Annotated in this window: 54 protein-coding genes (2 of these 54 cut by a window edge); 26 read left to right on the top strand and 28 right to left on the bottom strand. The window is 47.2% G+C overall.

The genetic code is table 11. The features are described from left to right. The 3 genes from NKT06_RS02200 to NKT06_RS02190 form a co-directional block, all read right to left on the bottom strand. Nucleotides 1-82, bottom strand: the start of a protein-coding gene (locus NKT06_RS02200; RefSeq protein ID WP_253429402.1) for an ABC transporter permease. 986 nt of this gene lie to the left of the window's left edge; 82 of the gene's 1,068 nt are visible here — the first part of the coding sequence; it begins with the start codon at nt 80-82; its stop codon lies beyond the left edge, outside the window. Next, nucleotides 79-1,578, bottom strand: a complete 1,500-nt coding sequence (locus tag NKT06_RS02195; protein WP_253429400.1) for an ABC transporter ATP-binding protein — start codon at nt 1,576-1,578, stop codon at nt 79-81. Before NKT06_RS02195 ends, NKT06_RS02200 begins: the two co-directional genes overlap by 4 nt. A 294-nt stretch (nt 1,579-1,872) precedes the next feature. Then, nucleotides 1,873-2,904: a BMP family lipoprotein gene (locus tag NKT06_RS02190; RefSeq protein WP_017691014.1), complete on the bottom strand. Its 1,032-nt coding sequence runs from the start codon at nt 2,902-2,904 to the stop codon at nt 1,873-1,875. Nucleotides 2,905-3,181: 277 nt separating this feature from the next. On the opposite strand from NKT06_RS02190, the gene NKT06_RS02185 reads away from it, so the two are divergent. The 3 genes from NKT06_RS02185 to NKT06_RS02175 all read left to right on the top strand — a co-directional run bounded on the left by NKT06_RS02185 (nt 3,182) and on the right by NKT06_RS02175 (nt 7,580). Next, entirely contained in the window at nt 3,182-4,603 is a 1,422-nt protein-coding gene (locus NKT06_RS02185) for a hypothetical protein (RefSeq protein ID WP_253429398.1), read from the top strand. Between the two features lie 242 nt (nt 4,604-4,845). Continuing rightward, nucleotides 4,846-5,436 (top strand): DUF5317 domain-containing protein, encoded by a 591-nt coding sequence (locus tag NKT06_RS02180; protein WP_253429396.1) that lies wholly within the window; start codon nt 4,846-4,848, stop codon nt 5,434-5,436. A gap of 311 nt (nt 5,437-5,747) precedes the next feature. Further along, nucleotides 5,748-7,580 carry a bifunctional diguanylate cyclase/phosphohydrolase gene (locus NKT06_RS02175; RefSeq protein ID WP_253429394.1) on the top strand — a complete coding sequence of 611 codons (1,833 nt, stop codon included), beginning with the start codon at nt 5,748-5,750 and terminating at the stop codon, nt 7,578-7,580. A 133-nt stretch (nt 7,581-7,713) separates the two neighbouring features. On the opposite strand, the gene NKT06_RS02170 is transcribed toward NKT06_RS02175, so the two are convergent. Then, nucleotides 7,714-7,881, bottom strand: coding sequence for a hypothetical protein (locus tag NKT06_RS02170; RefSeq protein WP_017691019.1), 168 nt, complete (start codon nt 7,879-7,881; stop codon nt 7,714-7,716). Nucleotides 7,882-8,185: 304 nt separating this feature from the next. Between NKT06_RS02170 and NKT06_RS02165 the strand changes: the two genes are divergently transcribed. The 4 genes from NKT06_RS02165 to NKT06_RS02150 all read left to right on the top strand — a co-directional run bounded on the left by NKT06_RS02165 (nt 8,186) and on the right by NKT06_RS02150 (nt 12,816). Next, a complete protein-coding gene (locus NKT06_RS02165; RefSeq protein WP_253429392.1) occupies nt 8,186-9,016 on the top strand; it encodes a sensor histidine kinase in 831 nt (276 codons plus the stop codon). Nucleotide 9,017: 1 nt separating this feature from the next. Further along, nucleotides 9,018-9,674, top strand: a complete 657-nt coding sequence (locus NKT06_RS02160; protein ID WP_150365287.1) for a response regulator — start codon at nt 9,018-9,020, stop codon at nt 9,672-9,674. 251 nt (nt 9,675-9,925) lie between these two features. Beyond that, nucleotides 9,926-11,641, top strand: coding sequence for a copper resistance CopC/CopD family protein (locus NKT06_RS02155; RefSeq protein ID WP_253429389.1), 1,716 nt, complete (start codon nt 9,926-9,928; stop codon nt 11,639-11,641). Between the two features lie 386 nt (nt 11,642-12,027). After that, nucleotides 12,028-12,816: a YcnI family copper-binding membrane protein gene (locus tag NKT06_RS02150; protein WP_253429387.1), complete on the top strand. Its 789-nt coding sequence runs from the start codon at nt 12,028-12,030 to the stop codon at nt 12,814-12,816. A 138-nt stretch (nt 12,817-12,954) separates the two neighbouring features. Here the strand turns inward: NKT06_RS02150 and NKT06_RS02145 are convergent, their stop codons facing one another. The 4 genes from NKT06_RS02145 to NKT06_RS02130 form a co-directional block, all read right to left on the bottom strand. Continuing rightward, the gene (locus tag NKT06_RS02145; RefSeq protein WP_017691024.1) at nt 12,955-13,227 is read right to left on the bottom strand and encodes a hypothetical protein; all 273 of its coding nucleotides are present in this window, start codon (nt 13,225-13,227) and stop codon (nt 12,955-12,957) included. Nucleotides 13,228-13,276: 49 nt separating this feature from the next. Beyond that, entirely contained in the window at nt 13,277-14,569 is a 1,293-nt protein-coding gene (locus tag NKT06_RS02140; protein WP_483311606.1) for a Tle-like phospholipase domain-containing protein, read from the bottom strand. A gap of 57 nt (nt 14,570-14,626) precedes the next feature. Further along, nucleotides 14,627-14,908 (bottom strand): hypothetical protein, encoded by a 282-nt coding sequence (locus tag NKT06_RS02135; RefSeq protein WP_253429381.1) that lies wholly within the window; start codon nt 14,906-14,908, stop codon nt 14,627-14,629. A gap of 358 nt (nt 14,909-15,266) precedes the next feature. Continuing rightward, on the bottom strand, nt 15,267-16,523 hold the full coding sequence (locus tag NKT06_RS02130; RefSeq protein ID WP_253429379.1) for a DUF445 domain-containing protein: 1,257 nt from the start codon (nt 16,521-16,523) through the stop codon (nt 15,267-15,269). Between the two features lie 334 nt (nt 16,524-16,857). Between NKT06_RS02130 and NKT06_RS02125 the strand changes: the two genes are divergently transcribed. The 3 genes from NKT06_RS02125 (at nt 16,858) to NKT06_RS02115 (ending at nt 19,338) form a co-directional block, all read left to right on the top strand. Beyond that, nucleotides 16,858-17,685 carry an aldo/keto reductase gene (locus NKT06_RS02125; RefSeq protein WP_253429377.1) on the top strand — a complete coding sequence of 276 codons (828 nt, stop codon included), beginning with the start codon at nt 16,858-16,860 and terminating at the stop codon, nt 17,683-17,685. 283 nt (nt 17,686-17,968) lie between these two features. Next, nucleotides 17,969-18,487 carry a sigma-70 family RNA polymerase sigma factor gene (locus NKT06_RS02120; protein WP_253429375.1) on the top strand — a complete coding sequence of 173 codons (519 nt, stop codon included), beginning with the start codon at nt 17,969-17,971 and terminating at the stop codon, nt 18,485-18,487. Then, nucleotides 18,484-19,338 carry a hypothetical protein gene (locus NKT06_RS02115; protein ID WP_253429374.1) on the top strand — a complete coding sequence of 285 codons (855 nt, stop codon included), beginning with the start codon at nt 18,484-18,486 and terminating at the stop codon, nt 19,336-19,338. The genes NKT06_RS02120 and NKT06_RS02115 overlap by 4 nt, the downstream gene beginning before the upstream one ends. A gap of 74 nt (nt 19,339-19,412) precedes the next feature. Here NKT06_RS02115 and NKT06_RS02110 read toward each other — a convergent pair whose 3' ends face one another. After that, nucleotides 19,413-19,871: a cupin domain-containing protein gene (locus NKT06_RS02110; RefSeq protein ID WP_076216501.1), complete on the bottom strand. Its 459-nt coding sequence runs from the start codon at nt 19,869-19,871 to the stop codon at nt 19,413-19,415. A gap of 256 nt (nt 19,872-20,127) precedes the next feature. Here NKT06_RS02110 and NKT06_RS02105 point away from each other — a divergent pair, with 256 nt between their 5' ends. After that, nucleotides 20,128-20,979: an AraC family transcriptional regulator gene (locus NKT06_RS02105; RefSeq protein ID WP_253429372.1), complete on the top strand. Its 852-nt coding sequence runs from the start codon at nt 20,128-20,130 to the stop codon at nt 20,977-20,979. 152 nt (nt 20,980-21,131) lie between these two features. Here the strand turns inward: NKT06_RS02105 and NKT06_RS02100 are convergent, their stop codons facing one another. Continuing rightward, nucleotides 21,132-22,745, bottom strand: a complete 1,614-nt coding sequence (locus NKT06_RS02100; RefSeq protein ID WP_253429370.1) for a glycoside hydrolase family 28 protein — start codon at nt 22,743-22,745, stop codon at nt 21,132-21,134. Between the two features lie 468 nt (nt 22,746-23,213). Between NKT06_RS02100 and NKT06_RS02095 the strand changes: the two genes are divergently transcribed. From NKT06_RS02095 to NKT06_RS02080, 4 genes are all read left to right on the top strand, one after another. Further along, nucleotides 23,214-23,966: an amino acid ABC transporter ATP-binding protein gene (locus NKT06_RS02095; RefSeq protein ID WP_301289677.1), complete on the top strand. Its 753-nt coding sequence runs from the start codon at nt 23,214-23,216 to the stop codon at nt 23,964-23,966. 39 nt (nt 23,967-24,005) lie between these two features. Then, nucleotides 24,006-24,848, top strand: a complete 843-nt coding sequence (locus NKT06_RS02090) for a transporter substrate-binding domain-containing protein (protein ID WP_253429366.1) — start codon at nt 24,006-24,008, stop codon at nt 24,846-24,848. 102 nt (nt 24,849-24,950) lie between these two features. Then, nucleotides 24,951-25,673 carry an amino acid ABC transporter permease gene (locus tag NKT06_RS02085; protein WP_253429364.1) on the top strand — a complete coding sequence of 241 codons (723 nt, stop codon included), beginning with the start codon at nt 24,951-24,953 and terminating at the stop codon, nt 25,671-25,673. Nucleotides 25,674-25,827: 154 nt separating this feature from the next. Beyond that, nucleotides 25,828-26,478: an amino acid ABC transporter permease gene (locus NKT06_RS02080; RefSeq protein ID WP_253429362.1), complete on the top strand. Its 651-nt coding sequence runs from the start codon at nt 25,828-25,830 to the stop codon at nt 26,476-26,478. A 553-nt stretch (nt 26,479-27,031) separates the two neighbouring features. On the opposite strand, the gene NKT06_RS02075 is transcribed toward NKT06_RS02080, so the two are convergent. The 10 genes from NKT06_RS02075 to NKT06_RS02030 all read right to left on the bottom strand — a co-directional run bounded on the left by NKT06_RS02075 (nt 27,032) and on the right by NKT06_RS02030 (nt 38,142). Continuing rightward, nucleotides 27,032-28,369 (bottom strand): FAD-dependent oxidoreductase, encoded by a 1,338-nt coding sequence (locus NKT06_RS02075; protein ID WP_253442340.1) that lies wholly within the window; start codon nt 28,367-28,369, stop codon nt 27,032-27,034. A 78-nt stretch (nt 28,370-28,447) separates the two neighbouring features. Further along, nucleotides 28,448-29,302 (bottom strand): carbohydrate ABC transporter permease, encoded by an 855-nt coding sequence (locus NKT06_RS02070; protein WP_253429360.1) that lies wholly within the window; start codon nt 29,300-29,302, stop codon nt 28,448-28,450. Then, nucleotides 29,286-30,200, bottom strand: coding sequence for a carbohydrate ABC transporter permease (locus NKT06_RS02065; protein ID WP_253429358.1), 915 nt, complete (start codon nt 30,198-30,200; stop codon nt 29,286-29,288). The genes NKT06_RS02070 and NKT06_RS02065 overlap by 17 nt, the downstream gene beginning before the upstream one ends. Before the next feature lie 353 nt (nt 30,201-30,553). After that, the gene (locus tag NKT06_RS02060) at nt 30,554-31,255 is read right to left on the bottom strand and encodes a beta/alpha barrel domain-containing protein (RefSeq protein WP_253429356.1); all 702 of its coding nucleotides are present in this window, start codon (nt 31,253-31,255) and stop codon (nt 30,554-30,556) included. 30 nt (nt 31,256-31,285) lie between these two features. Continuing rightward, nucleotides 31,286-32,581 carry an ABC transporter substrate-binding protein gene (locus NKT06_RS02055; RefSeq protein ID WP_253429354.1) on the bottom strand — a complete coding sequence of 432 codons (1,296 nt, stop codon included), beginning with the start codon at nt 32,579-32,581 and terminating at the stop codon, nt 31,286-31,288. Between the two features lie 102 nt (nt 32,582-32,683). Continuing rightward, nucleotides 32,684-33,451, bottom strand: coding sequence for a response regulator transcription factor (locus NKT06_RS02050; RefSeq protein WP_253429352.1), 768 nt, complete (start codon nt 33,449-33,451; stop codon nt 32,684-32,686). A gap of 5 nt (nt 33,452-33,456) precedes the next feature. After that, a complete protein-coding gene (locus NKT06_RS02045) occupies nt 33,457-35,280 on the bottom strand; it encodes a sensor histidine kinase (protein WP_253429350.1) in 1,824 nt (607 codons plus the stop codon). Nucleotides 35,281-35,522: 242 nt separating this feature from the next. Next, entirely contained in the window at nt 35,523-35,711 is a 189-nt protein-coding gene (locus NKT06_RS02040; protein ID WP_253429348.1) for an aspartyl-phosphate phosphatase Spo0E family protein, read from the bottom strand. A 311-nt stretch (nt 35,712-36,022) separates the two neighbouring features. After that, nucleotides 36,023-36,547, bottom strand: a complete 525-nt coding sequence (locus tag NKT06_RS02035) for a pyruvate kinase (RefSeq protein ID WP_253429346.1) — start codon at nt 36,545-36,547, stop codon at nt 36,023-36,025. A gap of 209 nt (nt 36,548-36,756) precedes the next feature. Continuing rightward, entirely contained in the window at nt 36,757-38,142 is a 1,386-nt protein-coding gene (locus tag NKT06_RS02030; protein ID WP_253429344.1) for a transcriptional regulator, read from the bottom strand. 278 nt (nt 38,143-38,420) lie between these two features. On the opposite strand from NKT06_RS02030, the gene NKT06_RS02025 reads away from it, so the two are divergent. Continuing rightward, entirely contained in the window at nt 38,421-39,545 is a 1,125-nt protein-coding gene (locus tag NKT06_RS02025; RefSeq protein ID WP_253429342.1) for an LLM class flavin-dependent oxidoreductase, read from the top strand. Nucleotides 39,546-39,655: 110 nt separating this feature from the next. Here the strand turns inward: NKT06_RS02025 and NKT06_RS02020 are convergent, their stop codons facing one another. After that, nucleotides 39,656-40,237: a TetR/AcrR family transcriptional regulator gene (locus tag NKT06_RS02020; RefSeq protein ID WP_253429340.1), complete on the bottom strand. Its 582-nt coding sequence runs from the start codon at nt 40,235-40,237 to the stop codon at nt 39,656-39,658. Nucleotides 40,238-40,534: 297 nt separating this feature from the next. Here NKT06_RS02020 and NKT06_RS02015 point away from each other — a divergent pair, with 297 nt between their 5' ends. Beyond that, nucleotides 40,535-41,743 carry an MFS transporter gene (locus NKT06_RS02015; protein WP_253429338.1) on the top strand — a complete coding sequence of 403 codons (1,209 nt, stop codon included), beginning with the start codon at nt 40,535-40,537 and terminating at the stop codon, nt 41,741-41,743. Nucleotides 41,744-41,884: 141 nt separating this feature from the next. Here NKT06_RS02015 and NKT06_RS02010 read toward each other — a convergent pair whose 3' ends face one another. Together NKT06_RS02010 and NKT06_RS02005 are read right to left on the bottom strand one after the other, a co-directional pair. Then, complete coding sequence (locus NKT06_RS02010) at nt 41,885-42,253, bottom strand: VOC family protein (protein ID WP_253429336.1); 369 nt, start codon at nt 42,251-42,253, stop codon at nt 41,885-41,887. A 115-nt stretch (nt 42,254-42,368) separates the two neighbouring features. After that, nucleotides 42,369-43,430 (bottom strand): oxidoreductase, encoded by a 1,062-nt coding sequence (locus NKT06_RS02005; RefSeq protein WP_253429334.1) that lies wholly within the window; start codon nt 43,428-43,430, stop codon nt 42,369-42,371. A gap of 156 nt (nt 43,431-43,586) precedes the next feature. Between NKT06_RS02005 and NKT06_RS02000 the strand changes: the two genes are divergently transcribed. The 4 genes from NKT06_RS02000 to NKT06_RS01985 all read left to right on the top strand — a co-directional run bounded on the left by NKT06_RS02000 (nt 43,587) and on the right by NKT06_RS01985 (nt 47,781). Further along, nucleotides 43,587-44,450, top strand: coding sequence for a LysR family transcriptional regulator (locus tag NKT06_RS02000; RefSeq protein ID WP_253429332.1), 864 nt, complete (start codon nt 43,587-43,589; stop codon nt 44,448-44,450). Nucleotides 44,451-44,514: 64 nt separating this feature from the next. Beyond that, nucleotides 44,515-46,098: an AraC family transcriptional regulator gene (locus NKT06_RS01995; RefSeq protein WP_253429330.1), complete on the top strand. Its 1,584-nt coding sequence runs from the start codon at nt 44,515-44,517 to the stop codon at nt 46,096-46,098. A gap of 87 nt (nt 46,099-46,185) precedes the next feature. Further along, the gene (locus tag NKT06_RS01990) at nt 46,186-47,199 is read left to right on the top strand and encodes an ABC transporter substrate-binding protein (RefSeq protein ID WP_253429328.1); all 1,014 of its coding nucleotides are present in this window, start codon (nt 46,186-46,188) and stop codon (nt 47,197-47,199) included. Nucleotides 47,200-47,208: 9 nt separating this feature from the next. Beyond that, nucleotides 47,209-47,781, top strand: coding sequence for a nitroreductase family protein (locus NKT06_RS01985; RefSeq protein ID WP_253429326.1), 573 nt, complete (start codon nt 47,209-47,211; stop codon nt 47,779-47,781). Between the two features lie 331 nt (nt 47,782-48,112). Here NKT06_RS01985 and NKT06_RS01980 read toward each other — a convergent pair whose 3' ends face one another. The 4 genes from NKT06_RS01980 to NKT06_RS01965 form a co-directional block, all read right to left on the bottom strand. Then, entirely contained in the window at nt 48,113-50,179 is a 2,067-nt protein-coding gene (locus tag NKT06_RS01980; RefSeq protein ID WP_253429324.1) for a methyl-accepting chemotaxis protein, read from the bottom strand. 231 nt (nt 50,180-50,410) lie between these two features. Further along, complete coding sequence (locus tag NKT06_RS01975) at nt 50,411-51,517, bottom strand: Glu/Leu/Phe/Val family dehydrogenase (protein ID WP_253429322.1); 1,107 nt, start codon at nt 51,515-51,517, stop codon at nt 50,411-50,413. 254 nt (nt 51,518-51,771) lie between these two features. After that, complete coding sequence (gene cdaS, locus NKT06_RS01970) at nt 51,772-52,401, bottom strand: sporulation-specific diadenylate cyclase CdaS (RefSeq protein WP_253429320.1); 630 nt, start codon at nt 52,399-52,401, stop codon at nt 51,772-51,774. A gap of 213 nt (nt 52,402-52,614) precedes the next feature. Next, on the bottom strand, nt 52,615-54,129 hold the full coding sequence (locus NKT06_RS01965) for a DUF6359 domain-containing protein (protein WP_253442338.1): 1,515 nt from the start codon (nt 54,127-54,129) through the stop codon (nt 52,615-52,617). A gap of 224 nt (nt 54,130-54,353) precedes the next feature. Between NKT06_RS01965 and NKT06_RS01960 the strand changes: the two genes are divergently transcribed. From NKT06_RS01960 to NKT06_RS01950, 3 genes are all read left to right on the top strand, one after another. Beyond that, nucleotides 54,354-54,647: a hypothetical protein gene (locus NKT06_RS01960; RefSeq protein WP_253429318.1), complete on the top strand. Its 294-nt coding sequence runs from the start codon at nt 54,354-54,356 to the stop codon at nt 54,645-54,647. A 153-nt stretch (nt 54,648-54,800) separates the two neighbouring features. After that, entirely contained in the window at nt 54,801-54,956 is a 156-nt protein-coding gene (locus tag NKT06_RS01955; RefSeq protein WP_017691064.1) for a hypothetical protein, read from the top strand. Between the two features lie 124 nt (nt 54,957-55,080). Next, on the top strand, nt 55,081-55,635 hold the full coding sequence (locus tag NKT06_RS01950) for a GNAT family N-acetyltransferase (RefSeq protein WP_253429316.1): 555 nt from the start codon (nt 55,081-55,083) through the stop codon (nt 55,633-55,635). An 87-nt stretch (nt 55,636-55,722) separates the two neighbouring features. On the opposite strand, the gene NKT06_RS01945 is transcribed toward NKT06_RS01950, so the two are convergent. Then, nucleotides 55,723-56,499, bottom strand: a complete 777-nt coding sequence (locus tag NKT06_RS01945) for a Crp/Fnr family transcriptional regulator (protein WP_253429313.1) — start codon at nt 56,497-56,499, stop codon at nt 55,723-55,725. 377 nt (nt 56,500-56,876) lie between these two features. Between NKT06_RS01945 and NKT06_RS01940 the strand changes: the two genes are divergently transcribed. After that, a complete protein-coding gene (locus tag NKT06_RS01940; RefSeq protein ID WP_253429311.1) occupies nt 56,877-57,308 on the top strand; it encodes a GAF domain-containing protein in 432 nt (143 codons plus the stop codon). 104 nt (nt 57,309-57,412) lie between these two features. After that, nucleotides 57,413-57,671 carry the 5' portion of a response regulator gene (locus tag NKT06_RS01935; protein WP_017691068.1) on the top strand. Its footprint extends 392 nt past the window's final position, so the window shows 259 of its 651 coding nt (coding positions 1-259); its start codon is at nt 57,413-57,415; its stop codon lies off the right edge, out of view.

Raw genomic sequence — 57,671 nt, 5'->3', positions numbered from 1 at the left:
CCACAGCCCCTGCAATCAGACCGATGAATACGGCAAGCAGCGGCTGTACGAGTCCGCGAAGTGTTTCTTTTACCCGATTCATATCCGCTCTTTCCCTCCTGCCATTAACAAGCTGATCTGTTCCTCAGTTGCTTCTTCTGCTCTCAGTTCTCCGGCAATTTCACCTTCATACATGACAATAATCCGATCAGATAATTGCAAAATCTCCGACAACTCCGATGAAATGAGCAGAATACCCGCACCTTCACTACGTTTGCGTAGCAATTCGGCATGAATCGTCTCCATTGCTCCGATATCCACACCACGAGTCGGTTCGGCTGCAATCAGAAACGGTGTATCCTGTGCGAATTCACGAGCGGCAATCAGCTTCTGCAAATTACCCCCGGACAGAAACTGTGCCTTGGTCTCCGCAGAACCCGTCTTGATGCTGAACTGTTTGATCCAGCTCTCTACCATCGTTTTTGCTGCTTTAGCTTTGATAATGCCCCGTGACTGCAAGCGATGATGATGTCCCATCAGCCCGTTCTCGCGAACACTCGCATCCTTAGCCGCTCCCCACATATAACGATCTTCCGGGATATGAGCAAGTCCATGCTCCCGAATGCGCCGTACAGGCCAATTGGTTGTATCCTGCCCGGAGAGCAAAACACGACCACTGTCCGCCTTACGCAGACCCGCAATCACTTGAATCAATTCAGACTGGCCGTTACCTGAGATGCCTGCTATGCCAACGACCTCACCTTTACGAACCTCCATATGGATCTCCTTGAGCGCCGAACGATCCTTCGCTCCGGACAGATTGACCCCTTCCACCTGAAGCACTGCTTCGGCAGGAACCGATGGCTGCTTGTCCATACGCACAAGTTCACGACCAACCATCAGTCGGGACAATTCCTCCACATGTGTATCCTTAGCTTCCAGCGTACCTGTCACCTGACCATCCCGAAGCACCGTGATTCGGTCAGCTACATCCATGACTTCTTGCAGCTTGTGCGTGATTAGTACAAAGGTTTTGCCCAGCTTGGCGAGTGATTTCATGTTCGCCAGCAGTTCCTTCACTTCCAGCGGTGTCAGTACCGCCGAAGGTTCATCCAATATAATGATGTCTGCGCCCTGATGCAGCACCTTGAGAATTTCAACACGCTGCTGCATGCCAAGCGGGCACTCGGACACTTTTTTCCACGGGTCAACCGGCATGCCATATTGTCTGCCAAGCTCATTCACCTGGGCCGCTGCTTTTTTACGGTCAAATGCACCTGCCTTCGCCGGTTCGCGCCCAATCACGATGTTCTCCGCCACCGTAAAGGAAGGGAACAGCATGAAATGCTGGTGCACCATGCCGATGCCACTTGCCATCGCATGGGACGGCGTAGCGAAGCTCACTTCGCGTCCACGGACTTTGATTGTTCCTGTCGTAGGCTGTTCCATACCGTACAGCATACGCATCAAGGTTGTTTTACCGGCCCCGTTCTCACCCACAAGGGCATGAATCTCTCCCTCACGCAAATTAAAACGGATGTCACGGTTAGCGGTGAAGCCGCCGTATTTCTTCGTAATGTGCTCCATCTCCAACAGCATATCTCGCGTTCGCTCCCCTCAGTTCAACTTAAAAAGGTTACACTCGCCACTACGATGACAGAACAACCTTCCGATCGCCGTTATCCCCTGATTTTTTTGATTCCCCTTTGACACGGGAAAATCCGGTGATAAATGCGAACGCGTTGCTTCCTCAGGTCATTTCTGTCCTCTTCGTTATCGTGTAAACGATAAGTTGAACATATACTGGTCATTTAATAGCAGCAAAACCGGCTGCCTGATCGGGCAGCCGGCTGATCATTTCCATCACTCATTCATTGTAAAGAACATTCAAAACTATTGTTGCAATGGATCTTTGACTACGATTTTACCGGATACGATATCATCCTTGATTGCTTTCACTTTGTCGATCACTTCTTGTCCAACAAAAGCATTCAGCGGGGATTCGCTATCACGTGTAACGTAAGTCAGGCCTACACCGTCTTCTTTCAAGCCGTAGTTCACTGCACCTGCTTTGAAATTACCTTCCACAAAATCTTTTACAGTCTCATAAGCAACCGTATCGGTTGATTTCAATTGAGACAATACGATATGTTCCGGATCTTCAACGGTACGGTCCGTATCCTGACCTGAAGTGTAGAAGCCTTTTTCTTTTGCTGCTTCGAACACACCAAGATCACCTACAGCGGATGCGCCAGCGATGAAGTCAGCGCCTTTGCCGAATTGTACGAGTGCCAATTCTTTTGCTTTGGCCGGGTCATTAAATCCACCTACATAGTTCACGAGGAATTCTGCATCCGGATTCACGGATTCCAATCCCGCTTTGAAACCTTCTGTATATTTCTTGATCAATGGTACGTCCATTGCTGCGATCATGCCGACTTTGTCTGTTTTGGTGGACAATCCAGCAGCTGCACCGAGCAGGTACGCCCCTTCATATTCACGGAAACCAACGCTACGTACGTTAGGCAGATCCACGGTTGTATCTACAATCGCAAAGGACTTGTCCGGATTTTCTGCAGCGACTTTCTTCAATGCATCTTCTGCCTGGAAAGTTGCTGTAATAATCAGATCATAATTCTCGGCAACCGCAGCACGCAGATTTTGTTCAAATGCTGCCGGGTCTGTCGATTCAATCGTCTTGGTGTCTACTTTGAATTCTTCGCCTGCTTTTTTGAAGCCTTCATCCATCTGTACAAAGAAAGGGTTAACCCCTATTTTTTCGGGAAGTACGAGGGCCATCCGAAGAGATTTCTCCGAATCACTGCCTTGGGCGGATTGTTCGTCTTTGGAAGCCGAATTCCCACAAGCTGCCAACAAAATAGCCAACATGATGATTGATAAGACGAACGATAAACCTCTTTTCATTTTGAAAATACCCCTTTTCAATATTCTTTTTTCTTATCCTAGCGGATACTGTCGATCCTTGTCAATAAATCTTTGAGCGTATACACTCAATTAGAATATATTTGATGATTTGCTTTCTACCAAGCTTTGGAAACCGCTTTATAGCAAGCTTTTTTTCCGTTGACATCCAGCGCGTCTCCGTGCTAAAGTCAATCCAATTATTCTATTCTGATAGGAATTGTCAGAATTATAACCCAAAGCTGATCATTTTCCAACCCATTTTAAGGAGGCTATTCATTTGAAAAAAATCACCCAGATCACGTTGGCGGCCCTACTCGCCGCTCCGGTAACACTCGGCAGCCTTAGCTTGCCCACTTCTGCTTCTGCAGCATCTGCAGCTCCGGCTAAACCCACCACCTCACAAAGTGTCAAAGGACCGGTAGCTCAGGCGCCAGTTGCTTACACGGAAAGCGCAGCGGATTTTGCTCAATTCTTGCAAGCGAAATACAACATTCAATTGCCGCAACAGATGACCAAAGGTGATTTCATTCAAGCCATTGCAGCCATCACGGAAACAACTCAAGCAAGTGCCACTGAAGCCAAAGCCCCTGTCTTTACCGATCTGTCTTCTGGTGATTCTTCATATGATGCTGCCGTATCCTTATACAATAATGGGGTTCTTACGGGTACAGAAGTACGCGCCAAGGATCAACTGAGCACTTATGCGGCGATCTTCATCGCGGTGAAAGCAGCCGGATTCAAGGAACTCGCTTATACATATCCCACAGAGAAAACGGCCAAAGCACTTGCCAAAGTTGGCATTAACCCGAACCGTGTTCAGGGACAAGCCGCACAAGAACTGGCTGCCGCGATCGATACAGGCCTGATTCCCGAAAATCTGTACCCCGCTCTTCTTAAGGGTGGCGTAGCAAGTAAAGATTTCGCTAATACTTTGCTTGGACGCGTACTGGTCAGTCAAGGGAAATACAAACATGAGATTGGACGTTCTGGCGATGCGGACATCTATTCCAAACTATATGCCGCATATCGCACAGCAGATCTGATCGAATCACCTGAGCTGAGAAAGATTGTGGATCAGGCCCTGCGAGATGATCTCGTCACAGGTTACAATCTGAAGGATAGCCGCTTTGATTCCAACTTTATCGATGAACTGACACTTACATACGGCCACGATAACATTCAACATGCTGTACAGTTGGTTGGTTTGCTTCGTAGCGAAGGCATTGACGCCGATGTACAATTCCAGCCGAAGACATCTGCCTTCATTTATTTGAAGGAATGGGGCGAGCCGAAGGAAACACCAGACTATAAAGTGACACAGATTGAGAACGGAAACTATATTGCTTCTGCGAAGGAATATGATATTCAGTTCGAGTTCAACAATGTGGCAGACAAAGTCCGCTTCAATGATATTGTTCTGAAATATGCCAAGAAGAACAGTGACAGTACATCTCCATTGATTCTCAGTTCCTGGTGGCAACCACTTTATTACTCACCAACGGCATTGGCCAGCTATCCGGTCATTTCCAATAATAAGATCGCGCTTGGCAATTACTATGCTCAGTCCTTCTCTCTGAAGGAAAATGCCAAATCCATCCGGGAAGGTTTCCTGAAACTCGCTCCTGATGCGGACATTACAACATATGACTTCTGGGTGGATCAGCCTTTCTTCAACTATCTGAACGGTGGTTCCGAATAAAATAAATTCCATTTCCAACCGTATTAAAGCTCGTATTTTGCCATTATAAGTAACCGTCTTTACTGAATTCATCAGGGTTTTCGACCCCTTGATTCGTAAAGACGGTTTTTTGTTCAGCATTCTGCAAATTTCTTCTAAAAAATCATTTTTCTCTTGCAGGAATTACCAATATCAGGTCGAATCATATTATGTACACAAACACGCAATCACATTGCATATCTCCGCACGAACAGGAGTTACTCATGGTATATGACGGTATTTTACTCGGCTTGATTGTTGGATTCTTTCGAGGCGGGCTGCGACATGGGCTCCATCAGTTTGCAGCACTCAAGTTGCGAAGTGGCTGGATTTTCCCTGTACTGCTGCTAATCCAGTTCTTTATTTTCTATCTGCAGGAACGATTCGAATGGGTGGCATCTATTAATGGTTATCTCTTTGCTGCCGTCTACATTACAGGACTCGCATTTTTGTGGCTCAATAGGCACCACACCGGTTTTATGCTCATCTGGATTGGTGTGTTTCTCAATTTTGCCGTGATGGCTGCCAACGGTGGTCGCATGCCAGTTTCTGTGGAAGCCTCTGCTGTATTGGGACCCTATTATGTAGACATGCTCCGGGAAGGCGGAGCAGTATCAAAGCATTTTATGATGGATGCATCTACAAATCTGCCTTTTCTCGGTGATATCATCCCACTCTCCAGCCCTTATCCACGAACTCAAGTTATCAGCATCGGTGATGTGGTCATGAACGTTGGCATATTCCTTTTTATCCAGTACATGATGGTGAACCGGGAAAAAAAGGCTGTGCAACCTGCTAAAACTTATCAGGCTTAAAGAGAATCAGGTAGACTCCAAGGAAGGGAGGTCTTCTCCATGAAAAAATTTGAAGGTGTGAAATATTCCCGCATTGTCATCAACGCAATCATCGTGGCTTCTGTCGTTGTAGCATTAACTTCGGGATACAAGCTGGGCGGCTAGTATCCATACCGCCAAACAAGACAAACAGGCTGCCAGCGGCCTGTTTTTTCTTTCTGGATTTTTGTCAGGCAAATTGGTATGTTAAACATCTATATAATATACCCCCATACAAGAACACCAATTATATACACATCAAGAGTAGACTAAACCCAAGCAGGAGATTTTTTATGAACTTTATTCGTAACCTTATCCATAAGGCAGATCGAAGCAGTCTGTATGTTATTTTGCTTAGCTGTACCGGGATCGGTGTTTTTCTGTACATGAACAAGTGGTCTTACCTTCATCTAACCACGGCGGATTGGGTCATGGTCTACACCATGCTGGGCGCGGCGTTAATCCTGGATTATTTCACATTCCAGATTCCACCCAAAGGCAATCAGCAATCCATGGATTCATCGGTATACCTTGCCTGCATATTCATGTTTGGCGGAGCTTTCAGTTTATCTGTACTGCTCCCTGTCTCCATCATCCTGTTAGTCAAAGAGCGAAAGCTCACCTGGTGGAAACACATTGTCAATTTCAGCATCTACAGTCTCATGATTACGGGAGCAGCTGCTGTGTTTGAGTGGACTGGCGGGCAATCGGGAACGCTGGACGGCTATAATCTGCTTCCTTATTTTGCAGCGCTTGCAGCCTACTTCATCATCAACACGATCACACTTGGCCTATTCTTTCATTTCTCAACGAAGGATGCATTACAGCAGATGAAGCGGGCATTCGTTACCGAATCCCTGCTGGTTTATTTATGTACGCTGATTCTGGCGCTTGTCCTGACGATCTTGGTCGTGCACAATGGCGTGCTCGGTCTGTTGTTGTATCTGAGTCTCAGTATTCTGCTCTCTCATGCATTCAAGCAGTTGTTTGTCATGTATCAGACCATTGAGGAGAAAGCTAACACGGATCAACGCACAGGTCTGTTCAACCATAGTTATTTTGAAAGTATGTTGGAAAATGAGCTGACTACCGCTCGTACGCAGGGAACACCGCTCTGTCTTGGACTGATTGATATCGATGATTTCAAAAAGTATAACGATCGGTTTGGCCACCTCCAAGGCGACAGTCTGCTGGCCCTGCTGGGGGATTTTCTGATGCGAAAGACGGAAGGTACACCTGTTACGGCCTTTCGTTATGGAGGGGAAGAGTTCACGCTGCTCATGCCAGGAATGGAATTGGACGAATCCTACAAGTTTATGAATAAGCTGCGCAAACAACTTAATGACACGCCGTTTGAAGGCGTTGAAGTGTTTCCACACGGTTGTCTCTCCTTCTCGGGTGGCGTCGCCCCCTATCAGGTGGATATGTATAACAAATCCCAACTCGTAGATCAGGCGGATAAAGCACTGTATTATGCGAAGAAACAGGGCAAAAACAACGTACACCGCCACGGAAGCAACGATGGTATGGAACACGAGATTGATCTGGTACAGGACGTTCGTGACATCGAGCAACAGCTCAATCTGTTCAGATACAAGGATATGGATACGTTTAAACATTCCAAACGGGTCTACAAATACGCACTGGATATCAGTGAATTGCTCGCTCTGGACAATGCGGAGAAACGCCGTTTCGTGCTGGGAGCACTGATTCATGACATCGGCAAACTGGAGATTCCCTGGTCGATTCTGAACAAGAAGGACAAGCTCACCGCAGAAGAATGGGAAACGATCAAGGGACATGTCACCTGGGGCAAAAAAATGGTCATCACGAACGATCGCTTCGCCGATCTGATTCCGTATATTGAACTTCACCACGAGCGCTATGATGGCAAGGGCTATCCTTACGGCCTAAAGGGTAACGAGATTCCCCGGCTGTGCCGGATGCTGACCGTGATTGACTCCTTTGATGCCATGACGACAGAGCGGCCGTATCAGGAGACCAAGAACGTCGAGGAAGCTATTCGGGAGCTGCGCGCATGTTCGGGTTCACAGTTCGATCCAGAGCTTGCCGAGTTATTCATTCGATATATTGAGAAAAGAACCGCTCAGCAACAGTTGCTGTAAGATAAATGAAGCTTTCTATGCATGCTCTTAAAAAGTCAAAGCGCTATCCCCGGTCTGATCGGAGATAGCGCCATTTTCATTTTCATGGAATGAATCGTACACCAGACATCTTCATTCTCGTGCAGATTCTACATTAAGATTTGGTATTCAGTTCATGTGAGGTCTGATGCAGCTCTTTGATCATCTGCTGCAAAAACATGTTGTCTTGGCGACTGATACCGTGCTGATTGTCTTGAACAAGCATCTGGTGAATGTTCTTTTTGAGCAATTCACTGCGACGTTCCAATACTTCTTGACTCATGTTGTTGCTTCACTCCTTAACATGTTTTGTAATGAATTCACGTTCTATATAAGTATAGAGGACCTTCTCCAATAGGGAAAACGGACTCAGCCTTCCTCAGCTGTTCACACCAACCCTCACCTAGCGTGACAACATTTCACCCCTTGTCGTTCTTAGATATCCTTCTAAATACTCCCTGATCCTCCCCAGCTTTCTCCAAAGACACAGACTAGGGTCTTGGACAAGCTTGCGTTATAATGGTCCCATCCCTGTGTAAATAAATTACCTTATTAAGCTAATCCTAGATCAAAGGAGTTCTGCATTCATGTCCTATAAACAAATCAAATGGATGATTCTGCTGATCCCCACATTCACGGTAGGCATCTGGGAATATATTCGCCATCAGTTTCTGATGCCGTACCTTTCGATGGATGCTGGAAACTGGCTAACGCCGGTCATCGTGTATCTCGTCAGTGTGACACTGCTCAGCCGATTGTTCTACATGCTCGAAGGTGCCAGGGCTGCTCTGGAGCAGGAACGCGCAGCGAAAGCAGCCCTGGAAGCTCGTGACCAATTGGCCCGGGAACTTCACGATGGCATATCTCAGTCTCTTTTCCTGCTGTCCGTGAAGACCGATAAAGCAGGTCGTAGTCTGGCAGGGAGCGGACATGAGCATGAGATCCATGAGATTCAAAAAACCGTGCATGAAGTCAATACATATGTAAGGCAAGCGATTGCCCAGTTGCGTTATGTTCCTTCCTCTACCGTATCAACAGAAACTATTTCACTGCATGCGCAGGTCGAAATGCTCGTGAAGGAAACCGTACCTGGTGCAAAGATTCATTGGGACCTGAGAGGTGTAGCGTTCTCTGCCAAGGAGCAAGTTGAACTGCTCGCCTGTATCCGGGAGGGTTTACTGAATGTACGCAAACATGCACAGGCTACCCACGTTCAGGTTCACGCGGAAGGTAACCCCATTGCCTGGTTCATTTATATTCAGGATAATGGGAACGGACTAAGTGGAGATCCTCTTCATCTGAAGGATCGGTACGGACTCCGAATTACGAAGGAACGTGCTGCCGAGATGGGTTGGTCTTTCACCCTCGATTCCAGACCGGGGCATACACGAATGACGATAGGAAAGGAGCATGCTTAATATGGAACATGTACGTGTATTGGTTGTTGATGATCATGCGCATGCGCGTGAAGCGATCTGTAGCATTTTATCCGAGGACAGCCTGTTTGAAGTGATTGGCACAGCTTCGAATGGACAGGAAGCGTTAGAGCTCACCGGACAATGGATGCCTGACCTGATCCTGATGGACGTGCAGATGCCGGAGATGGATGGGTTGGAAGCCACCCGTCAGATCAAGCTGCGATTCCCTTATGTTATTGTTGTTATGGTCACGGTATCGGATGATGTGACCTTCCTGTTCGAAGCACTGAAACAAGGTGCTCAAGGCTATTTGCTCAAAAATCTAACGCCTTCTACCTGGCTTGAATACCTGCGCGCCATCGTCAGCGACGATGCACCGCTCAGCAAGGAACTGGCCTACCGGATTTTGCAGGAATTTCCCGCACCACGCAGTGAAGATGTGCAAGATAATCCACTTACGGCGCGGGAGCTTGAGATTCTGCAATGGGTATCCGCAGGATATACCAATCGGGAGATCGCCGATCAACTCGGTATTTCAGACCAAACGGTGAAGAATCATCTTAAAAACATTTTGCAGAAGCTCCAGCTTGAAAACCGGGTACAACTCACCCGCTACGCGCTAGAGAGCGGGCTTGCGGGACGTAAGCTTCGGAAATAGCGCAGCTTCGTAGCCATATGTGAATGGTAGCATGAACGTATCGCACACCTATATGAGATTTGTAACATTAGACGAGATGGGTGCTCTGTACCATTCACATTCATGCTTTTGTCACAATTATGAAGACCAAATCGTTTTTTTATAGCCCAATGTAGTCATACGCAGTCATTTTGGACAAAGTTATAATGGAATAGATTGTGTTTAATGCGCCATGTATGACTACAAATCTATAACCTGAGGGTGATGATTTTTTGATTTTGACAAGCTTTACCCTGAAATGGGGCAAACGGCACTGGGCATTGGTCACCAGCCTGTTGCTTGTGTGCTGCCTTGTTATGCCACAGTGGGCATCTGCCCATGCTTATATTGTTAAGGCTTCGCCAGGAGAGAACGAGATACTCGTAACCGCTCCGGAGCGGTTGACGCTGGAGTTCAACGAATCCCTGCAGACGGCCTTTTATGATATTAAAATTACCGGGCCTGACGGTACTCAGGCAGATGACGAAACGGTACAGATCGATGCGAATCGACCTCATATTCTGGAGACTGGCCTGCGGGCTGAACTCGGGAACGGGACTTATGCCGTCAACTGGAAAGCTGTGTCTGCCGATGGACACCCGATTCAAGGCGCATATGTTTTCCATATCGGTGAACCATCCGGTTCTCCTGCCGGACTAAGTGATCTTACATCTGGTTCCGGTTCAACAGGTGGGCCGCTGAAATGGATCGTATCCCTGACAGACTGGATTCAGTATCTCGGATTGTCTGTCATCCTGGGGACACTTGCATTCTTGCTGCTGCGAATCGCACCGACATCCATGACAAGAGAGCCTATGGATGTTCTGGGTAGCTACAGATTGTTATGGATCAGCTATGCTGCCGCTTCCTTTGCCGCTCTGGTCAGCCTGCCACTAAATACGTTATATGAATCTGGTGTGGCTCTGAACGAACTAAGTTGGGGACTGATTGGGAGTGCACTCAAACTGACATCTTTTGGTCAGATCTGGATGTTACAGATGCTCATTATAATGCTATTGGCCGTCACGATTCTCTCCGGATATGATCGCGATCGATCCATCCGTGCTCGCATCTGGTCTTCTTACGGGTCACTCGTGCTCGTGCTTGGATGGCTGTTCACTCATGCCATGACAGGACATCCGGCTGCGGCGGATCAACGTGCTCTCGCGATTGCCATGGACTTCGTGCACCTGATCGGTGCCGCTTTCTGGATTGGTGCATTGACTGCCATGGCGATATGTCTGCCCCCACTCGCCGACAAGCTGCCTTCGAAGGTGCGAGGAGAAGTCTACTGGACTGCCATACGTAGATTCACCGCTTGGGGGATTGGCGCCGTAGCCGCTCTGGTCGCTACAGGAATATACAGCAGTCTGATTATTCTACCAGCACCTGTACTGACTTCCTTGTTCACTACAGCCTATGGCCTTGTCCTGATCGGCAAGATCGTCTTGCTGATTGTGATGGTTCTCTTAGCATGGCGTCATGCGCGACTCGCTAGAGCAGCAACGGGGAGCAGATTGTCTGGCAGCCTGAAAGCCGAGCTTGCTACTGGTGCTGTGATTCTTGCTCTTGCTGCCGTGCTGACACATCTGTCTCCAGGACAACCGACGGCAGTTGGACCGTATCAGGAGACAAAGACTACAGATGATGGCTCGGCGATCACACTTCAGGTGAGTCCCAATGTGACGGGAGAGAACCAATTTAAAGTTGATGTCAAACGTGCAGATGGCAGTATCGTTAATGATTTGGAACAGATCACGCTGTCACTCACACATCTGGACATGGATATGGGGATCTATGAGATCACCATTCCGAAAAACGACACCGGTGTGTACAAGGCTGAAGATTACATCTCCATGCCTGGACGTTGGAATATCAAGGTACACCTGTTAACCAAATCGCTGGATGCACTGGATGCCGAATTCGAGATCGACACCGCCAAGCCATAATTACACTACGTTGATATTGAAAAGTGACCCAATCTAAAATTAGTGTTTCTACAAACTGCAAATGTAGTGAAGGGAATGAAATTGATTCTGGAGAAGCGAAGCTAAAAGCTTTCTGATCTACACGAGAACGGAGAGGACAGAAATAGCGTGAAGAAGCGAAGCGTTCGCCTTTATCCCCGGATTTTACCCTTTAAGAAAAGGGAATCAAAAAAATCTGGGGATAACAGCGATCGGAAGGTTATTCTGTCATCGAAGTAGCAAGTGTAATCTGCTTTTAATCACTCGAAAGACCATTCGTAACCGAAACGGCCTTTGCAGAACGTAGACACTTATTTAAGAAAATGGGCCGAATCATATATGATAAGAACTGAGAGGGGTTATTTATTTTGAAGAAAACATCATGGATTTCCAAACTAACATCCACTATCGCAACAGGTACTGCAGCATTTATGCTATTTGCCGGATTCGCTAGCGCGCACGTTACTGTTAGCCCATCCGTTGCACAGACAAGCGCATGGCAGACGTACACGATTAAGATTCCATCCGAGAAAGATCTGCCTACAACCAAAATCACCATGAAAGTACCGGAAGGTGTGGCATTCAAGCAATATCAGCCACTGGCTGGCTGGAAAATCACCACCGAGAAGAACGACTCCAATGAAGTCACATCGATCACATGGGAAATTGAAGGAGATAACGAGGGTATTATCGCAGGACAATTCCAACAGTTCAACTTTGTTGCACAGAACCCGAAGACCGAAGCTGAAGTCGCTTGGGATGCCTTCCAATATTATAGCGATGGCAGCATCGTAGAATGGACAGGCCAACCAAGTGACGCCAACCCGCACAGTATCACGACGATTAGCGAAGATCCGGCAGCTGCCGGTAATGAGGCAGGTGGAGATCATCACAGTGCTGGTACAACAAACGACGGACATGATAGTGCAGGTACAGAAACAGGCACTGGTGATAACGCAGCTAACGACGATAGCAAAGCAAATGATGACACTACGCTGGGCGATGCACTTAATGACACCGTTACAGGTGAGCCGAATAACACAGATACAGACCCGGGTACATTGAAGCTTCAACAGGCAACATTGATTGTATCTATTCTGGCTCTGATCCTATCCTTCCTGGGAATCGCTCTGGCGACACGTCGCAAAAAACGCTAAGAACGATTGGCAGCATTCAATAACTTGAAATCGCAAAGAAGCCTATGGCGTACGGGATCAAACCCGATGGACCATAGGCTTCTTTTTGTCTATCCATGCTGATTGCCATCCGCAATATGGCATCAGCCAAACCACTCTTTAGCGTTCCTGATCCGTCTGGATCATAATTTCAATATATTGCAGCAAGCTTTTCTTCTGCTGTTCGATGGATTGAATCCGTCTGGACAGGCCCGCAAAAAACTCTTCAATCTGCTGCCTTGTATGATCAGCAGACTGCCCTTTCCAATCGTTCAGGCGACTGTATAGCGCCCTCGCTTCCTGTTCATCGGCTTGCAGACGGGCAAGCAGCTGTGTCAGTTCTTTTTCCGCAATCCGAAGATCATTCAATTCCACCAGCAATTGTCCACCCACTTGCGTTCCCTCCCCATGTACGTGATATGAACATGAACCAACCTGGTTCCTAATTAAAATGAACCGGACTTTCGTCCGCCTGCCGGAAGGCATCTGCTTTCTCATCGATAAAGTTCAGGAACTGGCTGGTATGTTTCATATGCCATGTGCTAAGTTCTTGAATCGACGCGTCCAGTTGGGTAACAATGGGCTCCAGCCTGCGACTACGGCTTGTATGCAGGTATTGAGCCATGCGGCTTCGTACCTGATTCAGCTCGGCATTGCATTGCTGTGCATTTTGCTTCCACCGGGAGGCGACACTTTTCAGTTCTTCGGGCGTTACCTGAATCAAACCGGAAGCTCCTGCCCCCAGAGCCATACCGCCGCCAGACCTGGAACCTAACGGACCGAAGTTCTTGCTGAACGGTCCCATGTGATCCATAAGGCGTGGTGAATAGCGGACTCTCTCTCCAGTAATTGGATCGTACAGGTCATTGGATATGTAACCATTTTTAAAATCATATTGATCCAGACTGTGATAGTTCTCTCCACCAAATGAGTTCTTGGCTTTATCAATAATGCCCACTCCATCGTTTGCATCCTCATAATTGGAATTAATGTAGTACGTCGATCCCACATGCCGATCATATCCGCCCAACGTTCCGCTGGCTACCAGATCACTAGGATTGGCATAGTTCACGACCTGCCCGTCAAACTCACCCGATTCAGCCCGGCGCCGCATCTCTGGCGTCAAATTCCCCATTACGGATGGTGCACTAAACGTCACGGCTGGAATTCCGGTATATGCAGATGCATACTGCGCATTTCCCCCGCCCAAGGAATGTCCGGTCATCGAGAAATTCAGATCCTTATGCTTGTTCTGCATGTGATTTGCGTAGTCTTCTGATTGATACATCTGATTGGCCCAGCCTGTAGGGGAAACGGTTTTTTCAATATCTTTTACGCGATCACCGGTCCAGTTCTCCACGTCTCTTACCCTGTCACCAGCCCAATTCTCCACTTTGGATATACCCGTAAAATCCTTGACGCCTTGGACCCCTTTGTCGAGCCAATCCGGCGTAAGATTATCAACAAAATTCCCGGCCTCCTGCTGACCCTTGCGAATCAACTCTCCGCCCCCAATACGGCCATCCATGACAAAGTCTGGTACCGAACGATCCAGGGACGCACTTCCTTCTGTACCACGATAAGCAATGACGGCTTCCTTGGTCTCGGGATTATAAAATGTTACAGCATCAAAACCGGAAAGTTTGTTACTTTCCGTCCCTTCAAGGACCTCCCATCCGGGAAGTTCCGTTAATTTGTCTCCAGCCTTTTGATCCTGATAGGCCAGATCAGACATCGTTTTATACGTTTCATCATCAATGTTGGACCCGTTACTCAATAACTACACCTCCCTTTATTTAGCGTATGGATCATGTCCCTTGGCCATCATCACTTCTTCAATCTCAGGGCTAATGACCAGGTTCTTGGTCACCTTCTTTTTGTAGTCATACGAAATGCCAAAACTCTGATCTTCGTGATCTTTCACATGGCCTTTAAGCCCGATCTGGGACACTGCCATCTCCGGCAACAACTCTTTGCTTGTAATCACAACATCCAGCTCAAACTTCTGCTTGAAGTGCTGAATTACGGTTGCCTCAGCTTCTTGGTATAGCGCTTCCTTCTCACTTGCATTCATGTTCTGACAACCTCCCAGAAATATAGTAAACACCATCATTAGTGTGAATAAACCCTTCAACCATCCTGCACGTTTAATACGGATCCCTCCTCTTGGTAGAATCGAGGCGTTCACTAGATGTGAAGTACACCCTATTCATCTGTTACCTGCATCATAGTACAAAATCAACATGAGCCATATCGGCTAACAGGATCGTTTTCATGTAACTTTCTTCCTATATGATTCATCCAGAGCACTTTGGTGTACATTACCCCGTTTCCTAATTCTTGCATCAAATACATGCGATTTTTCCCATGCACGACAAAAAGAGCCTGCTCTTTGTAAGAGCGGCCCTTCTTTTTGCCATAATTCACTGTTACTATTCAAGCACCATCCGCAGAGCGGTCAGCGCAATCCCGATAATAAATCCGGTAACGGCTCCGTTGATCCGAATCCATTGTAAATCCTGCCCCACCTTATCCTCAATCATCGAGATCAAGGAGGCATTATCCATTTTGTCTACATTTTCGCGCACGAGGTTACCGATTTTGGAGTGATTTTTCTCCAGCAGTGTTGTAACGCCATCTACGATCTTGGCATTCATGCTTGTCATCAACACGTGATCTGCCCGCAGATCAACCAATACCCGCTCAATGGCAGGCAGTGCATACGTATCTACATACTGTCCATCTTCCATCGCGGCGAGCGCCTTGTCTCTTAGTTCCGTGAGTTTGTTCAGCACCGTTTCCTCAGCGTTCCAACTCTCCAGCATATTGTTCTTCCAGCTGTTGATTCCATCTTGCATAGCCTCACTCATCGCCAGACGCACTGTCTGGGTACGTACCATATCAAGCACTTTGTACCTTAGAGCGCTGCCTTCACGTTTCATGTCCTCTACCCGATCGAAGAGATATCCTTGCAAAATGCCACCCAGACGCTCCTCGTTCATATAACCAAGGAACGCATTCATCGCAAACTGCATCAATCCGTTCATTTGAATGCCGCTGATCGCTTTCATTCCGCTTTCACCCAAAAACATCACCGTCTCGGGTTTAACCAGCCACTCCTCGGCTTGCTTCAGTCCATAGTCCAGTGCTTTGGCATCGTAACCCCGCTCTGTCATCTGATGAGCAGCCCGTTCCAGAATCGGACCCAGATCAAACGCCCCCGCCTGTGACTTGATCTCAGCTGCTACGAGTGGAGCAATCTGCTCTAACGGCAGACCAGCCAGAATTCGTTTGCAGAGCGTATCAATCATGGTCTTGATCCCGTCATTGTGAAGCTCACGTGTCAACGTATCGAGCACCGTCTCTGCTGCTTTGAAATCTGCAATTTTCTCGGTAATGCTGTCTTTGTTGAGCAGGTTATTCTCTACTGCGGAGACCAGTCCTTCCGTCATTTTATCCCGATTTTTCGGCAGCAATGCCGTATGCGGAATTGGAATACCGAGCGGGTGACGGAATAGTGCGGTAACTGCGAACCAGTCCGCAAGTCCACCCACAAGTCCCGCTTCAAACGATCCTACCAGCAACTTGCCCACGGGAACGCCCTGGAACGGCAAGGATGCAGCAAATCCCGCTCCCATCACCACGAGAGACCAGGCTGCTGCTTTTTTGGTTTGTTTAGGTTTAGCCATTGTATTCTTGCTCCTTTATCATTAAATCGCACGGCCCGGCCTGTACCCGATTCCGCACTTCGTCTGTTCTTATGTAAACTCTCCAATAGCAAAGTCTTAACTTCCATATATCGTATACTTCATCTTATCACCCACAAGCGTCAAAACCAAACCTCTGCTTGGCGAAAAAGGACATTTGTTGTGTTTACGTCGTAAAACGGACCGCTCCCTTTTCCTATACCAGGAATAATTTAGTATAATCAATCATAACGGCCCTTTGATATCGATTGGCTGCTGAACAGCAGGGTAATTACATAGTGGAACAATGAATCAATCAGAGGAGGAATTTCGGACCATGAAACACGTGCAGGACACAACCACGCTCTATAACGGAGTCAAAATGCCATGGCTAGGTTTTGGGGTATTCAAAGTTAAAGACGGAGACGAGGTCGTTCATGCTGTCAAAACGGCCATTCAAGCTGGTTATCGCAGCATCGATACAGCGAAAGCGTATAACAATGAAACGGGTGTTGCTCAGGGTATTCGTGAATCCGGAGTAGCCCGTGAAGATCTGTTCATTACTACGAAAGTATGGAATAGCGATCAGGGATATGAATCGACACTTGCCGCCTTCGAAGCAAGCATGGAACGACTCGAACTGGAGTACCTGGATCTCTATCTCATCCACTGGCCGGTCAAAGGCAAGTACAAAGATACATGGAGAGCGCTGGAAAAACTTCACAAGGAAGGACGCATCCGCGCAATCGGGGTGAGCAATTTCCAGATTCATCATCTGGAAGACCTCATGATTGATGCCACGGTCAAACCTGCAGTCAATCAGGTCGAGCTTCATCCACTTTTGATTCAATCGGAGCTTCGTGAGTATTGCAACAAACATCAGATTCAGATCGAAGCCTGGTCTCCGCTTGGACAAGGTCATCTGATGGATCATCCGTTGCTTCAGGACATCGCCGCCAAATACAGCAAGTCCCCCGCACAAGTCATTCTGCGCTGGGATCTGCAGAACGGCATCGTGACCATACCAAAATCCGTCACGCCTGAGCGTATTCGCGCGAACGCCGATCTCTACGATTTTGAGTTAACTTCGGAAGAAGTAGAGCAGATTAACGGACTGAACGAGAACAAACGCTTTGGTTCTGATCCCGACAACTTTAATTTCTAATATAAACATCTTAATTCGATTACACCCGCCTTCGATCTCAGAAGAGCGGGTGTTTTGTCATGTGATGTTATAGGCAATCTATTCGTAGTTAAGAATGGAGGCGAGGCTCGCTATCCTATTCAGTACCGAATCTGTGCCGAAAGAAAAGTTTTTTGACAGTTTAGAACTATTTGATCTCCTCATCAGTCTAACGAGTGTCAAACGAACTCAAGCACGTATATAGAATCCGGGCCTGGAACGAGTAGTGACTTGAATATTTAGGTTTATCATGGGGGGATCAGGAGTGATTAGACTGAACCATAGAAAGACAAAAGAAGAACAGTTCAGCGAAAAAATAACAGAGATACAGAATAAATTATATCGACTGGCATACTGCTATGTTAAAAATGAACAAGAAGCGCTGGATATCGTATCCGAAGCGGTCTATAAAGGGTTCATCGCTTATGGAAAGATGGAATCCATGACTTATTTCGATTCCTGGATGTCACGAATTGTGATTAACACAGCGATAGATCATATTCGACGGAATCAACGAGTGACCTATATGGAGGATCATGTACAGGAGTTTGTGGCTCCAGAACGAGGGGCATCCGTGGAAGAGAAAATGGACTTGTATGATGCACTTGATCGACTCGTGCCTGAAGATAGAGCCTATATTATATTAAAGTTTTTTGGTAATATGCGTTTTCGAGAGATCGCTGAAGTGCTCTCCCTGTCGGAGAATACCGTGAAGTCAAAATTCTATCGGATTATCAACAAATTAAAAATGGATTTAGTCGAAGGAGAGGTTGGAGATCTATGACTAGTAAAGAACGTTATGAAAACATTGAAATTCCAGCTCAACTTCCAGATGTTATTCGTCGTGCCCAGCAAAAGGCTGCCGCTCGCAAAAGCTCATCCCGTATCATTCGCTACGCTTCCAGTTTGGCAGCATGTGCCGCTTTGCTGCTCATTATCAACATTCCTACTGTCGCAAACGCCATGGTCAAAATACCTGTGGTCGGAACGATTGTTCAGGTGCTTCAATTCGGCGATGGTGGCAAGATTACGGATGGGGTAACCGTGGGTTCAGAAGCAACTGAAAATACGCTTAAAATTAATTTTAGCAACGACGAACAGGATCAGACCAATGATGCACCTTCTTATAATGTCGAACACAAAGAAGCACCGAATCGTGTCCTCTTCACGTTTAGCGGTGCACGTTACATGGATGTAGAGAAAGTCAAAGCCGACTTTATGACCCAACCTTTGGTGAAAGATGTTTATGGTTCCATGATTTTAGACGACTCCTCCGTCGGATTCGTCGTTGTTTTAAAAGAAGGGGTACAGTACGCCGTAACGGAATTCAAGAATCCCGGCTACCTGGAAGTGAAATTGACTTCGGACGGCAAACCGGTCACACCTCGGAAGGTATACTCGCTCCGCACAGAATCAATGCCCTTTGGAGAATCAATGGGTATAATTAAAGAATCCTATCCCGATGAGGACATCTCTTTCCTCAAAACGTCCACTGGTCAGTTTACAGCAGTTATTGGAGAATATCCTACCGCTGAAGAAGCTGAACAGAAGCTCAAAGAACTCGCACAGCAGCCAAATTATCATGAGAAGTTTTATGTGGATAGCTGGATGAGTAACGAGAATCCGAGGGATTAATTATTGCCAAAAGAAAAAAATCCCGATTCGGATGCCTATGCACCTGGATCGGGATTTTGTGGTACAAGTTATACTTAGCCTTTGGATACCAGCTTGAAATCATCAAAGTGGAAACCTGGCGCAACTACGCAAGTGACCAATACAGGCTCATCACCCAACGGGCGTGCTGTCTGCCATACGCCGGCAGGAACGAGCACCTGTGGTGATTGACCTGCAGCAATATCCATTCCCAGAACAAGAACTTCTTCGTTCTCCGGGTTCTCCCCGTTGCCGCCCAGCTTCAGTTCAACCGGACTGCCGCTATGCCAGAGCCAAAGTTCATCGGACAGAACGGTATGCCACTCGGAGATTTCATGTGCGTGCAGCAAGAAATACGTGGAACTTGCCGAGAATCTTGGGCCGGAATATGTATCCGGCAGAACGGACTGTGGAATCTGATAGGATGCCTTCCATTCTTCCTTATACCAACCGCCTTCAACGTGAGGTTGCATATTGAGCGCAGCAACCAATGGCGATAATTCATGTGTCGTCATAACCTGTTTCCTTCCTTCTACATCATATTGGAGACACTCCTTAACCAGAGTTTCGCCTCTCTCCCCCTACTCTAAAACATCATTCAAGTTTTGTCACCTTGACAGCTCACATGGGCCATGCCAGATTCGTTCTCACGGTATTTTACATATGATTAAAGAAATGTTTCATTTCCAATGATAGCGTTTACAAAAAGATGGATTTTCCGTTATGATATGGATATCGTTGTTAATCCGTGAAGCAGAGGGGAGCTGTACTATGAGTCTCATAGAAGATCGGATTGGACCCAAATATCGAATCGGTGAACATTCATTTACCATTGAACATATGCGCAGACATGATGGGAACGGTATGCCTAAGCCTCACGCTCATCCATTCTACGAATTGTATTATCTGCTTGAAGGTGAACGCGTTTATTCCATGAATGGTCAGATTCTGTCCGCCCGCAAGGGTGATTTTATTCTGATTAATCCTCACGATGTACATACCACCTCCAAAGGAAGTATTCCTGGCTTCGAACGGATTTTAATCGGTTTTTCGCCTGCTTTTGCAACGGGGATGGAACTTGGCATATGTGGTCTGCTGCCTTTTAATTGTTCAAGACTCCTTCGCCTGCCTGAAGCGGAACAGCCCGAGATGGAGCGTATATTGTGGCAGATGCTGCAAGAATGCAAAGAGCGACGCCCTCACTATGAGATTGCGGTCAGAAGTCTGCTTGCCCAACTTTTGATCCGTATTCATCGGGTGGAGGAGGACATCCGGCAGTCATGCCCTGGTCCTTTACATCCGATGCAGGACAAAATCAGTGAAATCGTTACATATGTGAACAGCAACTACACCCAACCACTTACGCTGGAGGGTGCAGCCAATCGTTTTTATATCAGCCCATCCTATCTGAGCCGAATGTTCAGCCGTTTTACCGGGTTTCGGTTTAGCGAATATCTGCGTGTTGTTCGTGTCCGAGAGGCACAACGAAGATTGCTGTCGACACAAGAGCGTGTACAAATGATCGCAGAGAAGGTAGGATTTGAGCACACGGCTCATTTTAACAAAACATTCAAACAAGTCACCGGTACAACACCGCTGCGCTATCGCAAGGAACACCGGTAGATCATCAGATCACATCATAAAAAAAGCCGAGTGGGTAGCCTTGCTCCAGAGATTACGTATTGCTTATATCGAAAGGCAACACGATCACTGGATCTATGGCTACGCCACTGCGGCTGAGTTGGACCCACTATAAAACCTATTACATACACTTTTTACCTGCGGATGATCACACCACTTCGTACTTCAGGACCAACAGAGATCTGACGACCGTCTGTGTCCGCATCACTTTCTCGGCACACAATGCCTGCGGATTCGTGTCCTGTTACCATCAGAAGTCGGCCATCCGCACCCTTGCCCTGAATGCTCTCTAACTCTGCCCCTTTGCACTGGTGCAAATGAACCAGCGGACCTTCAGTGATCCGGGCGTTCAATTCTGTAATCCGCAGATGCTTCGCCTGAGCACATTGAATACCGGTGCGGGCTTCTACATGATATCGTTCAACAACTACGCCATCCAAAGGCAGTTCCGGCAACCCACTCACAAGCAACGCAGTGTCAGCACCGGCACAGACCACATCCGATATGCGAATATCCCGGAACACGGGCGTCTCTTCGCTAATCTCCTGAGACAGATCACTGCCCCGGGCAGACCCTTCCTGATTCGCATAGAAAAAGGAAAACGAGATCGCTTCCATAATGATATCTTTCATATATATACGCTCGATCTGAATATCCTCAACCACTCCACCGCGTCCACGTGCGCTTTTGAAGCGAAGTCCAATATCCGTGCCGATAAACGTACAATCCGCCACTCGCACATGCCGCACACCACCAGACATCTCGCTACCAATGACAAACCCGCCATGACCATGATACACGGTGCACTCCCGAATGGTAATGTACTCCGAAGCAAGCCCCAGTTCACGCCCTTCTTCATCCTTGCCTGATTTCAGACAGATCGCATCATCACCGACATCGAATACACTCTTCTCCACCACCACATGACGGCAGGATTCAATGTCCAGCCCATCTCCATTCTGTGAAAACCACGGATTCCGCACACTCACGTTACGAATGGTTACATGCTCAGATGCCCAGGGGTGCAGATTCCATGCAGGCGAGTTCTGGAACGTTGGACCGTCCAGCAGTACCCGTGTACATCTGCGCAAGCTGACCATGTTGGGACGCAAAAAGTCTCTGGCTTGTTCATAGGCAGTGACATCACGCACCTGCTCCTTATGCAAACGATCTGCAATGATACCACCTTCAAGTGCAGATGTGGAAGGCCACCAGATTTCTTCATCCCCACCCGATTGCTCTACAACACCACCGGAAGCGACCAATTGGTTCCATTGTGGAGTGGTCATTTTGGAGCGTTTCACCGGACGCCAGGCTTCACCGCCTCCATCCCAGATCCCCTCACCGGTAATCGCAATATCCTCCAGTTGATCTCCATCGATCGGGGATTGGCAACGTACCACCTGCCAGCCTTCGAAGCTTGATGCAATTAATGGGTATTGATCAAAATCTCGGCTAAATGTAACCAGTGCCCCAGCTTCCACATGTAGTTCGATACGGCTGCGCATTACAATCGGACCTGTGAGCCATACTCCGGCAGGAATTACGATTCTTCCACCTCCTGCTTCAGCACATGAAGCGATGGCAAGTCGGAACATCTCCGTATTATCTGTTACACCGTCTCCAACAGCTCCATAGTCTGTAAGCTGAAAATCCTGAGCAGGAATGACAGGCAAATTGGCTTCATAAGCTCGAACATCAGACTGGGCACCTGCTCCTGTCGACATTGGGGAGTGATATGTATTCATCGTGCAGAATCATCCTCTCTACCTGTAATGGAAATGGAAATGGAAGCGTTATGGAATCAACATTTTGTTTCTACTTTCTTAGTTTACTTTCAGACAGATACTCTCTCGCTCCATCATATCAATGGCATGATGCACTAGGTTGAGCTTTTTTGCCATGTACGGTTAGAACTTGATGGAATTTGTTTTTATGATCAGAGTCATAAATGAAACATCATTTCTAGTATACTCTATACATCTATTCCAAAGGTTGGTAAACCACTAGGAGAATAGATTCAATTTTCTGTCAGGATTCGTCACAAGAGATTTGATAACATAACAGATATATAACACAATTACTGTCCATAGCCCTAGAAAGTCTATTACTTATGTCATGTTTTATCACAAACCAATTGCCATTAGCAGGATGAGTATGTATGATTAAATAACTAGTTTCAATTAATTCCTTATTATTCCTTTTACAAACAATCGTTGCAGAAAGGATGGGGTCTACTCTTGATTGAATTTAGGGGTGTTCAAAAGCATTTCGGTCATTTTCATGTCCTCAAGGATATCCATCTTCACATCGAAGAAGGAGAGGTTGTCGTCATCATTGGACCTTCCGGCTCCGGCAAAAGCACGTTACTCCGCTGCATTAACCGCCTGGAGACCATTACCGAAGGTGAACTTGTTGTCAGTGGGGTCCCTCTACATCAGAAAAAGGTGGATATTAACCTCTTCCGCCGTGACATCGGTATGGTATTTCAACACTTCAATCTTTATCCTCACAAAAAAGTCATTGATAACATTACCCTTGCACCCATGAAGGTGCGCAAACAGCCTAAAGAACAGGCAGCCTCAACGGCAATGAAGTATCTGACCCGGGTGGGCATTGCCGACAAAGCAGACAGTTATCCCTCCCAGTTGTCCGGTGGACAGCAACAACGGGTAGCCATCGCCAGAGGACTCGCCATGGAGCCCAAAATCATGCTTTTTGACGAACCGACCTCTGCACTCGATCCCGAGATGATCGGGGAAGTCCTCGATGTGATGCGTTCCCTTGCCCACAATGGCATGACCATGGTCGTTGTTACCCATGAGATGGGATTCGCCCGCGAAGTTGCGGACCGGGTCATCTTCATGGACGAAGGCCGAATTGTAGAAGAGGCCACCGCCGCTGAATTTTTTGACAACCCCAGAGAAGAACGAGCACAGCAATTCCTGAGCCGTCTGATTCATCATTGAGAATAATCCAATATTCCATTTTGAAAGGGGTCTTTATTCATGAAGAAATTATTGAAGTGGCCATCATTTATGCTTGTCCTTATTCTCTCGCTGGTATTGTCCGGTTGTAGTACAGGTGAGGAGAATAGCAGTAGCGGTGGTAGTGGCGGTTCTGGCGGAGATGCGGTAGCCAAAGGAACGATTGAGCAGATTAAAGAGCGCGGCAAACTTATTGCCGGCGTGAAATATGATACGAAGCTATTCGGACTGAAAGATCCCGCAAGCGGCAACGTTGAGGGGTTCGATATTGATATCGCCAAGGCACTCGCCAAACAGATCCTTGGAGATGAGACAAAGGTCGAACTGAAAGAAGTCACTTCCAAGACACGTATTCCGATGTTGCAAAACGGAGACATTGACATCATCATCGCCACGATGACGATTACGGATGAGCGTAAAGAGCAGGTGGATTTCAGTGATGTTTACTTCGAAGCAGGCCAATCCCTGCTGGTGAAAAATGATAGTCCAATTACCGGCTTGGAAAGCCTCAGCGGGGTGAAAGTACTCGCGGTGAAAGGCTCAACATCGGCTCAGAATATTCGCGAGAAAGCTCCTGATGCTGAAGTGCTCGAATTCGATAACTATCAGGATGCATTCACTGCTCTCAAAGCAGGTAAAGGCGAAGCGCTGACCACAGATAATATCATCCTTATCGGCATGCAACAGACAGATAACAGCTTCCAATTAGTTGGTGGCAATTTCACAAGTGAACCTTATGGTATGGCCATTCGCAAAGGCGACACTGCCTTCGTAGAGGAAGTCAACAAGCTGCTCAAAAGCATGAAAGACAGCGGGGAATATGACACACTACATGAGAAATGGCTGGGCTCCAAGCCCGAGTAACCCCGATTAATGATGAGCACGCGGCGAATTCGTCTGCTGGATGCAATGCATGAGCAGACGTAATCGCCGTTTCTACATCTGGAGAACGGAGGCTTTGCCTATATGGGCACATTGGATTTCAACGTACTGATGCGACACTCGGATCGTTTTCTGGAAGGATTCCTGAATACCATTCAAGTGAGCATTATAGCTCTCGTTGGCAGCTTTATCCTCGGCGCGATTCTGGCGATCTTTCGGATATCCCCTGTGAAACCGCTGAACTGGATTGGCACGGCTTTTGTGGAATTTATCCGAAACATTCCCCTGCTGTTGGTTGTGTTTTTCTTCTATCTCGGACTGCCGGCACTAGGCATCTCGCTGGACGGATTTGTCTCCGGTACTCTGGGTCTGACCATCTATACCGCCGCTTTCATTGCCGAAGCGATCCGAGCGGGTATTCAAACGGTGCCGCGTGGACAACTGGAAGCCGCAAGATCTTCTGGTTTGTCCTATGTACAGGCCATGAATCTGATTATTCTGCCTCAAGCGATCAAGATTGTCTTGCCGTCCATCGGCAACCAGTTTATTAATCTGGTCAAGAACTCATCCATTCTGGCCGTTGTTGCCGGTATGGATCTCATGTATTTTGCCGACCTCGTTAACTCGGATACGTTCCAACCGCTAAGTGTATACACCGTTGTTGCGCTGTTCTATCTGGTGCTGACACTGCCACTCAGCTTTCTGGTGCATTATATGGAGCGCAGGTTCGGACAGAGCGATGCAGAGGCGCGCAGCACCAAGGGCAAACCGAAGAAGAACAAACCGACAGGTCAGGTCACCATGTAATAGATTGGCCTATACATTCGCAGATTTTTAGGGAGATATATTGGCTATTTCAGACCTTTCGATAATTATATTGGTCCGTTATTTTGGCTAGTCCATGCTCCATCTATTGATCTTAGATATTCTATTCCTGCATACAGAAGGAGGCTAATAAAATATGGACTTTAGCGGGGCCTATGCATGGCCCAACCTTCGTTTCCTGCTTCAAGGATTCTTGATTACCCTACAGGTAGCAGGGCTATCCATTGTATTCAGCTTCATACTCGGCACCGTGCTGGGTACTGTCCGGTTTACTCGCATCCCCTTTCTGTCACAGATCGTAGCGGTAATCGTGGATACGATTCGCAATCTGCCACTGCTGCTCATCATTTTCTTCATCCACATCGTACTTCCGCAGCTCGGGATCAAAATGTCCGTCTTCTGGTCCACAGTCGTTGGACTGAGTCTATTTGAAGGCGCGATGATCGCTGAGATCGTCCGAAGCGGTCTGAAGTCCGTTGAGCGCGGCCAGGTGGAAGCCGCCCGCTCCTCGGGCCTGAGCTACATGCAGACCCTCGGTGGCATCATCATGCCACAGGCGCTACGCCGCATGTCTCCGCCGATGGTCAGCCAGTTCATCTCACTCCTGAAGGATACTTCACTGGCGATCATCATCTCTCTGCCGGAGCTGATGCACAACGTGCAGATCCTTGGCGGCCAAAGTTTCGATTACATTATCCCTGCCCTGCTGCTTGCTGCGGTATTGTATTTTGTCATCAACTACACGCTGTCCATCGTCGCAAGGCGACTTGAGGCACGCATGAATTGAATGACTGAATGAATGAAGCGCGGAGAATAAGGCATGAAATAATACGAAACATGAAGGAGCATGACGGAACCGAAACCTCGTGATTGATTAGATGCGAAGGACTAGATATGAGGGATAGAACCTAATAGATGAAAAGAATGAAAGCGCCCCAAAGACTCTAAACCCACCCATGCAGTGGATTGGAGTCTTTGGGGCTACAGTTATGCTCATACATGTATTAGCTTCCCACCAATTTCTAACGAACTGAAGGAAGCTTATTTAGCCATTTTGGGGACAGTTTCTAATCTAACGAATCGTAGACGCTCTATTCTTCCGATTCACCCCGCTTTTACCCGCTATTTCAGGTTTTTGAGTAAAATAACTTCACTGAGATTCGTTACAGTTTTCATCTCAGCTTATATCCCCAAATTAGACGTCTCAGGTTCGTTAAAACTTATGCCATCCGCGAATTAAATAAACATCCACGCCACGCCTACTATTAATGATTCATCCCGCTCCCACGACTAATACTTCGTCTAATCCGTCCCAATTTCGCCCACAATCAGCTCATCCGCTAGATTGCCGCTCCGTTGTGACGTAATTCCGCCTGTAGTAGCTCAATTGGCAGTCCCACCGGATCAAGCTTCATCTTCACGGTTAGTGCAGCCGCTGTCCCGGCGGCCTCCCCGGTAGCCATACAGCTTGGAGTCAGCCTTGTCGTTGCATGCGCCTCATGTGTGGTGGAGATGCAGCGTCCTGCCGCCAGCAGATTGCGGATATTGCGAGAGACCAGACATCGATACGGAATATCGTACGCCCCGTCTCCTTCTATAAAGGCAGCCACAACGCCTTGACCCGAAGGGTCATGAATATCAATGGGATAACCGCTTCTGGCAATCACATCGTTGAACTTCCGTCCTGCAACCACATCCGCCTGGGTCAACGCATAATGACCGATAATTCGCCTAGATTCACGGATACCAATCTGAGGTGCTACCGCTGAGATGGAAGCCCGTTCGAATCCAGGCACATCACGCTGCAAAAACTCAGCAATCATCAGCACCTGCTTCCGCCCTTCCTGTTCAGCAGAGGTCAGATCCTCGGCATCCGTCGCATCGAGTCCCTGCACCCGGGTACAATTAATCAGCACTTCATCGTCAGCCGGTCCGGTAAAAAACAGTACTTGGTCGCGATTAATCGGCACACCCGCTTTTTTCCATTGGGAATAGAAGCCGCTCACCCCGGTTAACGGAATACTGTCCAGCTCTGCAAAAGGCGTTTTCACATAGAAATCCTCCGGATGCTCCTGCATGTATTGCTTCACTCGTCCAAGATCCACACCACGCATGCGGAATTTCATGGTCATCGGCTGAGACTGGTTATCGCCATCTCTCCCCTTCGCCACCGATGCCCCTGCAAGATTAGCCAGATCCGCATCACCGCTTGCATCCACGAATACGTTCGCCTGAAACTCCTTTCGTCCAGACTTGTTTGTCACTCGCACCGCTTCCACCCGTTCGTCCCCAACAACCACTTCATCCACGAAGCTGTGCAATAACAGCCGGACACCTGCCTCCTGCAACATCTCTGCCGCAACCACCTGATAGATGGCTGGATGGTACGGCGTAACGGTATGCACAAATCCAACTGTATCGCGCAGATGCCCCGGAGAGCCGCCACGTGCCTGCAAACGATCCACAATCTCCTGTGCAATACCTTTAATGACCTGCTCACCACGCTCTGTATGGAAAGTCATCCAGGGATAGACCATAGCGGCAGTGGACATCCCACCGACGAATCCATATCGCTCCACCAGCACTGTGCGGACACCCTGTCGTGCAGCCGCAATGGCTGCCGCTATACCCGCTGGGCCCCCTCCCACAATAACGACATCTGCTTCTTCCTTTTCCATGCTCATCCGTTCACGCAAATGTTGTCCCTCCTTCCGTTCTATTGCACGTATTGCTCGCCTTTGCACGTATTTCATGGCTTACTCTTTCAGTCCCGTCATGGCAACCCCCTCAATGAAGCGCCGTTGTGCCAGGAAAAAGACAATTAACAGTGGTAAGGTCGCCATGACGGTGGCGCTCATCAGATATTGCCAGGCTGTGCCCACCTCATCTGTAAAGAGAGATAATCCAAGCGGCAGCGTCATTAGATCACGCGAGTTAATGAAAATCAACGGATCGAAGAACTCATTCCAGATCGTCACAAACGTGAAGATCGTCAGCGTAGCCATACCCGGCTTGGCAATAGGCAGCATAATTCGCGCATATATTCGGAATCGGTTGCAGCCGTCGATCATCGCCGCTTCCTCCAGTTCCGTTGGCACCGTGATGAAGAATTGCCGCATCACAAAGATGCCAAATACACCGCCCGCGCCAAAGATTGGCAGTAGTATCAGCGGAAGATGGGTATCAATCCACCCCAACTGCCGCATGAATAGAAACATCGGAATCGCAGTCACCTCATGAGGAATCATCATGGCACTCAGCAGGATGAGAAATACCACATTACGTCCCTTAAATGGAATTTTGGCGAATGCATAACCGGCGAGAGAAGCAAAAAATACGGTTCCCAGCACAACCAACGCAGAAATGTAAATACTGTTCCAATAAAAACGGTGAAACGGAATCAGTCGAAAGACATCGATGTAGTTCTGAAATCGGAATGATTCCGGTATCCACTGTGGTGGATAGGTGAATATGCTCTGGGGCTCTTTGAATGACGTCGATATCATCCAGATAAACGGAACAATCATGATTAGCGAAATCAGTGTCAGCAGCAAATACGTCCCCAGGGTACTTCCTATCTTCCTCCCCGAAGGACTAGGCATCGCCTTCATTGAATACCCACCTCTTTCGGAGCTGCCATTGCAGCAGTGTCAGGATCAGTACGATGAAGAACAGTACATAGGCAAGAGCAGAAGCATAGCCGAACTGGAATAGTTTGAATGCTTTTTCCCAGATATAATAAACTAATACCTTTGTGCTATTACTCGGCCCACCCTGTGTCATCACATAGATCTGTCCGAATACTTTGAGTGAACCAATCACGGTCATGACCACAGTCAGAAACACCGTTGGTGTAATCATAGGCAGTGTAACGTGAAAGAAGGTTCCCCTTCTGCCCGCACCGTCCAATGTTGCTGCTTCGTACAGTGAACGCGGTACCTGCTGAATGGCTGCAATGAACAGCACCATATTCAGACCTACATTTTTCAGCACACTGGTCACAATCACTGCCGGCATTGCCAAATCTTCATTGTATAGCCACGCCGGACCCTTGATGCCCGTCATCAATAGAAGTTGATTAATCAATCCTGATTCTGTTGCATACATCAGCTTCCACACGATGGCCCATACGATCAACGAGGTCATGACCGGAACAAAGATTGCTGTTCGAAAAATTCCGATCCCCCGCAGATTCCTGGATAGCAGCAACGCGAGCAGCAGGGCGAGCACAATATTAAGCGGTACAAGTCCCACTGTGAAATAAACTGTATTGGCGAGCACTTTCCAGAACATGGTGTCTGTCATAATATTCCGGTAATTCTCCAGTCCAACAAAATGATGATCCCCCAGCAGCGGCCAATCGGTCAGGCTCATGTATAACGCGAGACCCATGGGAAACAACAGCAGCAGCGTAAACCCAAGCACCATCGGCGATACAAACAGCCACCCCGCGATCTGGGCTTCTCTGGCGAGCGGCCCCCTTCTTTTGCGCTTGTGTGGATGGGTCACAATTAGCCACCCCCTTTTTATTCAAATTTCCTCCGAAGCTGAACTCTGTGACGATTCTATATAAGGTGTTGTCTCAAAAGGTATGTTCTCCCTCGCTCCAAGCGCTGACGAATCCACCGCATCTTATAAGGCAGACTTTTAAAGAATGCACCGGGTAACGAATCTCAGTCATGTTATATCTCCATAAAATGTCGCCAGAACCATGAAAATCGACCAAATGGACGAAATAACGTCTCTATGATTCCTTAAACTTTAGATCCGTACACATGGACGCGAATAACATGTGCTCGATTCGTTAGAACGACTGGATGCTAACATAGGGTGTCCCCCATGATATACCTGACTTTCCCTGATTAGTCTGGACGGCTCAGACTGTCCACCGCATTGCGGAACTCGTTCACAGCCCTCCGCAGCTGTTCCTCCGTGTTGCCTGTCACAACCGCTCCAAGCATAATCGCTTTGACCCCAGCATGGCTTAGCACCCGAACATCCTCCGGTACCAGCTTTCGCTGGGAAGGAACCAATACCGGAACCTGGGCTTGCAAGACCAGACGGCGATACTTGAGCACATCCGCGAAGCTGAGCGGTGTACCATATTCTTTGCCAGGTACAATGGATGCCTCCAGAGCAGAGAAGCCGAAGTGAGCTGCGGATTTTACGAGGGAAACATCATATTCCTCATTGATCGCAAATGTTGGGTCCAGCCCCAAGTCACTCAGCATGAAGGAGCGCAAGTGATGTGCATAGATGGAATAGAAATCAAAACCCAGTCCAGCAAGGCGCTCCACATCCTCCCTTCGTGCTCCATCTATACTGCCGGAAGGTACGACCCCAAGCGGACCACCAAACTCACTGCGGATCGCCCGAAATACCTCGGCATACCTGTCCAGTGGACCAAAATGATTCCCGCTGGCGCGATGACCGACATTATAGTGCACCTTGAGTGCATCAGCGCCCTCTTCCATAGCTGCCCGAGCCAAAGCAAGTTCATTCTCAGGCAGACTTACCACCAGGGACAGCTGTTTCCGCTCAAGTAATTCTTTGAATTTGCCCATCTTTCTCACCTCCGGTTTCGATCGAATGATTTAGGGTTGTAATACACTTTGGATCTCTTCCTGCATTTGTTTCAGGTTATCCTCAGTTGTCGCCGTCCGGGCAAACAGTCGGTCAAATCCCTGCAATACCGCATTGTCGATATCCTGCCATCGGATATGTCCGGGAATTAAGCGCGCTTTCGGCATTTCATCAATGACGGCCTGCACAATATGCTCTTTGCTTGGGTTATTCGGCTGAAGAATGAATGCATCCGAGTTCAGAACAGAAGTACGAGGAGGCACAAAATAGGTGGCTGTCGCCTGAATTCCCTGCTCACTCGCAAAATACTTCAACAGCTTCTTCGTTTCCTCTGGATGTTTGCTATCGTTGAACATGGCATATCCGGCCTGCCCTAGCATCGGTACACTGCCTTGTGAACCGGAAGGCATAGGCGCGATGCTCCATTCAAAATCCGTAATCTCCCTTGCTTTGGATACATAGCTGTAATTGTCGAAGAACATGCCCACATTACCCGCATCGAAGCTAACTTGCTCACCCGCCTTCGGATGTGATTCATCGGTGAACATCATGCGCTCCAGTAATTCAAAAGTCTGTACACCATAGGCATCGTTCCAGGTGAACTTCGTCATACCTTCGTCGAATGGACCGCTTCCATTGGACCAAGAGTAGGAGGAGAGCACCGCCCAGGTCTTCCAGTCGCGAAAAAAGTTGGCTCCATAGATTCGGTTGGTCGCCTCCTTACTTGTAATCGCCTTGGCAGACTCTTCGAACTGTTCCCATGTCCATTGTCCTTGGGTGGCAAGTGTGTTTGGATCAGTCAGGTCGGCCTTGTCGAACAGCGTTTTATTGTAAAACATGACCACAGGAGGTGTAGAGAAAGGTAGCCCCAGCAGCTGGTCTCCATCACGGAACAAATCCAATGTACTTGGAATATAATCATCCAGCTTAAACTGTGCATCATCCTTGAACTCGGATACATCGGCCAGAATGTGGTTGGACTTGAATTGTGGTACCATTCGCTCCGATACCCAGGCGAGATCGGGAAGAGAGCCTCCGGCAGCAAGCACCGAAATTTTTTGTTGGTATTCTGCGAAAGGTACGGATTCCATCGTGACTTTGATGCCTGGATTTTCCTTGGTGAAGCCATCAATCAGCTTGTTGTATACATCCATATGTGCCTGGTTGCCCCACATAATGAACTTCAGCTCCACCTCCCCATTCTCCCCGCCTGCACTGCCAGGTTCACTGCTGGAATTGGCGCTAGTGCACGCGATTGAAGCCACCATCATGAGTACAAGCATCAGTATCAGTCCTGCTTTTTTCATGGAAATCCCCCTTATGGACGTTGTGGTAACAGGTGCAACCAAAGTATAACGAAAGCTTCGTTCCCTCATAAATCACGTCAACTACAGAAATGGTATGGTTTTTCAAGAAATACTGAATCGGTCTCGGTATTCTCCCGCAGTCCATCCCACCTGCTGCTTGAACACCAGCATGAAGTGTTTGGGACTTTGATGCCCGGATAACCGTGCCACATCATAGATTTTGAGACCCGTGTTGATCAGCAACCACTTGGCCCGCTCCATACGTGCCTCCGTGATGTATTCGGAATAATTAATGCCTATTTCGTTCTTGAACAACTGGCTCAAATAAGTAGGGTTCAAGTTAACGAGATCTGCTATCGTCTGAAGTCGCAAATCTCCATCGGGATGTTGCTTGATATGCTCCTTCACATCTCGGATAATCTTCCGCGTATCTCCACCAGCGTGTTCTGCTTTCCCAGATGGCTCCGGGACCGAAAGGGTTGAAATACCATATCTGCGATCCAGCAGCAATTGAATCTTCTGTATGCATAATGCCAGTTCATAGCGATCGATTGGCTTCAACAGGTAGTTCAACACCCCGAACTCCATCGCTCTGCGCGCATATTCAAACTCGCCATAGCCGCTAATGATGAGCATGAGCAATTCAGGATACATGTCTCTGGCTTTGCTTGCCAAAGTTAATCCATCCATTTCACGCATGCGGATATCCGTGATTAACACATCCGGCACCTCACATCTCAGAAAATCCAGCGCCTCGGTACCGCTCGACGCTTCGCCCGTTACCTGAAACTGAGAAGACGCTTGTACGATCAGCTCCCTCAGTCCCTGACGGATGACCGTCTCATCCTCTACAAGCAATACTTTATACATGCGCTTCAATCCCCTTTCGGTAGAAGTTGAATGGATATGGTGACCACCAGGCCCTGCCCGGGACTTCCATCAATGCTTAGGCTGCCGCCTTCTCCATATATAAGACGGAGCCTCTGGGCGATATTGTTAAGCCCCAGACTATCCCCGGCATGGCAACGTAATGCCTCATTGGAAGGCTGTTTTGATATGGATTCGTTTAACTCGTCAATCTTAGCCTGAGTCATCCCCTTACCATTGTCTCGTACGCTAATCAGCAGCTCATGATCAAATTTCAAAGCAGATACCCAGATTACTCCTCCATTTTCCTGCCCTTCAATGCCGTGGTAGACTGCATTTTCCACCAGCGGTTGCAGTATCAGTTTCGGAATCGCACATTCCGTTATCTCTTCTTCGATGTCATAGATAATCTTTAACTTGCCGTTGTAACGTACCTGCTGAATGCGTACATAGGATTGTACAAAAGCAAGTTCTTCTCCAAGTGGAACCATCCGGTCCACCTTATCAATCGTATAGCGCAGCAGCTTGCCGAGCGCCGTCACCATGTCCGACACCTCAGCATGCTTCTGGCGAATGGCCATCATGTTAATGGACTCCAATGTGTTGTATATAAAGTGAGGATTCATCTGGCTTTGCAACGCGGACAACTCTGCCTCCCGCTCTTGAATGCCCAGCAGAAACACCTCATTGAACAGTCGATGAATCTCTTCCATCATTCGGTTAAAGCCCCTACTCATCTGTCCGAATTCATCATTGCTGAAGTGCGCTACCCGCTGGCTAAAATCTCCCTGCTCTACCCGTATCATATGGTGCTTCAGTCGAATCAGTGGCCGGGTGATACGATAGGATAACAGGAATGCAAGGATCGATATAGCCGCCATACACAATACAGCGAACCCTATTGTGAAAGTGAGCATCTCACCCGACTCCTTTTGAATCACAGCAATAGGTGTAAGACTGATCACCGAGAGCCCGGAATAGCTAGAATGGTGTTGTACATAGAGATAGGACTGCCCATCCAGAACATTTTTTTGGTTTCCTGCATAGCTTTGAAGCTGTCCATTCGTTAGCAACTGGTCGTAAGCAGACATTCCTCCGGTGGAGATCCGCTCGAACAGAAGGCGCTGCTTGCTGTCGACAATCATCAAGCTTGCATCTTGCTCAACATTCAGATTGGATAACAGTTGGCCGAAGGCTTCCAGACGGATGTCAATCAGAATGTACCCCAATCGCTGGAGCGTACCCGGATCTCGAAGCACTCTGCCCACCGATATATACGATTCTTGCTGAACGCCCGTGTAGTAGCCGGGGTCATGCGGAGGAATCAGGCGCCACGTCCCTTCCGAGTCTTCAAGCTCTGCAAACCAATCATCCTGTCTGCTGTCCCATACCGGCTTGACCGCCAGTGAATCGAGATTGGAGAACAGAATGCCGCTGTTGCTAATCAGATGAATTCCCCGAATCTCGGGTCGGTCATAAGCTTGACCAGATGTGTAAAGCTTCATTTTCAGATAATCCTCAGACCTCGCCCATGTACCCGACCCCATTGACGCGTTGTATTTCCCTAGAATGCCAAGCACCATCTGATCGTAAAGCGGCAAGAGCGACAACCGCTCAAAGTCCTTCAGCAGCCGATTCAGATTGGCGTTAATCTGGCGAACCAGTTCAATAGTGAACTGCTCGGTCTTGCGATCCATCGTCTGCGAGAAATGCTTGTAGTTCATCACTCCCTGCAAGCTTAACGGCAGCAACGTCAGCGCCAGGAACAACAGGAGCAACTTGGTGCGCAGGTTTACGTTTTTTCCGAAAAAAGTACGTACCTTGTCCATCATTTCCGTTCATCCCTCCCTCTCCCGATCATTGTATGAGCCCCCTTCACAGATCAATCTGGATATAACTGGGGTCATCATATCCAGTTTTAATGATCATTCGCTATCCTGCCAATCCTGGAATTGGTACGGAATTTCAAGTTATCCGCATAGGTTTCAAGGTGAACGCCAAAAAGCCGACTGTATCGCTACAGTCGACTACGCTATTTCTATAGAACAATAATTAGACAAAAAAACCGACTGCATTATGCAATCGGTTGTCTGTTCCTAAGATGGCTTTTATATTTGAATCGATTATATTCATTAATCAGCTCGTCCAGTACCATGGACTGTCGGAGGACTTGGTTGTCTTGCATGCCATGATTCTCCGCCAAACGACTTAACTCTTGCCTGTTCCGTTCGATTTTATCTTTGATCTGCCTCGGTTCACTCATAGCATGCACCCCCTCTTTGTATAACATTTTAGGATACATTGCCAAAAAATTCATATTATATTCCTTTGCAGAATAAAATGTTTATTTACATAGAGATACTTTCAACATCAAGCATTTTGCATAGAGATATGAAGCCCTCTCATCACTACAAGATGTGGTGAAAATATATGGAGAGCATGTCTACATATCGTATTCGAGAATTTTTCAATCCTTAACGTTAAACTGATTCATGGACATATTATGCATTTTACCCTAAGTACTTTTTGCACCTTTCTCCAGAAAGAAGTTAATAACCTTATCCGACAGCAAATTTATTCGTATAGATAATTATCATCACCATTCTGCATGCCAAAATAACGAAGTCTGTAGCCCTCTCGATAACGAGCACGCAACAGATGAATGAAAGAGTCATTCTCAAACTCAATGTAATCTGTTAAATAGAGTAGGATCAGATATTCCTCAAAACGTGGATTGCCAAGAGTCATCTCACTCTCTTCCATTCCATAAAATACTTCGATTTCAAGAACTAATAGAAGAGAAAATCCTCGCACAGTGGAATTAATGATCCATGCAAACTCCAATGGCTCATGGATATCTTCATCCTTGTTCAGGCTAATTAATTGCTTGGTTCCCCTCTCATCCTTGAATACATAAGCTGCAATCGCCTGATCAAATCCCGCATGAGGATCGTTGCGCAAGTCGGAAAACTCCTCTAAATCTACCTTCTCAGCGTAAAATTTCTGTGTTAGTCGATCATGGATCTGCTCTAAAGTGAATGGATTAGGAATGTCCAATGTTATATATTTGTCGTAAAGCTTCTGAATATCAATCTGCAATGATAAATCCTCTTTTCGTTATGTCATATCTAATAGGCAGTACAAATAAGCGCCCCATCTCCATATCCCGGAAATAAGACGCATGTTAATGAAAGAATTTAATATATCTTAGCTGTTATAGTCTTCCTTCGCCATGCGTTACAGACATTATTTGTGTAATAACATCACTATCCAGATTAGCTAATTGATTTATATTAATAATCATTATGCTAAGCAAGATTACATAGAATATCTTCTTTTTTTTCATAAGATTTCTGAACCTCCATCATGATAAGTTTGTACTGATGCTCGATTTCAGCCGTACCCATGTTTTTGTACTTCTCATACAGGGAAATACAATGAATGATATCTGTTTGATTGTTAAATCGTACAGACTCTCTCAGACAGTGCATAAGTTGCTTCAAACCCTCTGGATATTCATGGCGATTTAAGTGATAGAGAGAACGTTCCAACAAGAATGTTGCATAAATTTCATTTTTCATCTGCTCAGTGTACCCTTTTAAACAGTTAATTTCCGAGTTAATTCGATCGCTGAACCTATTCAAAATATCATCAATATTTTGATCAAACTTATTAGCTGCCTCCAAAATATTAATTATCGCAGGTAAAATTTCCTCTTCATTTTTCTCAATAAATTCCACGTATGCAGGTAAAACATTTCGATTACCCATCATTAATTTATATAAATAAGTGTTGGCTTCTGCCCAACCAGCGAATTTATCAATAAAAATTTGATCCTCTTCATCCGGTTCAGAGACTTTAGCAAGCTTGGCATAGACTTCTGTATAGAGCAAAGCTTCTTCATAACGTCCCTGCTTCTCACATGCCGATGATTTAAGCAAATTGGAATAAGCTCTATATACGAATAAAGGATAGGCAGTTAGTCTATCGCTTTTATCTATTTTCTTCTTTGTATACGATTGTAAAATTTTTGTTTTCTGATCTAATTCTTCAGCCAGATTAAAAACCTTGTCCCGATATCGAAGAGAAGCATACGCATTCGCCAGGTCTTTAATCGCATCCAGTTGTCGTTCCTCGTCCAGCCGATTAATATACGGTTCAAAATGTACGGCTGCACGAAGATTCTCATGCTGGTCCTGACCAAGAGATAGCGTGAAGATGCGATACTGGCACAGAGCGAGACGTTCCGAATGTTGATATTTCTCACACTCTGCCACACATTCGTACAACATCCGTGCAGCCTTCGTCTGTCCACGTTCCAGCATGCCTTCGGCCATCTCGAACAACTCCGAGATATACGAGCGATCATCCGTCACTTCCTGGATAACCTTCTGAATACATTCCAGCTTGTCCAATTCAGCACAGCGCTGCAGGAAAGGCTCCAGTCTTCTCCAATGAGGTGCCGATTCCACGAAACATTCAGCCCCATAAATCTCGTAGAAATACCCCTCTTCCAGCTTCATGCCTTGGGTAATCAGATCCAGTTGCGCCATAGCGATGGGTCGAGTCCCCTTAATAATTGCACTAAGCGTTCCGGCGTTAACTCCCGATATATCGGCAAAATACTGCAGGGTGTACCCCTGTTTCCTGATGTAGTCCTCAATATATGAGCGTATCGTAGTTGTAGGTTCCATGTATCCCACCTCCACAATGAAAATCCATAATTTTGAATTTATATGATAAGCACAATTTTAATCCTAAATTTTACAGCGGTCAATAAAAATCGTGGCAATTTCCTTCACATATATGCAAGGAAGCCTGAATGTTCCTGCTTATAGAAAAAATCCATTAGAAGAATCCGTGAGAACATGATACATTTAATCCAACTTACATTTCCTACTATTTCAATAGGAATATACGAGACATATAATATCAATTCAGTTCAATCAATTCAGCTCAAGGAGAAGGTCAGATGAAATTTGCCTTGTTTAGTCTCATGATGAATCTACCTAATGCCGTTACCGGGGAGGCTCTGACGACTCAGCAGAAATTCCAAAATATATTAGAGCAAGCGAAGCTGGCTGAACGACTGGGATTCGATGCCTATGGAATCGGTGAACGACATGGTGCGCCTTTTCTATCTTCCTCGCCACCTGTCGTATTAACCGCAATAGCCGCAGCAACCACACGCATTCGGTTACTAACCACCGTCACTGTTCTTAGTATACTTGATCCAGTCCGGGTTGCCGAGGATTATGCCACGTTGGATCAATTATCGGGTGGACGGCTAGAGATGATCATCGGGAAAGGCAATGACCCTCGCCACTATCCGCTGTTTGGCATACGCGAAGAGGAACAATGGGATTCACTCGATGAACGCTATCATTTGCTAAGACGGCTATGGTCTGAGGAGAATGTAACCTGGCAGGGAACGTATCGCCCTCCGCTTGAGGGAGTAACCACGTGGCCCAGGCCGCTTCAGCAAACCATCCCAATCTGGCATGGCAGCGCGTCCAGCACGGTCTCGACCGAACTCGCTGCCAAATATGGTGAGCCGCTCTTCACGTCGAATTCTTTTCACCCTCAGGCCAAATACAAAGCATTAATTGATCATTATCGGGAGCGCCTCGATTATTATGGTCATGATCCGCAGCAAGCAGTGATTGGCTCTGGTGCCGGCAGTCTGTATCTTGCTGATACGGGTGAAGAGGCCATTCGCCGCTATAAGCCATACTATGAAGCGTTCCATGCCACCGCCGCCGCACAGCATAACCAGTCGCCCTTCACCGATCTGGAGGATAACATTGCACGTGGCCCTGCGTTAATCGGCAGTCCGGAGCAGGTTATTGAGAAAATTCTGAACTATCATGCTGCTTACGGACATCAGGTGCTCAGTATCAGTGTGGATGGACTGACGCATAGCGAGCAGTTGGAGCAAGTGGAGCGTTTTGCCAAAGAAGTGGCCCCTGTTTTACGCCGCGAACTGCCCAGTTCAGTATGGAATGAACCCCCGGTGTTAACCCAGCACTCATCCTTCCTTTCCCCTAATGCTACAGATTCATGGCCCACAGCCATCTCACCTATATTCCAAGTTTAAATTTTCTCCCACGTACAATATGCCACATGTGATCCCTTCCAGGGTGATTCCTAAGAATCGCCCTCTTCCCTCATCCTCCTCTTCCTCCCGGTTGTATCACCGCTCTCCTTCTACTTATTGGACTGAATCCCTTCAAACAATGAACGGAGCAATACATCTACAAACGCATCATCCATCGCTTCCCCTGTCACTAACATGCGATAGAACACCGGTCCATAGATAAGATCAATGTACAGTCCAATGTCTATCCCACTCTTCAATTCGCCGCGCTCCACACCCTTCTCCAGAATTCCCCGTGCTTCACGCCGACGTGGCTGGATGTATCTTGTGCGGTATTCTTCTGCAAGCCCTTCATCCGATTGCCCTTCTCCGATAATCTGCGTAATCACTTTTCCTTCCCGACTGGTCAAAAAACGAACCAGATTACTCGCATGTATGCGTATATCTTCCAATACCGAGCCTGTATCCGGTACGGGTAATCTTGCCGTTGCGGCAGACATATATCCGTCCATGATGACAGCGCCTTTATTCGGCCACCATTTGTAGATAGTGGCTTTGCTCACCTGTGCACGTTCAGCAATCTTCTCGATTGTAACCGCCCCGAATCCGTGCTCCAACAACAACTCATACGATGCTGTAAGAATGGCATTCTGGGTTTCCATGTTACGTGGACGTCCTCTTTTGGCAGTCATCTTGAGCCCTCCTGGAAGTATAAAGTATATTTAATCATCAGTAATATTCATAAAAACGATACGTTCATTATACTAAAATGCATTGCGTACACACAATTCAATCTCCGCTCATTTTTACATCCTCATTTAAATCTTCATTAAAATATGTTTAGCCTATTTACAATACTAAACGTTTAGTTTATTATATGTTTGTAATTAGTGAACACAACGTTTAGCAATTAACATTTTAAATAGCACCCGTTTATCTGGAATATCAAATTTTCAATACGAATATGAAATCTGTGGAGGATGATTAAGATGGATATGAGACAACAAGTGAAGAAGGCACCTGTACCTGCCTGGATTATTTTTTTGCTGGCATCCGCTTGTGGATTGATCGTGGCAAACCTGTATTATGCTCAGACCGTTATCGGACCGATTAGCATGACCACGGGCCTTTCTTCTGCCGTTGCCGGATTGATCGTAACGTTGACTCAGATTGGTTATGTTATTGGTTTGTTATTCATCGTGCCGCTCAGTGACATTATCGAGAACCGACGCCTGGTCGTTCTTTTCCTCATCGTACTGGTTGCTGCCCTGATTGCTGCAGCTTTCTCACCCACTGCTGTTGTATTTCTGACTGCCTCTCTATTCATAGGTATAGGTTCTGTTGTCGCTCAGATTCTGGTACCCTATGCGACATATCTTACTTCCGAGGAACAACGCGGACGGGTTGTTGGCAATGTAATGAGTGGTCTGCTGCTGGGCATCATGCTAGCTCGTCCTGTCGCAAGCTTTATCACCAGCCTCTTCGGATGGCAGACGGTCTTTGTATTCTCCGCCATTGTCATAGCACTTCTAATGCTGCTCCTATCACGTGCTCTTCCTGCTCGCCAGCCTGAACCCACCTTGAAATACGGTCAATTAATCGTATCATTGGGCACACTGTTCAGAACGATGCCTCTGCTGCGCCGCCGGGCGTTCTATCAGGCCAGTTTGTTTGGTGCTTTCAGCTTGTTCTGGACCACGGTTCCACTCAGGCTCGCTAACAATTTTGGCATGTCACAGCAAGGCATTGCCTGGTTCGCACTGGCTGGTGTCGGAGGTGCTATTGCCGCTCCCATTGCCGGGAGACTGGCGGATCGCGGACTAACGCGCATTCTGACAGGGGCTGCCATGGTGATCGCTGCTGCTTCATTCGGTCTTGCTTATGTGTTCCAGAGCCACTCCACGTTTGCATTGATCCTGCTTGTGATCGTGGCGATCACACTGGATATGGCTGTCTCGGGAAATCTGGTGCTGGGTCAACGCATTATCTACTCCTTAGGAAGTGAAGCGAGAGGGCGTGTGAATGGCATATTCATGTCGATCTTTTTTGTTGGCGGTGCGATTGGTTCATCTCTTGGAAGCTGGTCTTATGCTAACGGAGGCTGGAGTCTCACAACGCTGATTGGCCTGATCATGCCGCTGCTCGCTTTGGTGTATTACTTTACGGAAAAGAAAGCGGTAGTCGTCAGCCATGAATAGAATGAACTGGTCGTTTAATCCGTACAACCAAATAAGGGCAGACTGATCCTAAGGATCAGTACTGCCCTTGATATTGTAATCAACATTTGGCTCCCTGTGACAGGAAGTTATCACTATTATTAAGATGGATACATCTGCGTATTAGGCTTTACTGTGAAGGGTAACTTGGTACCCGTCTGGGTCGGCAAATGTAAAGGTTCGCCCGAATGGTCCATCTATGGGTGCAGATGTAATCTTTACGCCTGCAGCAACAAGTTTGTCATGAATCTCTTGTGTATCCGGAGCATGAAGCCAAAGAGCGATGCCCAGTCCTGGCTGAGCACCTGAACCGAGTTCGATTCCTGGCAATAGGTCACGAAGAGCAAATGCAATAGGCTTTGTCTCAAAAACCACCGCATGAGGTGGTCCCGCCTGTGAGCGTACTAGTCCGAGATAGTTTTGATAGAATTCGGCAGAGCTCTCAAGATTGCTCACTTGAAGTGAAATGAAATCGGGTCCAATTGCTGACATAATGTAATGTCCTCCTTCGTATTTGTATACCTTGATCATACAAGGACGCTCTTGCCAACAGTATGTCAGTAGCGTTCAGTCTTTTTTGATTTTTCTTTGACTCGGTTTTCCCCTTTTACACCAACACGGGCAGATGCTTAGCTGCATCATACTCCACCAATGGCTCACCAGCATTCAATTTCTGCACCAGATCAGGGTTGGAGATAAATGGTCTGCCGAACGCAGCCAAATCTATGCTTCCCTTACCAATCGCGTGCTCTGCGGTCTGAACATCCAAATTCCCCACACCAATGATGATTCCATCCCACTGACTTCGAATCCGCTCGTGAAAGGACTGCTCCCCTGCCCACGCTTTCGCATAATGATCAGTTGAGGGATGCAAGATCGTAATTCCCGTCTCGCGGAACAAGTTCAGATATGCATCGATCATTCCAGCTTTGTCTACCCATGCATAGGATGCATCATCATCCTTTTTCTCGGAGAATCGTACCGATATGCGATCTACACTGATTTCTTTTTTTACAGCCACAATAAGATCCCGCAGGAACTGCAATCTGCCCGCAGTGTCTCCTCCGTATTCGTCTGTTCTGTGGTTGGTCTTCTCATTGATAAACTGGTCGATCAGATACCCATGCGCAGCATGAAGCTCAATTCCGTCAAAACCTGCCAGAACTGCATTGCGGGCGGCCGTCTGAAAATGCTGAATCGTATCCGCTATATCCTGTGCACTCATCGCTTTAGGAACCTGATACGGCTTATGCAGCTTATGCACTCTTCCCTCTGCCGCAAGGCTGGAAGGTGCCACTGGAGTGGTTCCGATCAGATCGGAGTGGGACAACCTGCCGACATGCCAGAGCTGAGCAATAATGGTGCCGCCATGTCTGTGAACAGCATCCGTTACCCTTTTCCAAGAAGTCGTCTGTTCATCTGTATATAAACCGGGGATGCCGTAAGTGCCTTTGCCTGCCAGATTCGGGTTGATACCCTCGGTAATGATCAGTCCCACACCATCTCGCGCACGCTGCTCATAATACGCCACCATCTCATTCGTCACGGTCCCCTCCTGATCATCAGCAAATCCCCGGGTCAACGGAGCCATCACAATTCGGTTCCTTAATTGCCACTGATGAATCGTTACCGGGCTTAATAGTGTTGAACGTGTATTCATGTTATTCATGTCATATCCCTACTCTCTTCGTCATTAAGGATATTGTACGGCGGCTCTTATATATCGTAAAATGATTGAAATATATAGTTGTATCTCTCATAGAGATACCTGACATCAACATCTGCGGAAGCAATGTAAGTTAATCCACGTTCAGGAGGATACAGCATGGAACTTTCCGATATCGATATTGTTCTCGCGGTGGCGCGTTCAGGCAAAATCTCACAGGCCGCCAAAGAACTGAATTACGCCCAATCCAATGTCACTACACGCATCAAAAAACTGGAGCAGGAATATCAAATCCAGTTGTTCAACCGATTTCCCAAAGGTGTTGTACTGACCTCCAAAGGAGAACAGTTCGTCCAGTACGCCACACAGATTCATAACCTTTTGCATGATCTGAAGCAGGATATGACCGATCCCGGTGAGCCTTCCGGCACGCTGAAAATCGGCATTGTAGAAACGGCGGCATCCAGCCGTTTTATGGAGATTCTGAATGAATATCAGATAACCTACCCGAAGGTGTCCATCTCACTCGTCAACGCCACTTCACCCAAAGTACTGCGCAAGAAAATACAGGACTATGAGATTGATGGTGCTTTTATCAGCGGGGCTTGTGTGAAAGAAGGTCTGAAGGTGGAATATGAGATGCAGGACACGGTTCATATCATCTCCAAGCGGATGGATACACCACCTGAAAGTCTGTGCCAAGTATCCTGGGTTGTTTTCCCCGAGGGCTGTCCGTATCGTGAAATGACCGAAGAATTTTTGCAGGAAGAGGGGTTGTCCGCACGTAATATCATCGAAGTGAGTACGATGGACAACCTGCTCAGCTGTGTGGAATCTGGCATTGCTTTTACCATTATGCCGTGCAACGTTATTCACAAGAAACCGGATGATTTCTCCGTATTTGATCTGGCAGATCGTTTTACCCATACCACGACAACCTTTGTCCGCGGTGAGGATCGGTATGTCAGCAGTGCGCTGGATCAATTCATGAAGCTGCTGAATCAGAAGTGCATTACGTTTTAATATTGGTAACTTCTATAAGCAGTATTATAGTATTGTTCAATCACAGCAGTCAGGAGAAGATCAGATGAAACTCACGAATCTTTTATATAGGCTCATTGATGCCCGGCGTATCGACAACAATGCTGAACAAATGTCCTTTCCATCCCGTCCACATCATACGCTGCTTATTGTGATCAAAGGGAGCTTAACCGTCAAAGTCGAAGACAAAATCATCTCCCTATTCGCTCCTCAAGTCCTTTCCGTCCCTCCTTCTCACACCTGTATCGCAACTACCGAGGTACAGCATGACTTTGAATGTGTCACCTTAACCTACAATGTCTACAACGAAGAACTGGATGGCAACATGCAGCGAGTTATTGATCCACATCTTGAATTCATTGCCACTGTTGTTCCCTCAGCTCCCGTTCTCGCCATACAAATCCATGAAGGTGGGCAGAAGGAAGATCCATGGGCTGGAATGGCACGTCAGATCCTCTTTCAGGAACTGTGTCTTGTCCTATTGAAGCAGAAGAAGCAGAAATTCCAGGAAGATACAGCAATTGAAGCGGTAAAACAGAGCCAAAAATATATCAATACACATTATCAGGAAAGCTTCACACGCGAAAAACTGGCTGAAATGGCTGGACTGAGTGTCAACCGTTATTCCAGATTGTTCAAAAAAATGATTGGACAAGGCCCCATCGAATATTTGAACGCCGTACGCATCCGGGAAGCCGGTGATCTGCTACTGGCCTCAGACAACACGATCAAACAAACAGCCCGTCAGGTCGGGTATGAAGATGAATTCTATTTCAGCCGAAAATTCAAAGCAACCACCGGATTGTCTCCCATGGTCTATATTAAAAAGCATCGCTCCGTAACACGTATCGCTTCACTTGCCCATCCATATACGGGGCATCTGCTTGCCCTTGGTATTGAGCCTTATGCGGCACTGATTAATCCGGTCCATAGAACCTCATATGAATTCAAAAATGTGATTCAAGTGGGCAGAGATCAGCCTGATCTGGAACTATTAATGAACGCACACCCAGAACTGATCATTGGGTATGAAGGAACCGATTATGAAGAGCCCAAAAAAGCCGAATTATTTCGGCATATTGCCTCCACTTGTACCATATCTTTTGCAGGAGATTGGCGTAAACAGATGTACTCCATTGCACAATCCGTGGGCAAAATAACAGCTGGTGAAGAATGGCTGGAACGTTATGATCTATCGGTCAAACAAAAAATATCCAGTATACAGCATGCCATCGATGACCGACCTGTGGCTGTGGCGCAATACGAAGATGGACAGTTCCGGGTCTACGGCAACCGTAATCTGGGGACGGTTCTCTATGATGATTTGCAGTTATCTGTACCCCAAGCTCTACACCACGTATCCCATTCCCGTTTAATGTCACTGGAACAGCTGGTTCAGTCGGATATTGAACACTTCATTCTGTTTACAAGTGGTCACGCAGAAGAGCGTACGCACACCGTAGCGTCGCTTATGCAAAATTCAATCTGGCAGCAATGGGAGGCGGTCCGTATGAATCAAGTCTATGAATTGGGCGATTCCTCCCCCTACTCCTGTTATACTTCCTTGGCTCATAATCTGTTTCTGAATCGGGTTAGTCAATTGTTCCTGAGCCAAACGTCCATGCATTAAACAGGAATATCCATGGATTACGATTGGGTATGCACCTATAATTATTTTGATAATGATAATCAAAATCAGTCAAAGGGTGTGTACAACGTGTCTTTACCTAACAAGCAAGTCTTCTCTACCTTTTTCAAATCGGGACGATTCCTTATAACCATTCTTCTTCTATGCAGCATGCTTGCAGGCTGTGGAACTTCCCAGAACAGCGGGAACTCCGCTTCACCCGAGTCCAATGGGGCAGAGCCCTCAACCGCTGAACAGGGAAGTGAGAATACACGCACCATTTCCACGATCAAAGGGGATATCGAAATTCCTGCTGAACCCAAGAAAATTGCGGGAATGCTCTACGTCTTTGCCGACCAATTGCTCGCACTGGGCATTGAACCGACAGCCATGGTTACGTATAACGATCTCGGATTCCCTGAATATCTGGCAGATCAGATGAAAGATACCACTGCCGTAGGTTCCGGCGAGTCTCCCAATTTTGAAGCATTGCTCCAGGCTGAGCCGGATCTCATTCTGGCCTCCAAAACGTTAAATGAAGCAAACTATGAGCAACTCTCCAAGATTGCTCCAACGATCCTTTTTGATAATGAAGAAAAAGGAGACTGGGAGCGATTCATGGAAACGGCAACCGTTCTTGGCAAAGAAAAAGAAGCCCAAGCGGTCAAAGACGCCTATGATGCCAAAGTCACCCAAACCCATGATGAGCTTGCCGTAAAAGCCAAAGACGAAACGGTGGCCTACATGCGCGTACAGGATAAACAGCTCCAGTTGATTAAACCTGATGATAACTTCACTCTGTTTGGTGCTCTGGGATTAACCCCTGCTTCAGTAGACAGTGTAGATTTCGAGGGATCATGGAATGTGGCAATTTCCGAGGAAATTCTGCCTGAGCTGAACCCGGATCGACTGTTTATTATTCTTCGTCCAGGAGAAGAAAACAAGGTTGTGCTTAATAACATCATGGATACTTCCATCTGGTCCAATCTGAATGCAGTCCAGAACGATCATGTATATATCGGTGATGCCAACCTGTGGTTTGCAGGATACGGTCCCATCGGTCTGAACAAAATTATTGATGAGATCGCTGCTTCCTTCGAGTAATAGAGGGACATGATGAAACCTAAAACAAGTCTTAGGCAGACCGTGATCGAAAGACGTACGATTCAGGAATTTAATGGCCTACCCATTCCCTTGGAAACGATTCATGAGATTCTGGAGGCAGCGATATGGGCACCTTTTCATTCCAAAAAGGAACCTTGGCGCTTCATTCTGTTTATGAATGATGGCAGAGAAACATTCGCGAGTGCTGTATTAAGTACACGCAATCCTGAATTTATAGCAAAGTACGGACAACAAATCAGAGCGGCCTATTGTGCACAGACACCTGTGCATCTGGTTGTGGTTATGACAGCCAACCTGCCCTCTAAAGCGTGGGAAGAGGCTTTTGCTGCAACCTCGGCACTGATTCAGAACATACAGTTGCTCGCCTGGGAACAACAGATTGGCGTCGTATGGAAGACAAGTCCTTTCAACGAAAGTCCGCTATTCTGTGAAGCCATTGGTGTGACATCAGAGGAAAAAATAGTAGGCACACTTCACATGGGGTATTTTAACGCTGAAGATCAGCCTATGCCCAAGCCTCGCACACCTCTGTCTCAACTGTTGCATCTCATTGATCACTAAATGGACTAAAGCACATTGATCGAGACCACAAAAAAGAAGGGGATGTCCTATAAGTCATGAATATGACAGAGGACATCCCTTGTTCGTGTTATTTTGTTTTAATGAACCTGAGACACGTTAGTCGCTCCCATTTGCCCAGATCTGAGATCTAACGAATCACAGAGACGTTATTTCGTCGATTCGCTCGATTTTTTAGGTTTTGACAACGTTTTTTGACGAAATAGCGTTACTGAGATTCTTTAAATCTTGCAAGCGTTGATGATCCGCCTTTTAAGGTGGGGTAGGTTCGTTAGCGCTTGGAGCGAGGCGGAATTCTTTTTGAGAGAGTCCCTTACTCCACCTTGAATCTTGCAGCCGATTCGGCCAGCCTTTGCGTCAATTGATCGATTGTATCGACCATGTTCGCCAACTGCTGCACCGTGGAAGACTGCTCCATCATGGTCGCTGTTACCTCTTCAACGGAAGCAGATACCTGCTCTCCCGAAGCTGACAAGCTATGTGCCGACTCCAGTACATCGTCCTTGTTCTGTAACATCTCCTGCATCTGTCCTGCCATCGTGGCGATCTGTTGATTGATAACCGTGACTTTCTCCAGAATCACATCAAATGCCTGACGTGTCTGCAAAACAAGCTCATCCTGTCTGGACGAGATGGTGTGAATTTCCGCAACACTATGGTTGTTCTCCGCGACATCGGCCAGATTCTGCTCGATAATGCTGGAGATTTCCTTGGACTGGCGGGAACTCTGCTCTGCCAGATTGCGGATCTCCTCGGCCACAACCGCAAATCCTCGGCCATGCTCCCCAGCCCGTGATGCTTCAATGGAAGCATTCAATGCAAGCAGATTGGTCTGCTTCGCAATCTGGCTAATCGCTTCCGTGATCTGACTAATACTGCCCGAACTCGTTTGAAGTTTGACGGTAATCTCCGAGATCTTCTCCACTTCGCGCTCGTTCACCTCATTGATACGCATCAATTCATTGACGACTTCATTGCCGTTGTGGAATACACTTTCGATCTCATCCGCTCTTGCCTTCACATCCTGTGCACTGCTGTTCATGGCAGCCACTTTATCGCCAAAGCTGTTGAATTTGCCTGCAATCTGCTCGGTATCTTCCGATTGGGCCTCCATGGCTTTTGCAATCCCCATGGACGTCGCCGATGTCTCATCAATGGATCTTGCCGTCTGTTTGGATGTCTCCTCCAATTCCTGAGTGCTGGCCTGGAGCACATGAATCGAATTATTCATATCGGTAATCAGGTTCCTGTTCTGCTCCACCATGCCATCGAAGCTCTCCGCCAGATCCTTGAATTCGCTGTTATATCTGCCATTGGCCTTAACGGTGAGATTCCCTTGAGCAAGCTGTTTGAACAGCCCGATCAAACGAATGATAGGTCTTGTAATACTACGAGAGATTAGCATTCCTACGCCAATAGCCAGAGCAACTCCAATCAAGGTCACGATAAGCATCTGGCGCTGTATATCCTCTAATGGGCGTTTGATATCATCATAATCATCAATAATGACCACGGAGAGATCTGCTCCAGGGATCTGATTGATACGATAATAGATATTATCTCGATCCATTGAAGTGATTTTCACTTTGTCGGTGGCTCTGGCTTCCATAAGTTCGGTGGCTTCCTTGTCCTCTTCCAGCGTTTGTCCCACAATGGAAGGGTCCAGTGAATCATACATAATGATGCCGCTTCGGCTCAATACTTCAACTCTGCCTTGACCATTAATCTGGATGTCCCCCAGTTGCCCTAGGAAAAAGTTGCTGTCCACCGACATGGCGAACACACCCAGAATATTGCCCTCTTCATCCATGATAGGCTCCGAGAATGCAATAATCAGCTTCTTGCTATTCTTCGACACGATGGCATCACTGATGAAGGATTTCCCCTGTATGGACTCCTTGAAATATTCCCGATCTCCCCGTGATTGTCCTATCACTTCTGGCATGGTTCCCGCCACCATGATTCCTTCCTTATCAAACACGAACAGATCTGGCTTGCTTCCTTCCGTGTCCGATATACTGTCAGTCAAGATCGTATTTGCCTTATTGAAATACGTGTTCTCATCCGAGAAAAATTCTTCATCCGTCATGTCAGTTGTATTACGCAGCTCCAAGAGTTCCTTGAAGGTATTATGTACGGATATCGCATGACTCAATTGTTGCTGAAGTTGCATCGCTGTCCAAAGCCCTTCCCCAAGGCGGTCAGCCATCACATTAATCTCATCCTTGCTTTTCCTGACCACAACATCAGATGAGATCATATAACTTGTGGTCGTTGCACCAAGCAGAACCAAAACAACCAATACACTGATCATGAAAGGCAGTTTGATTTTAAGCGACATATTTTTGATCCTATGCCCTAACCCTGTTCTTTTCCCCATTTCCCACTTCTCCCCACTTCCCTGAACCATCTGCATCTGAACGATGTACATACATTATCGGAAAAATACATAGTCGAGTTGATCAATTAGGGAGATATTGCCACTGTTTTTCTTTTAAATGCTAATCGCAACATAAAAAATGGCCTGTTAGATCGACACTATCCATCTTTGGAATGGACGTTGCCGTTATCTAACAGACCTTTTACAGATTTGGTATAGATTCAATACCGTTTACTTGCGCAATCTCCGGGAACTCAGCGCGTGGTGGCCATTCTGCAAGAATGTACTGCGCGTATTCTTCATCTGTTCGATTCGTCGCTCAGCCAGACGATCTGCGGCAACATAGGTTGCGATGCCCTCGGTACGTGAGCTTTCGAATATTTTCTCCAGAGTGGAATAGATCTCTCCGATCTTGCTCCACGCCCGATCCGCATTATAACCGTTCAGCTCATCCGCAATGTTAATTACGCCACCTGCATTGATAACATAGTCAGGCGCGTAAACGATGCCCATATCATACAACTGATCCCCATGACGGGTCTCCAGCAGCTGATTGTTGGCACAGCCCGCTACAACCTTCGCCTTGAGTGTCTTGAGTGTATCGTCATTAATCGTGCCGCCCAGTGCACATGGTGCATAGATATCGCAATCCACACTAGTGATGTCCGCGGGATCAACAGCTGTTGCGCCGAAGCGATCCACAGCCTGTTTCACCGCGTCCTTATGGATATCCGTAACGATCAGATGTGCACCTTCCTCATACAGATATTTGCACAGATGCATCGCCACATTGCCGACACCTTGGACTGCTATCGTCTTACCCTCCAGCAGATCGGTACCAAATGCTTCTTTGGCTGCTGCCTTGATCCCCCGATATACACCCCAAGCGGTTGCGGGTGATGGGTTACCGGATGAACCATAACTCGGTGAGATGCCTGTCACATAATCGGTTTCCTGATAGATCAGGTTCATGTCCTCTTCCGTTGTTCCCACATCTTCGGCCGTGATATAACGTCCGTTCAGTCCTTGAATATATCGTCCAAACGCCCGGAACATCGCTTCGTTTTTGTCACGCCGTGGATCTCCGATAATAACAGTTTTGCCGCCGCCCAGATTCAGGCCGGATACCGCATTCTTATATGTCATACCACGGGCAAGGCGCAGGGCATCTTCAATGGCTGCTTCTTCTGAAGCGTAAGTCCACATCCGTGTGCCTCCCAACGCAGGGCCGAGTGTTGTGTCATGTATGGCGATAATTGCTTTTAACCCTGAATTTCGATCCTGGCATAGAACCAGTTCCTCATAATCGTGATGCTCCATTGCTTCAAACCAACTCATGTGCTAACCGTCTCCTCCAACCATTTTTGCGATCCAATCGCATTGTTCTCTATTCATTGACCATCCTCTATTGTACCCATGAATACCCAGTTTGTGCAAAATCACATCGCAATGTTAGAGAAGCATCTAATAATCTTCTCGTATGGCAGGGTCTATTAATAGAAAAACCTCTCTTCCATAACTGGAGAAAGGTCCACTGCCCTTAGCCACAATAACATCATCGTCACGAGAAAACCCATAAGCATCAATCACATTTAAGATAGCGTCTCAACCACATTTATCGGATGCAGATCTCCATCCACAGCGAATGAAGCCTGTCCGGTCTCCTCAGAGACAACCAGTACAACCGCATCCGTCAATTCACTGAGTCCCAGTGCAGCCCGATGACGAGTGCCTATTTTTCGTTCATGCACTTCCGCTTGCGACAACGGCAGCACATTACCAGCGGATACAATCTGATTGCCACGAATCAACACGGCCCCGTCATGCAATGGTGCACCGGGAATGAACAGGGATTCCAGCAGCGCATGTGTCACTCTGGCATCCACTGCCACTCCTGAATGAATGATCGACTCCAACGGAATCTCCCGTTCAATCACAATTAACGCACCATACCTCCGGTCAGATAGATGCTGTACGCTCGATGTTAATTCGGCAAACTTCTCGGTAAAGGGCGACAGATAACAATCCAGATAAAACGAAGAGGCGAGCACCTCGATCTGCTTAATCTCCGCTCGAATCTCTGCAAATTGCCCCAGCAGACAGGCACTGTCATTGTCAAATCGGGATAACGTCAGATTCATACGTTCTGCTACACGATGGAGGTCTGCCTTAAGCTTCTGCCTCATCGAAGAACTGTCACAGTCTGCTTGTCGGTTCATCATACGTCGCCTCCTCCTTTAATTCGATTAATGCCTCGCACATATCCTGAATACCCATACCTTCCCCTCAGGAGCAAGTATATATACCATGACAGGGCGGTATGAGCTAATCATGGTCGTGATTGCAACTTGTATAAAATGAAAAAAAGGGCCTGTCCGCGAACAAACTTCCACGGTCAGGCCCTATTCGGCATGATGATTTGATATCTATTTCATTTATTGTGCTTTTCCGTATGAACCTGTCTTAAATGTAGTCGGATCATACCATTTGTATCCCGCCGCAGGTGCAGCCCATGGCTCAAGTTGCGGCTCGGTTGATGCAGCAGGTGCTTCCATTGAAAGCAGGCTTGTGGCTGTATCCAATGTCAGTCCTGGCACTTGTGCCAGACTGGTATAACTCTCTTTGACCGCGAGCCATTTCACGGTATTCACAAGGAAAGTTGCATCGTCCACTTCTTTGAATCCATCATAGGTCTTCTTGGTCGCACCGGTCTCTTCACGCAAATATTTCGGAGTAGCGTCTTCCACAGGTGAAGAGTCGCCGATAAATGCAGCTTTGCCCGCACCAACCTTGGCAATGGCGGCATAGGCCCCTTCAGCTCGTCCACCACCATTATATACGCCCTGATCGACAGCGTTGCCCCACTTGGACACACCACTTGGTACATACACCAAACCTTTGGCCTTGTTAGGGTCTATAATCGCAACGGTCGATCCCGCATGCATGGCTACAGCATTAACACCAGACGTAATGCCGAAGGATTGTGCAGGTGCAACGATATTCGATGCATTCACATCTCCAAGGGCATTGTAGCGGAAACGTACACCAAAGTTTGTCGCCAGCCAGTCTGAACTCGTCACACTCTGCATCGCTGGTGATTCGGCTTCAGCCGAAGACATGCCTTTGGCGGGATTCAGGAAGGCACCGCGGCGATAGCCGTTGAATACTTCGGAAGAATCCCAGCGGTTTTTGTTGCGATCTGCATTATAGTGGTCGGAGATGAAGAAAACACTTCCTCCGTTCTGCACGTACTGCACCAGCGCAGCCTGCTCTGTCGCTTTGAACGGCACGTTGGCTTCGCCAATGACAAAGACGTCGTAATCTTTCAATTTATTGTAGGTGATGGCTTGCTCACCGAATGTATACGGGATGCTGCGTTCCAGCTGATCCACGGCAAAGCCTGCGTTCCGCAAACCATAGGCAAAATCCGAAAATGCCCCGTCAATAATCCAGTCTGCAGCACCTGCTGTCTGGGCGTGGGTATTATCGAACAATACTTTTTTGCCGGTACCATCCGGTAATGTTGTACCTGGGTTCGGTTCTGGATCAGGGTTCGTTGTTCCGGAGGAAAATGTAATGGACGTTGGGTTTTTGACTCCTGCATAGCTGTTGTAGGCACCAAGGGTTCCGGTTACGATGATCTTCTTGCCTACAAGATTGGGATTGGTAGCCAGTCCATATTGCGAACGGAAAGAAGCGGGAATCTGCACATCCAGTAATCTGGCATTGGTTCGCTCTGACGCTGAATCCGCAATCAGAACATTAAAATCATTGGCATACGGAGATGTAAACTTCGCGGTAAGTGACCCGGTAGCATGTCCAACAATGATTCCTTCAACCGTCGCTGTTCCTCCACCGCTCTGGGCAGCGATGGCCTGAGATACCGTAAGGGGTGCTGCAGCTTGTACCGGACTTTGCGAACCCGGCCCCAGCAGTGCGGTTGCCATCATGATAAAGACCAGGAATGCCCCGATCCAATGCTGCCATAACGCCTTCTTCATATTCCCTTTCTCCTCCTCCAAATTACCTGATAATGGTTTATCCTCCTTTATTTTAATTGTTCATATGATGAATTCCTCTTTCTTTTTGTAAAATTGTTGAAAAAGTTTTGAGATGGCATCCATTTGCCCATACTGACTATCATTAGAATCCCATTTTCCGAAGGAGTAAAACGATGATGAAGTTGGTATTTTTGGTGCTATTGTTAGTTATCCCGCTAATTATGGTTTATGTTGCTCTTCGTTCCCGAATGGTTACTCGGCTATTTCATATCCTTGCGTTGCTCTGCTTCTACAGTGCCGCAACTGTCATCGCTGGTGATGTGTATGCAACGAATGCTCATATGACCACGTTCACCACCGAGATTCATCAATTCCTAATGAATGCCTGGTTCCTGTATCCGTCTGCATATCTCGGTGTGTACATTCCCTATGTGATGTGGAGGAGCCTATTTTCAGAAAAAAGTTAACTTCGTTGCGGACTTGGGATTGCATTTTGCCAGCGTTCATTGCATAATGAATATATAAACGTGATAATGATTATCATTCTTGAACTTGTCTCCATGTACCTTTCTACTGCATATGATTTTACGATTTTATAGATAAAGGGGAACGAACATCGAATGAATACAACTCTGCAAAAGGCTGATCTGCAGCTTGACGATTATTTGGATCTTCTGAACCTGGCAACCAATCTGGGTGATACGAGATGGCAAAAGGAAATCATCCGCAAGCTGGCGTATACTTATCCCGCAGTTCAATGTAAACAACCACAATAGCATTCGACATACATCATAGATCTACATTATGGCTCATGACCGATTCATTCGTTGAATCTGTTATGGGCTATTTTTGTTGTACAATGTACAGTAAAGATATTCAAACGTGAAGGAGTGAACAACGATGCAACTCGAGACCGAACGACTCATCATCAGGGATATTCTGGAGACAGACTGGGAGAGTATACATAACTACACATCCATGACAGAAGTTACTCAGCACACCGCATGGGGGCCGAATACCGAAGAGGATACACGAGAATACGTGCAGTTTGTGTTGGACATGCAGCAGACACACCCACGAGAAGGTTATGAGCTGGCAATATGTTTGAAAAAGGAGGGCATTCTGATCGGTGGTGTTGGCCTTCACATCGAAAACACGAACGCTGAGATCGGTTATGTGCTCAATCCCTTTTATCAGGGAAAAGGTTATGCTGCCGAAGCAGCCCGAGCCATGCTTGGCTTTGGCTTCAATACACTTGGCATACACCGAATTTATGCGAAATGCCGCCCGAACAACAAGGCTTCAGAGAACGTTATGCAGAAGATTGGTATGCAGCGTGAAGGTCTGATGCGAGAGCATTGGTTTTACAAAGGGGAATATCATGACTCGTATCTATATTCGATTCTTGCAAAGGAATATGCATATGAACAATTTCACGGAAACTCAAAAAGCTGACTCCCATATGGGACGCCAGCTTTTCTTTTCTTTTTCTCCGTAACGACCCCAATCGCCAATGGAGGTGAAGCCTCTGAACAAACTAATTTACAGTCGGCACAGCTCTACCGGGCAGCTTGGAAATGTGGGACATCCGCACATGCAGCGCAGTGCTGCCAGATCCCGAATCATCAGTTTGCCGTCCATCATATCCAGCGTACCTTGCTCCTTCCATGCCCCAAGCATCCGCGTTACGCTCTCCCGGGTTGCTCCGATCATCTCGGCAAGATCGGTATGGTTCAGCTTCATGTCGAGCACAATACCATCCGGCGTAACCCTGCCATACGAATTGCTGGCACGGATCAGTGTCGAAGCGAGCGCACCCGCCTTGCCATAGAGCAGCAGATCACGGAATCTCGACTGGGTGATCCGCTGTGACAATGCCATCCATTGCAAGAACTTCAAGGCAAGGTCGCCATGGTTACTGAGTATACTTTCCAGATCGCTAAGCGAGATAATGGCCAGTTCCCCTTTTTCTGCCATCTCTGCACTGTAGCTATGATTCAATCCACCGATGCCGCCGAATTCACCGATGAGATCGCCGCTTTGCTGAATGGATAAAATAATTTCCTTGCCATCCTCCGTCGACTTGGTCATTTTCACTCGTCCCGAACGAATGTAGTACAGATATCCGGCTTCATCGCCTTCGAGAAAGAGACTATACCCCGACTTCACCCGTTTGGGTTGCATTTTTGCTTCAATCAGGTCCCATTGCTCAGATGTCACAAACGAAAGGATTCCGCCTGTTTCTCGTGTCATTTTGCCCGCCTCCGTTTGTTTCTGCGCTGTTCTTTGGGTTGTTCTCTCTACAAATACTGTACCCATAACCTTCGTCCCCCTCGGTGATTCCTTATGTATCCATCATACCGCGAAAGGAGCGCCATGGTTATCGGGGGATTACCTGATCCTTAACGAGAAACTCCCTGAATTTGCTGTGAGAAAAGTCACATTTCACCGATATGCCTCATCCTTCGCATTCCTCCAATCCCTTGGTGTACCTGTTTCAGGAGTCCTCCACTGCCCAGGTTCAGTAGATTATGAAACGGAAATAGGGGTTTTCCCTGAATTACAATGTACGAGAAAGGGTCTACAATAGAATTAACATTGTAATACCCTTACTTTAAGATGAATCCTGTTCAAAGGTTAATGATAATAATTACACGTTACGTACGTTATAATCCGAAAAAAGGAAGTGTCCTCTCATGCATGATGAACTGCCATCTGGCATTCAGGAGATGATCGACGGCCTGCGCCTGAACACATCCAGCGACTTCTGTGGACTTGCCTGTCTGAACGGGACGATGCTACGCTGGAAGTATACCTCTGGGGCTAGTAATGAACGGGTGAAACGCATGGAAATGCGCCCCGGACAAGATCTGGTGGGCACCGCCCTTCGGACTGGACGCACAGCCCGATCTGATGCACAATCCTCCGGGGAGCATACACCCGGTCGTTGCCCGTTAATGCTTGCTGAGCGGCTGGTAAGTGCTATAGCGGTACCTGTATTCCAGGAAGGAAGCGTGCCTGGCGCCGTGCTGCTCGTTGGCAGCAGACTGCCCTGCACCTTTTCACCAAACATGGTCCGACAGACGGAGCAAGTCGCTCTACATCTTCAGCCGAAGGTGTTTGGATAGAAAGTTTGGAGTAGCGCGAGAAGCGATTCAGAGAATTAACCTCTGAGCCGCTTCTTTTTGTTATGATATAGATAGAACTGAGGAAGCGGACAGGGGGAAATCATGTGATTCAACTATTAGTGGTAGACGACCATGTTGTCGTGCGTTCCGGGCTGATCGCCTTACTTGAAGGAAAGAATGATATACATATCGTTGGAGATGCCGCAGATGGCGATGAAGCCATTGCCAAGGCTCAAGAGTTGAAACCAGATGTGGTCTTGATGGATTTTAGCATGCCGCCAGGCAAAGACGGTCTAACCGCTACGGCTGAATTGAAGAAATTGATGCCAGATGTCTCCATTTTGATACTAACCATGCATGACG

The organism is Paenibacillus sp. 1781tsa1, from assembly GCF_024159265.1.
Taxonomy (GTDB): domain Bacteria; phylum Bacillota; class Bacilli; order Paenibacillales; family Paenibacillaceae; genus Paenibacillus.
Note: the sequence above shows the minus strand (reverse complement) of the source record. Positions and strands in the feature narration are given on the sequence as shown.

Coding starts and splice junctions, on each gene's coding strand:
- NKT06_RS02195 (WP_253429400.1), bottom strand. CDS start 1,578: ATGCTGTTGGAGATGGAGCACATTACGAAGAAATACGGCGGCTTCACC.
- NKT06_RS02190 (WP_017691014.1), bottom strand. CDS start 2,904: ATGAAAAGAGGTTTATCGTTCGTCTTATCAATCATCATGTTGGCTATT.
- NKT06_RS02180 (WP_253429396.1), top strand. CDS start 4,846: ATGGTATATGACGGTATTTTACTCGGCTTGATTGTTGGATTCTTTCGA.
- NKT06_RS02175 (WP_253429394.1), top strand. CDS start 5,748: ATGAACTTTATTCGTAACCTTATCCATAAGGCAGATCGAAGCAGTCTG.
- NKT06_RS02170 (WP_017691019.1), bottom strand. CDS start 7,881: ATGAGTCAAGAAGTATTGGAACGTCGCAGTGAATTGCTCAAAAAGAAC.
- NKT06_RS02165 (WP_253429392.1), top strand. CDS start 8,186: ATGTCCTATAAACAAATCAAATGGATGATTCTGCTGATCCCCACATTC.
- NKT06_RS02160 (WP_150365287.1), top strand. CDS start 9,018: ATGGAACATGTACGTGTATTGGTTGTTGATGATCATGCGCATGCGCGT.
- NKT06_RS02140 (WP_483311606.1), bottom strand. CDS start 14,569: ATGTCTGATCTGGCCTATCAGGATCAAAAGGCTGGAGACAAATTAACG.
- NKT06_RS02135 (WP_253429381.1), bottom strand. CDS start 14,908: ATGAATGCAAGTGAGAAGGAAGCGCTATACCAAGAAGCTGAGGCAACC.
- NKT06_RS02130 (WP_253429379.1), bottom strand. CDS start 16,523: ATGGCTAAACCTAAACAAACCAAAAAAGCAGCAGCCTGGTCTCTCGTG.
- NKT06_RS02125 (WP_253429377.1), top strand. CDS start 16,858: ATGAAACACGTGCAGGACACAACCACGCTCTATAACGGAGTCAAAATG.
- NKT06_RS02115 (WP_253429374.1), top strand. CDS start 18,484: ATGACTAGTAAAGAACGTTATGAAAACATTGAAATTCCAGCTCAACTT.
- NKT06_RS02110 (WP_076216501.1), bottom strand. CDS start 19,871: ATGACGACACATGAATTATCGCCATTGGTTGCTGCGCTCAATATGCAA.
- NKT06_RS02105 (WP_253429372.1), top strand. CDS start 20,128: ATGAGTCTCATAGAAGATCGGATTGGACCCAAATATCGAATCGGTGAA.
- NKT06_RS02100 (WP_253429370.1), bottom strand. CDS start 22,745: ATGAATACATATCACTCCCCAATGTCGACAGGAGCAGGTGCCCAGTCT.
- NKT06_RS02090 (WP_253429366.1), top strand. CDS start 24,006: ATGAAGAAATTATTGAAGTGGCCATCATTTATGCTTGTCCTTATTCTC.
- NKT06_RS02085 (WP_253429364.1), top strand. CDS start 24,951: ATGGGCACATTGGATTTCAACGTACTGATGCGACACTCGGATCGTTTT.
- NKT06_RS02080 (WP_253429362.1), top strand. CDS start 25,828: ATGGACTTTAGCGGGGCCTATGCATGGCCCAACCTTCGTTTCCTGCTT.
- NKT06_RS02075 (WP_253442340.1), bottom strand. CDS start 28,369: ATGGAAAAGGAAGAAGCAGATGTCGTTATTGTGGGAGGGGGCCCAGCG.
- NKT06_RS02070 (WP_253429360.1), bottom strand. CDS start 29,302: ATGAAGGCGATGCCTAGTCCTTCGGGGAGGAAGATAGGAAGTACCCTG.
- NKT06_RS02060 (WP_253429356.1), bottom strand. CDS start 31,255: ATGGGCAAATTCAAAGAATTACTTGAGCGGAAACAGCTGTCCCTGGTG.
- NKT06_RS02055 (WP_253429354.1), bottom strand. CDS start 32,581: ATGAAAAAAGCAGGACTGATACTGATGCTTGTACTCATGATGGTGGCT.
- NKT06_RS02050 (WP_253429352.1), bottom strand. CDS start 33,451: ATGTATAAAGTATTGCTTGTAGAGGATGAGACGGTCATCCGTCAGGGA.
- NKT06_RS02045 (WP_253429350.1), bottom strand. CDS start 35,280: ATGATGGACAAGGTACGTACTTTTTTCGGAAAAAACGTAAACCTGCGC.
- NKT06_RS02040 (WP_253429348.1), bottom strand. CDS start 35,711: ATGAGTGAACCGAGGCAGATCAAAGATAAAATCGAACGGAACAGGCAA.
- NKT06_RS02030 (WP_253429344.1), bottom strand. CDS start 38,142: ATGGAACCTACAACTACGATACGCTCATATATTGAGGACTACATCAGG.
- NKT06_RS02025 (WP_253429342.1), top strand. CDS start 38,421: ATGAAATTTGCCTTGTTTAGTCTCATGATGAATCTACCTAATGCCGTT.
- NKT06_RS02020 (WP_253429340.1), bottom strand. CDS start 40,237: ATGACTGCCAAAAGAGGACGTCCACGTAACATGGAAACCCAGAATGCC.
- NKT06_RS02015 (WP_253429338.1), top strand. CDS start 40,535: ATGGATATGAGACAACAAGTGAAGAAGGCACCTGTACCTGCCTGGATT.
- NKT06_RS02010 (WP_253429336.1), bottom strand. CDS start 42,253: ATGTCAGCAATTGGACCCGATTTCATTTCACTTCAAGTGAGCAATCTT.
- NKT06_RS02005 (WP_253429334.1), bottom strand. CDS start 43,430: ATGAATAACATGAATACACGTTCAACACTATTAAGCCCGGTAACGATT.
- NKT06_RS02000 (WP_253429332.1), top strand. CDS start 43,587: ATGGAACTTTCCGATATCGATATTGTTCTCGCGGTGGCGCGTTCAGGC.
- NKT06_RS01995 (WP_253429330.1), top strand. CDS start 44,515: ATGAAACTCACGAATCTTTTATATAGGCTCATTGATGCCCGGCGTATC.
- NKT06_RS01985 (WP_253429326.1), top strand. CDS start 47,209: ATGATGAAACCTAAAACAAGTCTTAGGCAGACCGTGATCGAAAGACGT.
- NKT06_RS01980 (WP_253429324.1), bottom strand. CDS start 50,179: ATGGGGAAAAGAACAGGGTTAGGGCATAGGATCAAAAATATGTCGCTT.
- NKT06_RS01975 (WP_253429322.1), bottom strand. CDS start 51,517: ATGAGTTGGTTTGAAGCAATGGAGCATCACGATTATGAGGAACTGGTT.
- cdaS (WP_253429320.1), bottom strand. CDS start 52,401: ATGATGAACCGACAAGCAGACTGTGACAGTTCTTCGATGAGGCAGAAG.
- NKT06_RS01965 (WP_253442338.1), bottom strand. CDS start 54,129: ATGATGGCAACCGCACTGCTGGGGCCGGGTTCGCAAAGTCCGGTACAA.
- NKT06_RS01960 (WP_253429318.1), top strand. CDS start 54,354: ATGATGAAGTTGGTATTTTTGGTGCTATTGTTAGTTATCCCGCTAATT.
- NKT06_RS01955 (WP_017691064.1), top strand. CDS start 54,801: ATGAATACAACTCTGCAAAAGGCTGATCTGCAGCTTGACGATTATTTG.
- NKT06_RS01950 (WP_253429316.1), top strand. CDS start 55,081: ATGCAACTCGAGACCGAACGACTCATCATCAGGGATATTCTGGAGACA.
- NKT06_RS01945 (WP_253429313.1), bottom strand. CDS start 56,499: ATGGGTACAGTATTTGTAGAGAGAACAACCCAAAGAACAGCGCAGAAA.
- NKT06_RS01940 (WP_253429311.1), top strand. CDS start 56,877: ATGCATGATGAACTGCCATCTGGCATTCAGGAGATGATCGACGGCCTG.